The organism is Lysinibacillus sp. GW821-FHT14F06 (genome assembly GCF_058803665.1).
The window spans coordinates 19,953-77,623 of record NZ_JBXAPF010000007.1 but is presented as its reverse complement, the minus strand read 5'-3'; the positions used below and the strand labels follow the sequence as shown (position 1 = coordinate 77,623).

Sequence of the window (57,671 nt, the reverse complement as noted above, 5' to 3'; positions counted from 1 at the left end):
ATCTCGTATTCCATAATTTTAGCAGTATTCTGAGCAACTTCAGAACCTAGTAATCTTTTCACGATATGAAATGACATATTGATACCTGCTGAAATTCCACCAGATGTAATTATATTGCCTTCATCTACAAATTTAACTTCCCGTTGTACTTCGACTTGTGGAAATTCTTTTTTTAACCTTTCAAGACTTGCCCAATGAGTCGTCGCCATTTTACCATTAAGTAAACCTGCCTTTGCTAATAGTAAAGCACCCGTACATACAGATGTCATGAGTTGCACCGTTTTCATTTGATTTGTAATCCAGTTTATTGCATTATCATTATTCATTTCTCGTTCCCTCGCACCTAGACCACCAGGTATAATTAAAATATCAAATCTAGGTACATTATCAAAACTGTAATCAGGCTGTACCTTTAACCCATTAGTAGCAATTACTAAGTCCCCTTTCTCTGATACTGTTTCTACGACAAATGGCTGCTGACCATTTTCTATTTCAGTGACAGAAAAGACTTCAAATGGCCCAGCAAAATCTAAAACCTCTACATCATCAAATAAAAAAATTCCTACTCTCCACTGTCTTTTATTCATATGAAGGTCCCCTTTTTTAATTTTTATCTTAGTTTACTTTACAGAAAAATCGCGCTAATTCTGTTCGATAATGAAACCTCTGATTGCCGTAGAAGCCTTTGGTAAAGCTCCCAACCTAGCTTGTCAAATGAACAACCCTCCAAACGGTAAACTGGATAATTAATCTTCACTTGGTTTGAGTGTGCTCAAGTATTTTTTGACTCAAATAAGTGTTTTGACTATCAACAATGACTAATGGTTGCTTCATTTGTTCTTCTATTAAGTTTCCGACTTTAATGTACTAATTGTACAGAAATCTTTCATTTATTGAAAGAAAATCAAAAAAAACGAAACAACCTAACATTGTGTTAATGTTAAGTTGCTTTCGCTAAGTATGTAAAACCATCTAATACACCTTCCTTATTAGATGGTAAATGATTCATTTAATATAATTTAAGGTATGTTTGACAGCCTGAACAGACTTGCTGAATGCCTGATGCTCCTCTTCGTTCAAGTGTAATTCAATAACACTTTCTATCCCATTCCCACCAAGAACAACTGGTACACCAATACAAGCATCGGTTACATGATATTCACCTTGTAAATAAGCGATAACGGGCATTACTTTTCTTTTATCTTTGATGATGGCCTCTATCATTTGGACAATTGATGCTGCTGGCGCATAATAAGCACTACCATTGCCAAGAAGTTCTACAATTTCGCCGCCACCTTTACGTGTCCGTTCCACTAATTGTTGGATTTGTGCTTTTGGTAGCATTTTTTCGAGCGGGATTCCACCGACATACGTATAGCGCACAAGTGGCACCATCTCATCTCCATGACCTCCCAAAACAAAGCTCGACACATCCTCTACTGCTAGCTGTAGAGCCTCTGCAATAAATGTATTAAAGCGAGCTGTATCTAAAATGCCTGATTGCCCCATAACACGATTTTTGGAGAAGCCTGTTGTTTGCAGACAAACATAGGTCATGGCATCGACAGGATTACTCAACACAATTACATAGCTGTTTGGGGCATAGTGCTTTACATTTTCGCTAACAGACCGAATAATCGAGGCATTTGTTGTAATCAGATCCTCCCGAGTCATTCCTGGCTTTCTAGCGATACCAGCTGTAATTACAACAATATCTGCCTGTGCAATTTCCTCATATCGCGCTGTACCTGCAATATGCACATTAAACTTTTCAATTGGGCCTGTCTGTAAAATATCTAGTGCCTTTCCCTTAGCTGGTTTTTCAAAATCTGGAATATCGACTAGAACGATATCTCCGATTTCTTTTTGAGCGACCATTAAAGCTACAGTGGCACCTGTATGACCAGCACCAATAATGGCGATCTTTGGTCGTTTAAATCCCATCTTCATCACTCCTCACAGTGATGCATTATCATATAGATACAGAGACCCTTAGATTATTCACTTTGAACATCTGTAGAAGAATTTTGGGCAGTTTCTTTTACTTGAGCTTTACTGCGGGAGGATGTTTTTGGTACTCTTTCCACCGTTTTTTCTACTTTTGGTTTTGCTTGGGAATGATCGATGATTGTTGTAAAAACATCGTCTGCTGCTCTTGGGATTACATGTGCACTTAATAATTTGCCAACGCGTGTAACCGCTGCTTTTCCTGCCTCTACTGCTGCCTGCACAGCTCCAACATCTCCCTCAACAATTACAGTCACAATACCGCCATCTATTAATTCATGCTTGACTAATTGGACATTCGAGGCCTTTAGCATAGCGTCCGCTGCCTCAATAGAGCCGACCATACCATATGTTTCAATCATACCAATCGCTTCTTTCATTGCTCTCACCTCACGATCCCTCTGTTGCATCAATTATGCCTACAATGATGGCATCAATTGGACAAATTGTTTCCTTTGAAAAGCTTCGAACAGCAGCACTGCCCATCGTTAAAATCACATCATCTCCAACGCCTGCACCAATTCGATCTGCCGCAACAATTTGCTCATCACCAAGTTGTCCATCTGTTTTTTTAGGTTGAATAATGAGTAATTTCAATCCCTGAAGCCCTTCTTCTTTACGTGTTGCCCATATATTCCCTACGACTGTACCTATACGCATGCATCATCATCCTTCATCTTTATACTGTATAGTAATCCCTAAAGTCACCACCGCATCCATTGCGAGTGCAGTAAATCTCGTGAATCGAGGAACAATAATTGTTTGTCCCTGATACGCTAATAAATCCTTTTCAGTAATTATTCTTTCATTAATTTCATTCGCCTGAACGGCAGTTGCTTTTTGGGAGGAATTATTCGTAAGCTCTTCGGCATTTTCTTTTAGTAAAGTACCTGTTGCACTAGATTTTAGAAAGCCAGCATTTGCTTCATCCGTATCAATATGCATCTCTAAACGATAGCGCTCTGAAACTCGTACTTTCACATGATGAAATGTCACAGGTCGGATACCCGAAGTTTTTATTGAAACATACTCTCCATCAAAAACGTTTAACCCGCTTGCTTCTTCTGGTGACATATGGATATGCGCCTGGGCAATAATGACACCCTCATGCAAATATAAACTGCCTTTTGGGCCAACTAACGTGCAGCTTGCTGATCCTGCAATATTGCCTGATTCTCTTATTGGTGGCTGAATGCCTAATGCAATAGCATCTGTATGGCTAACTTCAACCTGCGTTAAGGAACGAGCAGGGCCTAAAACACGGACATTTGAAATACTGCCCTTTGGACCAACAACCATTAACGTTTCATTAGCTGCGAACTGCCCTGGTTGGGACAGCATCTTTTTTGCTGTTAATTGCTCTCCCTTACCAAAGAGATGCTCCACATGCTCCTGTTTCAAATGGATATGTCTCGCTGAAATACCGATGGGAATGTCGTATTGTGTAATAGGCGCTTCCTGCTTTGTATGCAGTAATTCAGCAATGACCTCATTCACAATTTGCTCTATTGCTTGTTGATTCATCATTCCACCTCACTTCTAAGTCAACGGTAAAATCGCTTCTAACTCTGCATGTGGGCGTGGAATCACATGAACAGACAACAGTTCTCCTACCCGCTGTGCAGCTGCGGCTCCTGCATCAGTTGCTGCTTTTACTGCTCCTACATCTCCACGTACAAGGATTGTGACAATCCCCCCACCCACATGTACCTTACCAATGATATTAACATTTGCAGCCTTTACCATAGCATCTGCCGCCTCAATGGAGCCGACTAGCCCTTTTGTTTCAATCATTCCTAATGCACCAAAATTATTCATACTTCAATTCCCCCTACGTTATCAAAATGCTTCAGCATCTTCTGGTAATGTTTGTCCACCATCAATAATAATGGATTGTCCTGTAATAAAACCTGCTTCCTTGCTGCTGAGGAATAGTGCTGCATAGGCAATATCCTCAACACTGCCCAATCCACCGAATGGAATAGCCTTTGCCATCTTCTGCAAATATTCCTCTCCAAGACCATCTAATCCTTCTGTTGCAATATTGCCTGGAAGAACTGCATTAACGGTAATATTATAGTGTGCTAATTCAAGTGCTGCAGTTCGCATAAAACCAAGCTGTGCTGCTTTACTTGCTGCATAATGTGTCCACCCTGCATATCCTGTCACTGGACCTGTAATGGAGGAGGTAATAATGACTCTTCCATAATCCGCTTTCTTTAAATAAGGAGCACATGCTTTCACAGCGAACATCGTTCCTCGTGCATTAACATTTAACACATGATCCCATTGGTCTGTGCTCATATCCTCTAGCTTGACAGATGGAAAAATGCCAGCATTTGAGCATAAAATATCGATGGCACCATATTTACTAGCAACCTCTTGTGCCATATTTTCCACAGATTCATAGCTTTCTACATCGACAGCTGCCCCTGAAGCAGAGTAGCCTTGCATCTGTAGTTCAGATGCTAATTTTGTCGCATGCTCTAAGCCTCTTGCAGCAATAACAACATGAGCACCTTGCTTTGCAAACACTGTCGCAATGCCTTTACCAATTCCTTTACTTCCACCAGTAACAATAACAACCTTCCCAGATAAATCTACTTTCAAATCCATCTCCCACCTTTTCAAATGATTGTGTGATTACGTCGGTTTTTTAGCAATTTCCATCACTAAACCATTAACAGCATCTTCTGGGCGTAAAATAGTAGTAGAGGCAATCCATTGGTTAGCAGCTTTGGCCATTTTTGTACCAATTTCAATTGCTTCCCGAATTGCCTCCGTATCACCTTCAATAGCAATTGTTACAAGTGCTAAATCAATTGTTTCTTGTCGAAGCAATCTAATATTTGCTCCTTTTAACATGGCGTCTGCTATTTGAATAGAAATGGCAAGACCTCTCGTTTCCACAATACCAATCGATTTTGTCATGTAACAACACTCCTGCTAGTTTCTTAGAATACGAATGCCTTTCTCTTGAATCAGATCAAGGGCAAGTGGTGTGATCTTTGTATGCAACGGCAGTTTTAGCTGCTGCCCTTTGTATGATTTAATCATTTCCTCTGTAATAAAATCTGCTTGGATATCGTAATGAATGAGATCTTCCTTATCCTTGATATAAGGTATAAGCTGTGAGAATAACTGAAACTCACAGCCGAATACCTGTAAACTTTTCATGTGCTGCAGAAGCATTTTCATGTAAGTATTTGGTTCCTTCGTTGTAAAAACGACAGACATTTTTTCATCGGGGACTAATATAGCTGGCTCATCTTTCAGTAATAATTCAGTCAGGAACAAGGATGCCGGGGAATGAGGCAATCCTTGCGCACTGCTGACAATGAAAGACTGATCAACTTCAAGAAATACTGTTGCATCGTGAAACATTTGGGATGGGGTATCCACTTGCCACTCCTCCACTTGGAAATAGCTTTTTAATGTTTCAACCTGCCTATTTGAGATTGTTGTTTGGGGATGAACAATCAGTACTCTTTTATTTGTGTTCACAATAGTAGATACCACTTCTTGAATAAGTCGTTGTAACGCTTGCATATCCATTTATGTCACCCCATTTTTATGAGCTTTCCAGTTTGATCAGCAACGATAGATGCCGCATTGGCCTCATCTGTATCAATATGCATCTCTAGTCTGAAATTTGGTGACACACGAACAACTACATTCATAATTTGAATTTGGCGAACCTCATTCGTGATTTCTACCTTCACAATTTCTTGATCCGTTACATTGAATGAAGCTGCCTCTGTTTCGGACATATGAATATGAGCTTGTGCAATAATAAGCCCGTTATCTTTATGCAATATTCCATGTGTTCCTATTAATATAATTGGTGAAGATCTTTCTAAATCACCTGACATACGAATAGGCGGGGAAACACCTAGCTTTATTGCATCCGTTTGGCTTATTTCAATTTGTGTATCCTGACGGAACGGTCCTAATACCCGAACCTTGTCAATTTGACCTCTAGGACCTTTAATAGTAATAACTTGCTCTGCAGCGTATTGGCCGGGCTGGGAAAGCTCCTTCCATACTTTTAATTGAGCATTTGCGCCAAATAAATGAAAGAAATCCTCTTCACTGACATGACAATGGCGAGCTGATACAGCAATGGGGATCGCACCAGCTGCAGAATTAGACACAAGCGTTTGATGGTTTGTCATCCAAACACCTCCAATTCTTATTTCGGTAAAATGGCTAATAGTTCTGAATGCGGACGTGGAATCACATGCACAGATAACAATTCGCCAACACGACGTGCAGCCTCAGAGCCTGCATCTGTTGCAGCTTTAACGGCTCCAACATCTCCCGTTACTAAAACTGTGACAATTCCTCCACCAACATGTACTTTACCAACAATATTAACGTTTGCAGCTTTCACCATAGCATCTGCTGCTTCAATAGACCCAATTAACCCTCTAGTTTCAATCATTCCTAATGCTCCATTAATTTCAACACTCATTTAAAATTCCTCCTCTAGACACTTAATTTGGTAACGATTTCTTCTACTATTTTTTGAATCATAGCTGTATTCAATTGTGCTTCTTCATTTACCTGAAATGAAGGGGATGTTTCTTGTATATTTTTTGGATGCTGTGGCTTCGGAATCGAAAGTTCCTTGATGCCATAAGCAACACGTTTTTTATTGATTAAATGACGAGCTGAAATATTATCACTTGTAATATTTCCACCATATGCCCCACAGCCTAATGTAAAGGAAGGCATTAAGCTTGTAGTACCACCAGCAGCACCAACAGACGCTAATGTATTAACTAAAATTCTAGACACTGGCATTTGTGTAGCAAACTCTTTGACAAAGCGCTCGTCTTGAGCATGAATTGCTAAACTATGCCCCCTACCGCCAACATCTAGTAATTGTTGACAAATTGTTACTGCCTCCTCATGAGAATTAGCAGTATACAGTCCTAAAATCGGTGATAGCTTCTCCATGGAAAATGGATATTCTTTTCCTATTAGATGCTCCTCAGCCACTAATACTCTTGTAGATGAAGGAACATCAATATTCGCCATTTTGGCGATGACTGTAGCTGGTTTGCCCACAATTTTGCTATTGAGTGTACGTGGGACAGGAGAAATAACTTTTGCTAATTTTTCCTTGTCTTCTCCTTTTAGAAGCACAGCTCCATTGTTAGCTAAAGCTGTCAGTACTTGATCCTTTACATCTTGATGGACTACAATCGCCTGCTCCGTTGCACAGATAGTAGAATTATCAAAAGACTTACTATCCATAATTTGCTGTACAGCACGAGCTATATTTGCCGTGCGATCAATGTACGCAGGGACATTTCCTGGTCCAACACCATAAGCAGGTTTACCTGAGCTATAGGCAGCCTTCACCAGCCCTGATCCTCCAGTCGCTAAAATTAACTGTACGTCTTTATGTTGCATTAATGCCTCTGTTCCTTTTAATGTTGGATGGGCAATCCATTGAATCAATCCCTCCGGAGCACCTGCACGAATAGCTGCCTGATGACATATTTTTAATGCCTCAATCGTACAGTTGACAGCTGTTGGATGGGGACTGAAGACAATTGCATTTTGAGCTTTCAGGGCAATTAGTGTTTTATAAATTGCGGTAGCAGTTGGATTTGTAACAGGCGATACTGCTGCAATAACCCCATATGGATAAGCAATTTCTACCTGCTGTGTCACATAGTCCTCCTGTACAATACCGATTGTTTTTTCATCGCGTATTGATTCATAGACACCTTTTGAAGCGAGCTCATTTTTTATTTTCTTATGCTCAATGACACCCATCTGCGTTTCTGTAACAGCTAATATTGCCAGATTCTCTGCTTGCTCAAAGGCTGCCTGAGCGATTGCTTCGATAATTCCATCGACCTGTTCTTGCGAAAAGCTAGAATACTTTTTTTGTGCACTAGATGCTGCTATAACAGCATCCCTTGCCTCTTGAATAGATAGTAAATCTTGATCCTTAATCATTCGACCACCCTCCCATCATGAAAACTTTTTAATGGCGATTAAGTCGTTTGTCGGAGACGGTGCTGATTTAGAGACAACGAATGCTTGTTGCTGATGTAAGCTATCCCAATTTTGCAGCTCTTGTGAAGATAAAGCCTCATATACACTAGTAGCAACGACAGGCTGTTGAGACGTATTCACGCTTGAATTCATCGGGTGAAATGACTGCCATTCTTGCAGCTCGCCTTGTGTTAGGCCTTGATAGCTACCATCCGATTGAGAAGTTTGTGAAATTTTCTCCATTACTAACTCAGTAATTTTTGCAATCAATTGATGGTCCATATAATCACTCCTTTTTTACAAACATAGCTACTAATGATTCATCATAGGATTCAATGATTTTCGTAGCATCTGGTAGATAATCTTTCGGATAAACTTCCTTTGGGATAATGCCGACAGAAAATAGCATGCCTGCGTTTTTTGCAAAAAGCATATCAGCATTGGAATCACCAATCATCACTGTCCGTTCAAGTGGCACATGATAGCGTTCCCTTGCTATATAAGCCAAATCTGGAAATGGCTTGCTATAGACTGCTTGATCGCTCCCTAAAACAAATTCAAATTGCTCTAGAATACCTAGCTGTTTAAGATGAATCTCCGCTCGAGCAGTTAAATCGGCTGTGATAACGCCTAATTTTATCCCACTATTTTTTAATGCCATTAATAGCTGTCGAATACCTGGTAGTTCTTTTACCGTTACATGCTCTTGTTGAGTAGTAGCTGAACTTGATGCAGCTCTTGCTAGTGTCACGCCCTTACTCCATGCTATTCCTTCCTGATAGAGTAAATAGGCGACAATCGTTTCTGCTTCTTGTATACTTCCAATGGCTAATGGACTTGTTGGATCAATGGAGCGACCATTGTCTTTTACACCTATATTTTTTAAAAACGCCTGTAATGTAAACCTAACTTCAAAATCCGAATTTTCAGTTAAATGAAGGTAAAAATTTGTGGCCCATGCTATCCATAAAGAATCCATTTCAATAATGGTTCCATCCTTATCAAAAATAATCCAATCTACTTGATTCATTGGGGGACACATCCTTTTACTCTATTCTCGAATCGCTTCAATGGGTGTTGCAGTAGTAACCTGACTTTCATGTGAAGTAGTTGCTTCTTTAGCAAAGCGTTCTTCTGGAGCATCCTCGTTAATTTGATGACGAGCCCAAATCCAATAGTAGATACTTGCAGCAGCAAAAACTGCTAACGATACGATGAAAAATGTAAAGTTGGCAAAGAAACTTGCAAAGATAGCAATAACCGCCAGTACAAGAGAAACAATTGGTGTAAATGGATATAATGGCGTTTTAAATGTTCTTACAAGATTTGGCTCCTTTTTACGTAAAATCAACACTGATAAATTCATCGTAATATATGACACTAATGCCCCGAATGTAGAAATTAAAATGAGGTCATCAGGATTGAATAAGATAACAAGTGCTAGTCCAATAAAGCCTGGTAAAATAATTGCCATATAAGGTGTCTGACGCTTTTTATGCATCTTTGCTAAAAGGCTTGGCAAATAGCCTGCTCGAGATAACGCGTAAACTTGACGTGAATAAGCTAAGATAACACCTGAAAAACTAGCAATTAATCCAACTAATCCTACAGAAGCTAAGATTTGAGCTAGCCAGTACGTATTACCAAACGCTGCTGCAATTGCTGCTGGAAGTGGATCTTCCGCTACAGTCATAACATCGATACCAGCAAGACCTATTGCCACAGTTGTCGTTAGAACGGACAATACTAATAATGTGATCATTCCAGAGATTAAGCCCTTTGGCATGTCCTTTTGTACATCTCTCGTCTCCTCAGATAGCATTGGCAGCATTTCAATGGCTAAAAATAACCACATAGCGTATGGTAAGGCAGACCAAACCCCTTTAAATCCACCAGGTATTAAATCACCATTTTCAGGGAATAAATGAGCCACATTAATTTGTGGTAATCCAACGAAATACATTAATACTAATAGTCCAAGCGCAATAAAGACGAGCACCATTTCAATTGTTGCATATTCTTTAATACCGATAATATGGACACCCATGAAGAGAGCATACATGAATGCTGCTGCTACTACTGTCGGAACAGATGGGAATAAAAAGCTTATATAGCCGCCGATACCTATGGCAATAATCGGTGCTGCAATCACATACTGGAGCACAACTCCAATTCCTGTAATAAAGCCAATATATCTCCCCATTGCACGTCTAGCAAAAGAGTATGGTCCACCTGCATACGGTAACATCGTCGATAATTCTGAGATTCCTAAGGTCATTGTTAAATACATAATAGCCATAAATATTGTAGCGATTAGCATCCCTAAGTAGCCAGATTGACTTAATCCAAAATTCCATCCAAAATAATTTCCAGAAATAACAATCCCAACACCAATTGTCCATAAGTGAATCGGTGTAAGGGCTTTCTTTAATACAATTATTTCACCCTTTTTAGAAGACATAGCATTCGCCACCTTTTCTCATTATTTAGATGTTACAGTACTCTACTTTTTTCCAAATATGCATTCACTAAAGCATCACTCTGCACTGTATAGTTTTCACCTAGTAATCTTGTTGTTTCATTATCGCGGCTACCTATCCAAGAAATAAGCTGTAGTCTTCTCATTAAAATAAATGTTGGAATCATTTCAATTTCGTCATCCGTTAAGGTTCTTATTTTGCTATAACCTTTTAACCAAGAAGCAATTAAATCATCCAAGTAAGGCATATGCTCTATAAAGCTTACTGACGTGGCTAAATCATATAAAAACCAACCAAAGCCACAGTCGTCGAAATCAATAACTTTTATTTCATCTCCGCAAATTAATAAATTGGCTAGGCGTAGATCTGAATGTATAAGTCCAAATCTTGTCCTGCTTTTGCCGAATACTTCTAACTTCTTTTTAATAATGAGAGATGCTTCTTCATATAAAGCTAAACGTGACGGTGTCATACCAAGTCCATCCTGCCACCTAGCCCATTTTGGTGAGTCCCCTAAAATCGTGTCATAATCCCATGTCATGCGTTTGAAGTCTTTATAATACTCATGCTGTTCAATTGTATGTTTATGGAACATTGCTGTTATCGTTCCTAATGTTTCAAATTGTTGAATCAAATCTTCTTCTTTATTTTCATCGGGCGCATTTCCCTCCAAAAATGTAAATAATGTGCTATAATAGATGGTGTCATTTAATTTATGAGCATGCACGTAGTCACCGTCATCTGCTCGAATTGGTAATGATACATCGATTGGAGATTGCTCGTGTAATGAGTTTAACCAAGCAATCTCCGCTTCTATCTCTTCTTTCTTATGGTAATTCGGTCTACTGATTCTCAAAATATACTTTTTACCTTGAACATCCTCTACTAAATACGTAGAATTTTCGGAATAGTCAATCATTTTACAAGATGCATCTGCTAAACAGCTGAATTCCTTCAAGGCATCATGTGCTGCTTGATGAAAATTAGATAGTACAGCATCTAAATCTAAGAAATCCATTTGTCCCATTTGAAAACCCCCTTGTTTACAAATTGCTAATCTTTCTATACTCAATAACGAGCAAACTTTACAAGCTGTGCAGCCTCTTTAATACCTGCTTCACATTTTTCAAGTAACTCATCACAGTATGCTTTATCGCATAATAAGCCTGGTTTAAATTGAAGAACTCGTGTATCAAGCATTGAATAAATTGCCCACACCCCATGCTTGTACAAGGAGCTCATTACATGCTTTGCCCCTTCAGGATGATTAAACTCTAATCCCATGACAACCCCTAATTGACGAATGCCAACAAAGAAATCTGGGTATTGCTGTTGGATACGCTCTAAGCCTGAACGCAGATAACGTGCCACATATTCCACATTTTTGACCACTTCTGGTCGTTGAGAAATTTCTAATACTTTCATGGCAACAACACATCCTAGCTCAGCACCGCCGAAAGTAGAAATATGGGCTAGTCCATCTTCTACCATCCAACCGCCAGCTCGCTCATTCACAACAGTAGCCGCAATTGGATAAATACCTCCACTTAAACCTTTCGCAGTCACAAGAATATCTGGCTTCACACCATAATGTTCAATACCCCATAGCTTCCCAGTTCTCATTAACCCAGTTTGCACTTCGTCTGCAATATATAGTGCACCGTAGCGCTCACATAATGCCTTCACCCCTGATAAATAATTAGCATTCGGTAATGGGAAACCATATGTTGCTGGGATTGTTTCGATAATAACGCTTGCGACATCCCCTTTGGACAGCTCTCGCTCCATCGCTGCTAAATCATTAAATGGAACATGTGCAAATTCACCTGGATCTCCTTCACTTAAAAACGGCTTAGAATAGCGTTCATTTCCTAACGACACAGCTAAACCACTATGTCCATGATAGCCATTTTTAATCGAAATGGTTTTTTTACGTTTTGTGGCATAGCGGGCACATTTTAGGGCAACATCAATTGCTTCACTCCCACCACTTGAGAAAATCGTATATTTTAACCCATCTGGTGTACAGGCAGCTAATTTTTCAGCTAGTTGTGCACGAGCTGTAGAAGGAAAATGATGATTACCAATATCAAAATAATTTGTTCCTTCAATTAATGCTGCGATGACTTCTGGATTACGATGACCTAAATTATAAGTTCCACCATTTAAATGGGCATTCATTAATTTTTTGCCATCTACATCATAAAAGTAATAACCTTCTCTTTTTCCGATGACGAGATCAACGCCATCTACTTGCCATTGCTTTGTTTTCCCTGGATTCCACCAGTCAATTGATTTTTGTAAGGTTGCTTGTTTATTCGCAAAATAATCCATGTTTTCCACCTTCCTATACGTTGACATCCTCCAAAATTTCACCTGCTATTAATAGTTCAACCTTTTTTTGGGCCAAGCGTTCTTGCCATTGTGTAGAACTTTTTTGATCTGTAATCACCATGGCAATATCCTCCAAATGACAAATGTGTGCAAATGTGGAGACTCCAAATTTTGTGTGATCTGCTAAAATAATCGTATTTTCTGCTCGTTCTATTAATTTCTTTGAAATCGCAGCGCCAGTAATATCATAGTCTGTAATGCCCTCATTCAAAGAAATTCCGCCTGCAGCTACGAAGGCTTTATTTGCCTTTAGTTGATTAAAAAATAAATCAGCTAACGGACCACCCATAAATTTTTGTCGATGCTCATATTCACCTCCTGCAAAAAGCACCTTGCCTTGAAAGCATTCTGCTGCTAATGATAGAACCGGGAGAGAATTTGTTACCACTATTACATTTGGTTTATCACTTAAATAACGAACGATTTCATAGGCTGTTGTACCATGACCAATAAAAATAACGTCTCCATCCTCCACAATACTCGCTGCAGCCTTGCATATCATTCTTTTCTCTAAGTTGTTGAGTGAAGTTTTCTGTTCAAATGTCCGTTCATACTTTTCTTTAGCTTTCACGGCACCTCCATAAACTTTGTGCAGGAGCCCTTCCTTCTCCAATCGGTCCATATCTCTACGTATAGTCTCACCTGATACGTTCAATAATTGTTCGGCATCACTTACCTTCACTTTGCCTTCTAAATCTAAAATATCTAAAATTACTTTTTTGCGTTCCTCAAACGAAAGGGACATACACAATCACTCCAAACACATAGTAGAATCCAACAAAATCCACAAATTCAACATTCATATTCTGTATTTATGTGGATTTGTTTTGAATTTTATAGAATAGTTAGATAATTGTCAATACTATAAATATTAATTTTATCTAAATTACGAGGTTTTTTTCTTCTTAATACTATATTTTTCTACAAAAATATAGTCCCCTAGTTGTTTTATGATAACTAGGGGACTTGTTTAGTTTCATTAAAATACAACATCAATCCAAATTAATCCAAACACTCTTCACTTCAGTGTAATTTTGTAGAGCATACGCACCCATTTCTCTACCAATGCCCGACTGTTTAAATCCTCCAAAAGGAGAAGCAGGGTCTGTCATATTATAGCAATTTACCCATACTGAACCCGCCTTTAATTTTGCGGCTAATGAATGTGCATTTTTTAAGTTCTGTGTCCAAATGCCTGCTGCTAGCCCAAAGTTCGACTTATTTGCTCTTTCTACTAATTCATCCACGCTATCATATTCCAGCACAACAACAACTGGTCCAAAGATTTCCTCTTGTGCAATTGTCATCGTATCAGAAACATTTGTAAAAATAGTAGGCTCCATAAAATAGCCATGGTCAGCCGATTTGCCACCACATGCTAATGTAGCTCCTTCCTCAACACCTATTTCAACATAATTTTCAACACGATTTAGCTGTTTTTCTGAGACGAGTGCCCCCATTTGTGTAGAAAAATTTAAAGCGTGACCTTGTTGAATTTTTGTAGCATAGCTCACCATTTGTTTGATAATCTCCTCAGACTGGCTACGATGAACAAACACTCTTGAGCCTGCACTACAAACTTCACCTTGATTGGCCATTATCCCCGAAAGAACACCCGGAATTGCTGTGCTCAAATCTGCATCCTGTAAAATAATATTAGGAGACTTCCCTCCAAGCTCTAATGTTACTCGTTTCATTGTGTCAGCAGCTTTTTTCATAATGCTTTTTCCTACGTCTGTAGAACCAGTAAAGGCAATTTTATCGATTTTCTCATGTATCACTAGCGCCTCTCCTGCAATTGGACCAAAGCCAGGTACGATATTAATAACACCTGGCGGAAAACCTACCTCCGTCACCAACTGAGCAAAATAAAGTGCAGACAGGGGCGTTTGTTCCGCTGGCTTAAGGACAACAGTACATCCAGTTGCTAGTGCAGGCGCTACCTTCCAAGAAACCATCATAAACGGAAAATTCCATGGAATGATCTGCCCCACTACACCTACTGGCTCATGCCTTGTATAATTTAGAAAATTACCCGCTACAGGCAGGACTTGTCCCATATTCTTCGTTGCCCATCCAGCAAAATATCTAAATTGCTCAACAGCATTCGGAATATCATTTCCCAACACCTCATTAATCGGCTTACCATTATCCAAGGCATCAATCTGAGCGATTTCCATTTTATGCTCTTCCATTAAATCTGCTAGTTTTAGCATCAATAAGGCTCTTTGAGCAGCATCCATTTTTGACCATGGTCCATGATCAAAAGCGTCTCTAGCCGCTTCCACTGCTGCATCTATATCCTCTGCTTGCGCTTCATATACTGTTGTTATTTTTTCTCCAGTGGAAGGATTTATTGTGTCGAAGGTTTTACCAGCTTTTGATTGAGTAAATTCTCCGTTAATATATAACCCCTTTGTTTCCTCTAAAAAAGCTTGCACCTTAGGTAATAATTCAATTGCCTGTGGTAATTTCATCTCTAGCATAGATAGACCTCCTTGTTAGATTGATTGATCTAAAATATTATAGATATCCTGTCTAGACATTTTACGTGGATTCGGCACCATGTACTGCGCATCATGGAAGGCAATATCAACTAAAACATCGATTTGATCTTTGCTTACACCTATGGCACCCAACTTCTCAGGAATTCCTGCTTCTTTCGTTAAGTTCTTCACATATGCAACAGCTGCTTTGGCTGCCTCCTCTACCGAAAGTCCTTCAATATTGACACGTAAGGCTTCAGCAATATCTTTAAATTTCTCAGGATTCGCAATCCAATTGTATTCTAGTAAATAAGGCAATAGAATAGCATTGACTATACCATGTGGAGCATCATACTGTGCACCAATAGCATGTGATATCCCATGGACCATTCCTAACCCCGAATTAGCCATTCCTAAGCCTGTAATAGAACTAGCTAATAACATGCCATGCATTGCCTCGGTATTTTCACTATGTGCAATCGCTGGTAATATTGATTTTCCAATCACTCGTACTGCATGTAAATTAAGTGAATCCGTAAAATGCGAGCTCCAAATAGATACATATCCTTCGATAGCATGTGTTAACGCATCCATCCCTGTTGAGGCGATTAGACCACTTGGCATAGCACGTAATAAGCTAGCATCTAAAATCGCCACCCTAGGGAATAAATCTTCTCCAAAAACTAATTTTTTTGTTTTCAATCCATCTGTCTCATCCGTAATGACTGCCGCATTTCCACTTTCACTCCCTGTTCCTACCGTTGTTGGAACAGCAATTAACGGAAGTGCTTTTTCAGTATATTGATCGAAGCCATAATAGGTTGATATAGAGCTCTCATTTGTTAGCACAATCGCTAAAGCCTTGGCACTATCAATTACACTACCTCCACCTACAGCGACTAGAGCTGAAATCTCTTTATTCCTATAGATATTGGCAGTTTCATCAATACTTGCTACATCTGGATTAGGTTTTACCTCGTCATATATCAAAACCTCAATATTTTCAGAGATTTCACCAAGCACATTTTTTAAAATCCCCGAGTGCTTAATCCCTTGATCTGTCACCATCAAAATGCGATGAGCACCCATTTCTTGTAGAACAGGGCCTAATTTTTTTATAGAAGATACGCCTGTATAAATCTTCGTTTTGGCATTAAAAACTGTTTCTGAGTATGCATTCATCGTTAATCCTCCCTATCAAGTTAAATATCTTTCTGCAAAAACACTATAAAATTCAATAGCATCAAAAAATGCGTTCATTTCAATATGTTCATTTGGCTGGTGTGCTAAATTTTCATTGCCAGGGCCGTAGATGATAATAGGGGCATTGGTAGCAGTTGAAAAAACAGAGCCATCTGTATAATAATTAACACCCTTTTCCAGTAACGTTACATTAGATAACTCATTTTTCACCGCTTTCAATTGAGTTAATAATGCTTGACTGCCTGAGTAATCAATTGAATTTAAATCGTGAATCACATGAATCTTTGCATGGAAGTCATGGTCTGTCTTTCGAATTTCTCCAATAATTTCTTTAATATCCTCTACTATTTCTTGATGAGATAGCAATGGTGTGGATCTAATATCTATACGTATAGCACAATAATCTGGTATTACATTAGTTGTAACCCCCCCTTTTATCGTGCTAATGACAAGTGTTGGTCGGCCAAGTAAAGGATGCTCTTCTACTGCCCTAAATGAATAATTCTGTAAAACGCTTATCACTTTGTGCATATGCGTAATTGCATTTATGCCATTTTGAGGCATTGAACCATGCGCTGTTTTACCAAAAGTTTCAATCTCTAACCATAAGACACCCTTATGTGCACAAAAAATCTCACCGCTGCTCGGTTCAGCAATAATAATGGCACCCGCATTTTTTACAATATCTGTTTCAATGGCTTGTTTCGCACCTATGCAATCCACCTCTTCACCTGCTGTTCCTAAAAACAATAAATCTCCTTTTAAAGGAATCTTTTTTTCCTTTAATATAATCATTGCCTCGAGTAAAGCAGCTACCCCTCCTTTCATATCTGTCGTTCCTCTGCCATACATTTTGCCATCAATGATTTCAGCCGAAAAAGGCTCGAAATCCCAAGGTACATCTCCAACAGGAACGGTATCCAGGTGACCACTAAATAGCAAAGAGGCTTTTTTTTCTTTTGCATGGCTCAATAGCTTTACAATGATGTTTGCTCTAGCATCATCTATCATTTGAATATCTACTTCTAAGCCGTAGCGTGTACAATGCTCAGCTATTTTATGAGCTACTACCAGCTCATTAGCGGGAGGATTGACACTATTGATTTGAACTAAAGTTTGTAAAAATTGCGTCGCTCTTTCACCATTGATCAAAATAACACCTCCCTTCCTTAACTAGCATCCAATAGAAATGTAGCAGCTGTTTTTACTCAAGATTGTCAATGACACTCAAGCTACAAATCAAAAAATAAGTGAAAATTACAAAAATTTAGTGTATTATACTAGTAATCTCACCTTTCACTTACTATAGCATTGTATTTTTTGGCTAAGAGCCAAAAGATTGCTTCCATTTTTTTATAAAATAAAATTACGACTGCGTTGCTCTAAACATACATAATCACCATCTTATCAATACATTTATGAGGTGATTAACTTGCGGATAAAGGATGTTATGCTGTTACAAGAATTTACACATGCCAAGATTATCGCTGGAAAAGATTTATTGGAAAAGGAAGTAACAGGAGCTACTATTGTAGACGCACCAGATGGATTTTCTTGGATTGAACGGGGAAATTTCATTCTTACAACAGGTTTTCCATTCTTAACAAACGAAAACAGTTTAGATGAAACATTAAAAAAATTAATTTTGACACTCTTTGAAAAAGGAGTCAGTGGCTTAGGCATTAAAATTGGTCGGCATATTCCATCTGTTTCCATAGACGTGCAGAATTTTGCAGAACAATATGAGATTGTTATTATAGAACTGGACAACCAAATTGCTTGGGCAGATATGATTATTCCGATTGTTAATCATATTAATAATGAACAAAGACTTGAGTTAGAAAAAGTAAAGAATATCTATGAAGAGTTCCAATATTTTTTATTATCAAAAACTGATTTTCAACAATTACCGCTATTAATTGAAAAATTAACTTCCCAAAAGGCTACTATTTATTTACATTCCATTGATAAGTTGTATAGCTCATTTGAATTGACGCCTGTTTATGAAGAAATCACTTCAGACATTATCCACATTATCAAAACGAAAAACCTAACGAAGGAAAGTTTTCAGGAGATTCCCATCCAAGTATATGTGAAGCCGATTTATGAAAACAGATATCTAGAGGGGTGTATTATTCTTTGGGAATGTCAAGATATTCACGCTCCATGGGAAAAGGTGGCTATCTCACAAGCAACTGCTATTTTATTAACTGAGCTACAAAAAATAAAAAGTATTATTTCATTATCTCAGCAAAATAGAAGCGGCTTTCTAGTAGATTTATTACATGGAAAATTTAATAGTACTGAGGAAATAATCCGTGTTTCGAGAGAGGTCAATTGGGATTTGACGGATCAACCGCATCAATTACTTTTAATTGAATTAAAATTCCCGGATTATAACAAACAAGATACACTCATATTAACATCAAAATTTATCTTTCTATTGGAAAAATATACTTTAACCAAGATAGGGTTTGATTCCAATAATTATTTAGTTGTGCTGTTAGATGCAGTAGCAGAAATTGATGTTACCTTTATTTGTGAGAAAATCGATTACTTATTAGCTAAATATAATGTCAAAAACGCCTATTTCGGGGGAATTGGGCGGTTATATCCTCTACAATCTATTGTAAAAAGCTACAACGAGGCATTAGTGTCATTACATTTTGCACAAGCGAAAAAAAATCAATTATCTAAGGTTGTCAATTTTGAACAATTAAATTTCGAACGAATCCTTTTCTCCAGTCAGCCTATAAAAGAGGCTTCATTTCTCCAGCAGGAATACTTAATGCCATTAAAGGAATTTGATGAGAAAAAGACAGCAGAGCTCTATAATACGCTAAAAGTATTTTTATTTAATAATGCCGATTTTAATAAAACAGCCGAGCAGCTATTCGTTCATAAAAATACAGTCCGTTATCGGCTTAGTTTAATTAAAGAAATCTCAAAGCTCAATCCTGAAAAATTACAGGATCAAATTTTGTTTTATATTGGCTTTTTGCTAGAAGAGCTTCAGCTACCAACCTATCAATAATTGCCTAACAAAAACAGTCTATTTTTATCAATTCCATAAAAATAGACTGTTTTTTAAATGTGTTTAAGTTGCCGTATAGCCGCCATCCACTGGTATTAAGGCTCCTGTGATAAAGGATGCTTCATTTGAGGCTAAGAAAGAAATAGTATTGGCTATTTCTTCTGGTCTACCTAACCGTCCTAATAGATAGGCATTTTCATAGGCCTGTCGAATGGATTGACCACCGCCATCTCCTTCGATGAGCTGCTCTGCCATATTCGTGTCGGTTAAACCTGGACACACTGCGTTAACTCGTATCCCATACTGCCCAAGCTCTACAGCAGTACTTCGTGTAATCCCTACCACTGCATGCTTTGTCATAATATACAAATTATGATTTTTAGTACCGATCATACCTGAAATTGATGCTAGATTGATGATAGAACTACCCTCTTGCCCTTTCAAATATGGAATAGCATGTTTAGTGCTGAGCATCACACCTTTAATATTGATATTGGAAATTTTTTCAAAGGTGATAACATCAAATGTTTCGACTGTATTATTGACAAAAATACCTGCATTATTAACCACTGTTGTAATATAGCCATATTTTTTTATTGCTTCCTCATAAAGCTTAGCAATATGCTCTTCATCGGTGATGTTACATACTACCGCATGAACATCAAAGCCATCTAGTTGTAATTGTATCGAAGCCTCCTGTAACTTATCCACATTAAAATCTGAAATGACAACTTTCGCTCCCTCTTGGCCACATTTTCTTGCTGTAGCAAAGCCTATTCCCTGTGCAGCACCTGTAATCACTACAACTTTATCCTGTAATCTTCCTATCATGTGGTTCCCTCCTACATTGTCAAATAGCCAGCATCCACTGCAATATGTGATCCTGAAATATTGTTGGAATCATCTGACACTAAGAATAGTGCTGCATTAATAACATCCTTCGGTGCGATAAAATCTTGATGTGGGAAAACATGATGATTGCCAAATGCAGGTGTCGCTTCCTCTCTTGTAGCTCCTTTTTTGTTTGCCAAGCGATCATAGGTAGCTTGATTATTTGCCATTGTTGTATCAACAGCGGTAGGACAAATAGCGTTGACATGAATATTATAGGGTCCTACCTCCATTGCTAAAGTTTTGACTAATCCTAACACCCCGTGTTTTGCAGCCACATAATGTCCTACATTTTGACCACCTCGAAGTCCATTCACTGATGATACACATAAAATTTTCCCTGCTTGGCGTTCAATCATATGCGGAAGCACATATTTACAGGTTAACCAGGTACCCTTTAAGCAAATATCGAGCATTTCATCCCATTGCTGTTCTGGCATCTCCCATAGCTTGTTATACGATAGAATGCCAGCATTTGTTACTAGAATATCGATTTTTCCAAAATGCTCAATTGTCTTTTGAACAGCTAATTCAAGCTCCTGTGCATTACGAACATCTGCTACTAAACCTAAGGCATCTACACCGCGCTTTTTTATTTCATCCACGGTTTGTGCTAATTCTGATTGCTTTGCCATTTCATAGGCAACCGTCGGAACATCCTTTGCGATATCAGTAATCACAATGGCTGCGCCTTCCTCTGCAAACCGTAGCGCATACTCCTTACCCATCCCTCGGGCACCACCTGTAATAAAGGCAGTTTTCCCATCTAATTTTCCCATCAACTACACCTCCCTTTATATTCCCTCAATACCGCACCAATCTATGGCTGTTAAGGCATATGTTTTAGCAGCCTTTATGAGATCCTCAACTAGTACGTACTCATTGGCAGCATGGGCTACTAATATACTTCCTGGACCATATATAATAGAAGGAATTCCCTTGGCATTTAAAAATGCTGCATCTGCAACGGCTACAAAGCCATGAATAGTCGCTTCTTCACCTGTTGCTTCTTGGTGTGCCCGACTTGTTGCTTGCACAATTGGATGATCGACCGCTACATCAAATGCAGGCCAATGTAATAAAAACTCAACTTCGGGAGGGTTATTTCGTAACCATAAATCATTCTGCACAGCTCTATCTACATGTCCTAAAATTTCCGCCTTCACTTCCTCAAAGGTCTCTTTAGGATGGTGCCATACTGCATATTGAATCGTACAATAATCCGAAACAACAAAAGGTAAATCTACATCATAGGATTTTCCATGAATGATGCCGGGATGAATTGAAAAATGTCCTGGTTCAAATAGCTCATGTTTTTTGGTAAATCCCCATTCCTCTTCTAACTGCTGTAGGGCTTGTACAATATACATCCCTTTTTCAACAGCATTGATGCCAACCTCACCATGCTTACCACCTGCCCGAATAAACTCTCTACGGACAGACGCATGTGTTGTTTTCCCTTTAACTGTTATATGCATTCTAATAACACCTGGACTAACTGGCACAACCGCTAAACTTTGTGGTGGTCCAGAGGGTTCTGATACAATTGCCGCATCAGCCGTATAGCCTCTTTCCACAGTAGCTGTAACCCCTAGTTCATGATCCATCGTTTCTTCACCAACAACCGTTTCTAGCAATAGATCCCCTTTCAACTGCACACCTAATTTCCTCAAGGCTTTTGCTGCCATAATTTGAGCAGCAATCCCACCTTTCATATCACATGCGCCACGTCCATACAGTCTGCCATCTTCCACTCTACCCGAAAATGGATCATTAAATTTCCAGTCTGAGTTTGGACCAGGAGGCACTACATCAATATGTCCATTAAAAATAAGAGATTTACCACCATTACCTGAACCTTTAATTCTTCCGACTAAATTAGGTCGTTGCTCCTCGACCTCCCACATATCTACTTCATCACAAATTCCTTCAAAGACTGGTTTTAAAAATAGCTGCACATTCTTTTCCCCACCAATCACTTCTGCCTTATTGACTCCATCATAATTTGGGTTTACACTTGGAATTTTCACCATATTACTTGCTAATTGAATGATTTCTTCACGCATCTCATCTATGGTAGCCAATACTTCTTGCTGGATATTTTCAGCTGATAATGTATTTTTCATATTATTCCTCCTGTTTTACTTATTTTCCAGGCTAATATTCGCCGTTATTGGTTCTGTTTCTGTCGCACTTAGCGAAATTGCTTTTTTATTTTGCCTTGCCATTTCTACATCTTTCCACAGTTCCTCAACATGTGGCTCTATCGGTCTCATATATCCAGCAATAATCATAATAATTGTTGCTATAATAAGACCATAGACACCAGCAGACCATCCTAAATCTGCAATAAATGCTGGCTCAGTTACCGTTAATGTCATGGATACAATTGTGCCAACAAGCATTCCTGCAATAGCACCTTCCTTATTCGCACGCTTCCAATATAGGCCAAGAATCACCACAGGGAAAATCATAATAATCCCTTGGTAGGATAGTAATGCTACATTAATTAATGCCCCTACATCAACCGTTGCTAATACTGCACAAATTGCTCCTATAATAAAAACAGAAAATCTTGCTATTTTCATTGCTGTTTTTTCAGAAATATCCTTTTTAATAACGGTCGCAACATCACGAGAAATTGATGTTGACATAGCTTGAATAATTCCACTTACTGTTGCAATACTTGTAGCCATAATAACTGTAGACATGAGAGCAAGTACGAATGGACCAATTTGTCCAGCAGCCCACATATACGCTTCTTCAGGATTATTTCTTGCTGTATCATTCATATACAGTACATTTCCTAGCAGTTGGAACGCTACGTAGAATATCCCCCCGATAATAGGCGCAATTAAGGCCGATTGTTTAATGGAGCGAATACTATCTGAGGCAAATAATTTATTATATACCCACGGCCACATGAAACCGCCTAATCCACTAGTTATAATAATGGATGTCCAAAACGGAGTAGGTAATTCCCAACCTGGTCCAGGGAATGTTAATGTTTCTGGATAATTAGCCACTAAAGAATCCATACCTGAAGATAGTCCTCCAGCAAATTTAAAAATCATATAGATCATGACACCTGTTCCAATGAAAAACATAAATGCACCTTGGAAAATATTCGCTGTAATTACTGATTTCATTCCACCTAGTGAAACATAAGCAAGCACAACAATAATGCCAATAATCATCCCAACAACAGGGCTAATTAAACCGTTCGTGGCATAGTTGAAAATAACGCCCTGGGTAATCCATTCCATTAATAGCCATGGGGCAGTAAACACAATTCCTGCAATACCAACTACTAACCGCACCATGCTGCTTTTGTAGCGTAAATCCATTAACTCAGCCTGCGTACTAATATGATATTTTTTACCCCAAATATATGTTTTTTCTGCAACTAAATACATAGAAAGCATTGTTAAAGTTGCATATGTCAGTACGTAAAGACCAATAAATCCATAGCCCACTGAATAGCCTGCAAAAGCCGTAAATGTCGCACCAACATACCAGGTTGAAAATACGGCTAATGAAATTGCCATAACCCCAAAGCTTCCTCGTGCCGTTGCATATTCCTCGAAGGACTTAACACCAAAATTTTTAGCATTGATCGCAAAAACGATGACAAAGAAGATGACAATAAAGGTAATAGATAGCATTAACGAGTCGCCTCTCTTTCTAGCAATTCGGCTTTCGTTAAAGGCTCAATATCAATATCCAAATCCCCATATTTAGAATCTACAAAATACCAAGTTATTAATAGCGCAAAAATCAAGATATTCATAGAAATTTGCCAAAAATAGGCGAAGGATAAACTGAAAATTCTCGGCTCAATTTTATTACTAAAATCAAATAAGCCTGGAAAACTTGCTAGTAAAATTAACCCAATAAAGCAGGCAGAGAAGATGATATTTCTTGTTACAACTGACTTCAAATCAATCACCCCTTGTGTCTTTATATTAGTTCTAAAACATTTAATTGCTGCTTTAAAGCATTTATTTGTTAAACCGGTTATTGTACATCTTATTTTTAGGTGAGTAAAAAGTCAATAAATTATCAGATTATTATTATAATTTAGAATATAGACAAAAACATCCCTTTTCTTTTGTTTATTGTCCAAAATGATTTTCAAGCTATTGGAAATAAAAAGATAAAAAACCCTCCATAGCTAGTTGCTATGGAGGGAACATAGTAGTTATTTCATTAATTCTTCCACAAATTCAAGTGGAACGTAAGTTTTTGTTGGCTCTAACAAAGCTGGTGCTGCTTTAAAGTGACGAATTGCCTTATTATAACCATAATCTTTTTGACCACGCGTAATTGTATAAGATCGTGCGCCTTTAGAAACAATTGCGCCTTTTCCTGTTGATTCTACAGTAAAGCCTAATTCTTCAGCAATTAAGCGTAATGGTACCATTTTTGTACCAGCTACTTCATAAAAATCTTTGTTAATGATTTCTTGTACAGCAGATTCAAATGGCTCCCCTTCTTCAGGTTCAACCTCACTTGGCTTTTCAGTGATTGTGTCTATCACAACCACTTTTGAAGGAGGTGTTTGTGCTGGAATGCTCATTGTTGCAATTGCATAAAACACTAGTAAGTGTTGCTCTGCTAAATCAGCTGCCTTTACCTCTTTACCAGATAGGCTAAGTAATTTTGTCTCTTCACCAATATTGAGTTTTAACGTGTTATTTGTATTGACTAAATCTTTATTGAAAAAGTCAAGTTCAACACTTCCCATTTCATTTGTTTCCACAATGATTGCCTCTGGGTTATATTGAGGTGGATAAATCATAATCATCGGCTTGTTGGCATACGTATAAGCCGTTACTTTATCACCCTTTTGAAGCTTTACCTCTTTACCCATATTATCAAAAATTAATGTATCGTTAGTGACAACAAAAACATTTATATTTTCGCCATCTTTCACCGTATAATATGTGGCTTTATCACGTGTTTCAATTGTATCTACAGTGCCAGTTACTTTTATAAAAATAGGCTGAACTTGTGGATTTTGCTCCTTATTTTCAGCAGCATTTGTTACAACTGCCTCTCCTTCGTTTGCTAATGCAGATGGAACACCGATTGCGCTCCCAATTAATAAAGCTGTCATAGCAAATGGTACAACTTTCTTCATTTTCATAAAAAGCATCTCCTTCATCATTTACGAATTCATAAAAGTAGTCGTATTTAAATGAAAAAGGTTACAGCCTCCATATTTTTATACTATTTAAAATATAAATTGAAGTCTATTAAGAACACGCTGTAAAAAGTATTGATGCTCACTTTGCTTTGTTCGAATATCCAAGGCGACATCTGGATGATCAGTAATCACACCGTTGACATTTTTCTCAATAAATTCATGTAATGAACGATCCTTATTTAACGTCCAGACAAATAAATCAATTTTCTGTTTCTTTAAATCGGCAATAAGCTCAGCTGTCACCCAAGATTCCTCAAGAGCAATAAAGTCTACTGATTCAACCATTGGTCCGATATTTAATGCATATACTATACCCACACGTAAATTGGGAGCCAGTTTTTTTAACTGAGTCATCATTTGTGGATCAGAGGATTGCACATAATATGAATCAAGCACCTTATAAGCTCGTAGCTTTTCCACTAACTTTGGCAGGGCATCTTCCGTTTCCTTCCCATGTACCTTTAACTCAATTAACAATGAAACATTTAGAGCCTTTGCAATTTCAATAAAATCATCCAAAGAGGAAATTTTATCGCTAAAACCATTTGCATGAATCGTCAGCGTCTTTAATTCGCCAAGTGTCATATTAGCAATCACACCATTTTTACCTGCTAATCTTCGTAAAGTTCGATCATGAAAGACCACGAACTCTCCATCAACTGTTTGCTGAATATCAATCTCGATTAAGTCGGCTCCAGCACTAGCTGCACTTACAAGACCGCTAATTGTATTTTCCACATTGCCTGCTGTATAGCCTCGATGAGCAATAATTTTTGTATCAGGTGCATAGACGCTTTTCTCTAAGGAGATGGTGTTCATCACACTTAAAGCAATAAAAACAGCTACTACAATAAATGACAGTGGTTTTAAACGTCTTTTCTTAAATTTCGGTACAAGCGTAAATTTGCCTAAAACCGATGTATTAAAGGTAATAGCCACCATAACTTGTGAATATGTTGCTTGCAGTAAAGTGAATAACACGACAAAAACCATTTCTAAAAATGCTAATGTCATCCCTGCTGTGATAAGAGCCATACTCGGCATAAAACGCTCTAAAATATACAATGGCAGAGTACCAATAATAGTTATTCCTACTAGGACAAGTAAATGACCAGTTAAAAGCATGGCCAATAAAACGAGGATTTCAAACAGACCACGTTTTGAAAAACGCCAGCTCTGTATCAATGATCGGAATATAGAAATTTTGGGTTGGACTGTAAAAATCGGTAATGTCAATATACTACGGATACCAACGATTACTAAAAAGCAGGCGACAACTGCATAGATTAATCTGCCCTCACGAGTACTCATAATCTCTTCCATCAAAAAACGAGGAATAGTAATAGCTTGAGTTAACGTTAAAGGTAACATAAACGAAGCTAATGGTAATAACAGAACAAGATAAACAATAAAAAAAAGTATTTGCACACTAAAAAAAGAAAAAACCTTTCGATTCAATCGCTGCCAAATATTTAGAAATCGGTATCGAATCCCTCTTTGCTGGTAAAAGGCCATTAAAAAAAGAAAGCCCATTTCATAATAAATAAAAAGCAACAACACTATTATTACCAAGCATATCATCAAAATGACAAATGGATGTGATATAAAGCTTTGAATATTTTGCTCAGTAATATGCGTATAACCTGTTACTCGTAGCATTAGTTTAAAGACAATCGTTGTCACTGGTAAAAAGAATAAAAACTGACATAACCGAATAAGCGCGAAAACCTGTATATAATCAAAGCGATAATGATATATATTGTAGATAGCATGTCGCATTACTTGTCCAGCTCTATGCATTTAAATCACCCCAGTCCATACTACCGTATTCCCCCATTTTCGCTTATTACACTTGTTTCTATATGATATGCTCTATATGCTAAATTACCTTAACAATAGAAATGAATTTGAATTTGTCCCATATCATATGCCAGAAAAACGCTTAAGATTTGTGTATTTATGGTGATTGGATATATTTTCTTGAAACTTTTAGATTGGTCATCCAGTAAATACTATAATGGCGAAGAATTTAAGGGGGTTATATAATAATGACGCAGAAGGGCTTTAACCTTGGGGATATTATTAGTACAAGTATAGTGCTGGTTATGTTCCTTGTTATATTTTTTGTTATGATTCATATGATAAAGAAAATGAAAGCTACTACTCCTCTGCCTCCACAGCAGACGCTACAGCAACAAGTGGATTCACTAACAAAGCGTGTACAAAACCTTGAACAGCAACTTGACAAACTATCCCGCACAAATAGGCAATAAGACGCCCACTTCTTGAAGCTAGAAAAAGAAGTGGGACATCCATTGCCCGAATAAGTTCCACAAAAACGATTCCTTGCGTAAACAGTAGCTTCCTACCTAGAATTGTTCCAAAAATTTAAAAAACCGCTGTTAGGATTAACCCTCACAGCGATTTGCGTAAACGATACGGCCATCAACAACCGTATAGACCACTTTTACGTATGGTATTTTTTCAATGTCAATTGTCAATAAATCCTCTTCGAAAATAGTGAAATCTGCGGTATAGCCTTCCTCAATCTTACCACGAATATGATTCTGACCTATTATCTGTGCTGCTCCAACAGTGTAGAGGTGCACTGCCTCATAGCGTGAAATCTTCTCAGGAGCATTATAGCCATTATGTGTCTCACCGAAATTTCGTCTTGTCACTGCTGCATAAATACCATGCAATGGATTTGGCACTTCAATCGGAGCATCACTGCCCCCTGCAACGATTACTCCACGATCTAAAAGCGATTTTAACGGATGCAGCCCTTGCGCTCGCCGTTCACCAAGTCTTGCTAGCTCTGCCTGAAACTCTCCCTGTACAAATTGTGGCTGCATATCGACTGCAACAGGTAAGGATGCTAATTTTGCTAAAAGATCGTCATCCACTAAACTACAATGAATAACACGATCTACTTGCCCGTGTGGTGGCGGATAATCCTTGAATACAGCTAAAATAGTTTCAATGGCTAAATCTCCAATTGCATGAACTGCCACAGTTTGTCTATGCTGACGTGCAAGTTGAACATATTCCTTTAACTGCTCAGTGGAATGAACAAGCATACCACTATTATTGAGTTCATCACAGTAAGGCTTACGAAGTGCAGCTGTTCGTCCTCCAAAAGCACCGTCAATAAAGATTTTCATGGCACCAAATTCTATATAGGGAGATGCTGTCTCCTGCATTTTAACAACTTCCTCAAATACTGTGTGATGCTGCAATAAATGCACCTTAAACGATTGTTGTGCGTCTACAACCTTTCGGAACGCATGAATCGGTTGCATTGGTGGACCATAATAGCTTAAATCCTCCGAATGACCACCTACTAAACCGAATGATTGTAGTGATGCAACAGCCTTTTTCAGTGCATCCTCAATATAGGCTGGTGTGATATGAGGCATGTTGTTTACAATCATATATAAAGCTACATCCTTTAAAACACCTGTTAGCTGTCCTTCTACTTTCTCTATAATGCCCCCCTTTGGCGAAGGAGTTTCATTGGTAATACCCGCAAAGGCGAGTGCCTTAGAATTGGCTAAAATTAAATGATGGCAGCAACGCTTTATAATAAGATGTGCTTCACCTAGAGCATCCAGCTCTATCAATGTAGGAAAAATAGGTTCATCAAATTGTGTTTCATTCAATCCGATGGCAATAACCCATTCATCCCTTGAAGCGGTTACCATCCTCTCACCAATAATAGTAAGCAGCTCTTCCTTATTTGTAACGTTCGATACATCGATATGCTTTAATTTTTCCCCATACCCAATTATATGTAAATGACTGTCCACAAAGCCTGGATACATAACACTTCCTTGTAAATCCTGTATAGAAGTAGCATATGGCGACAGACTATCAACTGAGCCTGTCGCTACTATTTTTCCATCCTTGACTAGGACAGCTTCAACTGTTTCGCCAACTTTCCCCATCGTGTAAATTTTCCCGCCTGTCCACAACGTTGCCAAAACAATTCGCCTCCTATGCAGTTGCTTCAATTAAACGAGCAGATTCTAAACGTCGGCGAACAATGACGCCAACCCATGCAGCAAGTACTGCTTTTGCTAAGCCTAGAATAATAAATGGCGCTGCACCTGACATAAATGCTCCCATCCAAGAAAGGTTCATCGCGAATTTCAACCATACTGTACCAAATGCTAAAGTAATAACCATCCCTATTACATTTGAAACAATCGCATGAGGAATTGTAAGACCAAATTTCTTTAAATAAAGCCCCATAATGATAGCTGTTGGTAAAAAGCCGACAATATAACCACCTGTAGGACCAAAGAGAATACTAGGACCGCCAGAAAAATTACTATAAACTGGTAAACCAGTCGCTCCAATTAAAATGTATAATAGCACTGATAATGTGCCAAGTCTTGTCCCTAAGATTGTTACAACTAAGCCAATTGCAAGTGTCTGCCCTGTAATGGGTACAGGTGATAACGGAATTGGAATACTGATTTGTGCCAAAACTGAAACAATAGCAGCTCCAAATGCTGTTAATACGTATTGATATGTACTACTCTTTTTCAAACTAAATTGCCTCCCCTTGTACGTTAACTACAACTTAAAATAAGTTAACACAAAGATTAAAGCAAATGAAAACCGTTGTCAATCAGTTTTGAAAAATTGCTATAAAAAAAATGAGATTACTATGGTGAGCTAGCTATTTCTTTACAATAAATTTATAAATACCCGCCTAAATATAGTAATAGCATCAAGAGAATAACCCCTTGTACACATCCTATAATCATCCATATTTTCTTTTTACTGATTTTTTTAGAATTCATACGCTCACCCCTTTAATTATGATTTTAAGTCCATCTAAAAAAACGTATTGATAGAACAATAAATACGAAGGCCATTCCTATTAGGATTATTATATTTAACCATATAGAATTGACTGATTGACCTGTCCAAGTAAATGTTAAAAGGTCATTTACATAGTGTAATGGTAAAGTTTTTGCCACAATTTTTAGAGGTAGAGGCAAAATTTGATAAGGAATTACTCCTCCTGATAAAAACGTTTGTAAGTTTAATGCTAAAACACTTATGCCAGCCGCTCCTTGCATTGTGGAACTAATGCCTGTTACTAAAATTCCAAACGAGAATAACGTTACCATGCTTAACACAATGGAAAAAATTACTGCTAATAGATAAATTGGTGGTTGTATATTGTAAATGAAATAACCACTAAAATAAGCAATAATAATACTAAAAAGGGAAATAATTACTCCTAATGAACAAAAAGATAGTATGATTCGAATAGAATGTAATGGCGTTATTTGATAAGTCTTCAGTAATTGGGATTCTTTATAGCTAACAATTCGAGTACCTAATGTAAATAAAGCTGTACTTAACAGACAAAGAGCTATCATATTTGGAATTAATAAAGTTTTATAGTCAATTTCGCCCACAGAAGAATTACCAAATAAAAATCCTAAAAAATAAATCATGACAAAGGGAAAAATAAAAGTCCAAATCAATGATTGTAAATCTCTTAAAAATAACTTCAATTCAATTAAAGTTAGCATGTAGATTGTCTTCATAACATCACCTCCCCTTTCAACTGAGGTAATTTGACAAACAAATCATCTAATGAACCCGTACTAAATCGAAAATCATCTACAATCCAGCCTTTAGTACTTATGAATTTGAAAAGCTCAAATGTCGTCCATTCAAGATTATTTGTAAAAATTTGAAGTAGATTATTTTTTGATTCTACTCTCGAGACACCAGCTATCTGTTGAATCAATGCTATATCTAATTGTTTACATGCTATTAATATAGATTTATCTTTGTTCAGGCTTTGAATAAGTTTTTGAGGCGTATCTAAACCAACTATGGAGCCATGATTCATTAATGCTATCCGATCACAAAGCTGTTCCGCCTCTTCCATATAATGTGTCGTCAACACAATTGTTGTTCCAGCATCTCTGAGGGAAAGAATCATTTTCCATAGTTCTCTTCTGGACTTTGGATCTAGCCCCGTACTTGGCTCATCAAGAAATACTATTGATGGCGAATGCAAAGTTGCTAAAGTTAAAAGTAATTTTTGTTTCCATCCTCCAGATAGATTTTTAAAATACGTATGACGAAACGGTTCCAATTTTAAATTTTCCAGTGCTTTTGTCGTATCAATCTGACGAGGATAAAAAGAGGCAAACAGCTCTACAGCCTCACCTACTTTAATTTTTGGCTGCAAATTTGTATGTTGGAACATTACACCAATGTTTTCCTTCAATTTTTTTGCATCTTTCCAAGGATCATAGCCGAGTACTGTTACTTTGCCAGACGAACATTCTTGCAAACCTTCTACAATTTCAATTGTTGTGGTTTTTCCAGCCCCATTCGGTCCAATTATGCCAAAGATTTCTCCTTTTTGAATGCTAAATGTTAAATCTTGAATGGCTTCAAAAGATCCAAAAGATTTTTTTACATTTTCTAACTGTATAACTGCTTCCATAACAATTCCCCTTTCATCTTTAAAAATAAAATATTTTTATTACCAAAGTGGTTTTTGAGGCTCCTGCATCGGATCATTTTCCTGTAAAGCAAATATATATGGGATGAGTATAAAATAAATTATAGGGATACTTAGTACATAAAAAGCTATTCCAATTAAAATATTTTGAAAATTAAAACTCGTAATAAATAAAAGCTGAAATAATGGTAGCTGTATTAACCCATTTAATCGCATCGATTTGTTTGTACGGTATTGTTTTTTTCCACAATGTTTACATTCAATTGGTTTCGCATTATTTTTCCAAAAAAGTGTGTGAACCTGCTTTTTAGTCCATGATTCTCCACATTGAATACAAACTGGTAAACCGTATTTTTTCTTTTTTAAATATTTTTTTATAAAACATGCCAAAACTAGATAAATAGAAAGTATTAAGATACCCTTTACAAAGTCATTTTCTAACAAGCCTAAAATACTCCATGTATCCGATTCCTGCTCCATATTTGCCGCTTGTTGACTTCCTACTTGTTGGTCTTTATTGTTTGATAGTAAAAAAACAAAGGAAATCAAAGTAATCGTAAACGTTGTAAGCACAACACGATATTGCCAAGAACTGCTTCTTCTTATACTTTTATGACGTACTTTTTGAGCGATTGCCTGTTTTTTTTCAGCTGTAAACTTAACCTCTCGAAGTTCTTTTAGTACCTCTTCTTTAAATTGATTCATGGCGTAACACCTCCCAATCATAATCTCCCATGGTTGTTGCCAGCTGTTTTCTAGCACGTTGCAAGCGTGTTCGTATTGTTGCTTCTGGACAACATACGAGCTGTGCAATTTCCACAGTTGTCATATCTTCAAAATAATAAAGAATAAGCACCTCTCTATAGGCAACTGATAAGGTAAATAACGCTTCCACCAGCTCTCGCTTAGTCGACCTGGCAAGAAATTCTTTTTCAGGTGTGACAGCCGTTGTACGTCCCGTTATTTTTTCTAGCAGTGTTAATCGTTTACTTTTCCAACTTCGTAAATAATCGTGGCTCCGATTAACTGTCATTTTCACTAAATATGTACGTAAGGATGATTCCTGGCGAAACTGCTCCTGCTTTTGATAAAAGGCAATCAATACATCCTGCACAATGTCCTCAGCTGTTGCTGTATTTTTGACATATAGATAAGCAACCTTGAGTAAATAGTCACCGTGCACCTCGATAATCTTTTCTATATCCATTATTGCCCTCACCTACTTTCTAAACTACTGACGGATGTCAATTCACTTCCGATTCATAATTTTTAAATTTTCTTTTTTCCCCAATAAAAACAACCCGTAATGATTAATTACGGGTCACTTACATTATTGGGTAAAATAAATAATTAGATTCCTATTTCTCTCATTTTTGCTGTCACTTTATTCACTCTATCATCCATATCTGTGTTAGTGTATTTTTCGAGACGCATCTCACTAACAATCATTCCATCACGCATAAACAGGATTCGCTCCGTTCTAGCAGCAACCTTCGGATCATGCGTCACAAGCATAATAGCAGTACCCTCTGCGTTTATTTCAGAAATAATGTTCATGATTTCCTGTGCAGATTTGGAGTTAAGAGCTCCTGTCGGTTCATCACCGAATATAATGGCAGGATTACTCATTAGCGCACGGCATATGCCAGCGCGTTGAAGCTGGCCTCCCGAAACCTGCGTAATATCCCGTTTTTCCAACTCTGCAATTCCAACTCTTGTCATCACGGCTCTAGCCCGTTTGATAATTCCCTCACCGTTTTTTCGATTATCTCGCATGGCGGGTAGAATAATATTATCTAAAATATTTAAATTTTTCAGCAAAGTTGGCTGCTGAAAAATAAAACCCATCTTGGTTCTACGTATGTCGGCAAGCTCCTTTTCACTGAATGCTGATAAATCACTGCCATTAAAAGTAACCTTTCCGCTATCAATATGATCCATACCGCTTAGTGCAAACAACAATGTTGATTTTCCTGATCCTGATGGTCCCATGATTGAGATGAACTCACCCTCATTTATCTCAACAGACACGTCCTTAAGAACAGGATGATTTTCATTACTTGCTCTAAAAGATTTTACGATCTTTTCACCTATAATAATCTTCTGCATAATCTACTCCTTTATATTATCAGTTATTTTTATCTGACCTGCGCTAACCGTACTGATAACCGTTGCTACTAGTACAGTACACCCCATCACCAATGGACATAATAGATAGGCAGAAAGTGGATTAACAATGAATGTAAACGACGCTGCTCCAAATGAGGCAATAACTGCACTTGCTAGTAGCTCGCCAAGCGTATTAGCTAAAAGCGTTCCTAAAACAATACCTACAATGAGGACAAATAACGAACGGGCTACATATTGGATGGTTATATCCGTATTTGTAAAGCCCAAAGACTTCATTATCGCAATTGAGTGTCTATCCTTTGCAATCAGCATTTTCATAAATAATAATGTCACCAAGATTGATAGAATTAGGGCTATAATGACTGATATAGAGGACGCTTTCCCAATAGAGCCTATCGTTGAGCCAAACGTCTGTGTAATATAATCGTCTATGCCCGAAATCTTTGCAAATTGAAAGCTATCTGTGTACTCAGAAATTTTCGTTTCAGTCAATGCTTTATCATTAAGCTCTACATAAATAACACTCCACATTGTATCCGCCTGTAAGTCAGAGAAAGCCGCCTTCGCTGTTTTACCACCGTTCGTAATATCGGAATAGGTTCCAGATACGATGAGGTTTCTCTCCTCTCCATCGACTAACAGGGTCATGTAATCTCCGACCTTTTTCCCTAATTCCTCAGCGTTCATCACTGACAGCGCAATTTCATCTTGTGAAACAGGTGCTTTCCCTTCTGCATACCTAAGCGGGAAAATCGAGTGGTCACCAAGTTCAATTTTTATACTTTCCTTAGAGCCATTCGTTGTCTTCACATTGAAAGTTTTGGTCGTAAGCACAGCATATTTAGAAATCGTGCTGTCACCATTCAATGTTGCTACAATTTCCTTAGCTTTTTTCGGAATATTGTCTGTCTGCTGAATATCTATACGCAAATCACTGCTCCCTACTCCCATATAGGTGATGAAGCTTTTAGAGGAAATCGTATTGTATAGATTTTGTGGAACGATGATGATAAATGTTGACATTACAAGTACCGCAAGCATGGTCATGTAAAGTCTTTTTCTAGAAAGAACATCCTTTATCCCTAAAAATAGATTCGTATTTAGTAGTCGATTTTTGCTAAGATAAAAGCCTTTAGTGCCAGAGGATTTTCCGTGTGAAAAACCAAACCGCAGAGCCTCCGCTGCAGAGATTTTTCGAAAACCTCTTAGTACATTACCCACATAAGCGATCATTACAAAAAACACTATAAGTACACCAATTATTCCAAAAAATAAAGCCAAAAATGCATTTTCACTCACTCCCATATAAAGCCTTATGTTTTCAAGAAGCATACCCTTGAATACAAAGGATAGGGCAAAGCCAAGTGAACAGCCAACTGCTGCAATCATTGCGTATTTTGCGAAATAAATTTTTTTAATATCTGAAACACGTAGCCCTATGGCTTTCATAACACCTATTTCTCGGTAATCATCCTCAATTTTTGCAAGCAGCGTAAATCGTATACACATAAATGTGATTGTGACGACAAGAACACTTATTAGAAGTATGACTGCTATCATTAGACCATCAGAAATGGCATTCAACATTTTGAAAAGTGGATATGTAATTGTCGGACCATTTGCTTCAAGTCCTGCGGAAGTGTAAGCAGTTTCGAATGTGCCTATATCAGATATATCCTTTAATCTAAACTCAATTAAATATTCTGTAGTTCCGTAACTCTTTATTGTTGCATAATCATGCTCACTCACCAAAAACCTTTTTGATGAGGCAAGTAATGAATTCATCTGCGAATCACGAAGAAATCCTGCAACGATGAATTTCTTCTTATTATCTAGAACAATCGTATCTCCAATGTTTGCAGTGCCATCCTTCATATAGCCTACTGGCACATATACCTCTCCATCTGCAACCTCTATCACCTGTCCGTCAAGATCCAGGAGATAATCAAATGTTTCACTTTGCGTCGTGAAGCCATTGTCCTGAACATTGCCTGCAAGTGATATTCCATCAATAACGATATGTGCTCCATCAACATTGAGAAATTCAAGCACCTGAAATTCTTTGACATTGCTATTATTGTTAGCGAAGTTTTCTAATCTATCCCAATCAATTTCACCTGAATGCATCTGCAGAAAATGCGGTGTTTTCGATTGCTTCATAAGCGTATCTATCGCACCTGAAAGATTCACCATTAATATGGCTGAAAGGGAAACAAGCAATGCTGCAGCAGCCACAAATATAATCGTGGTCAATGATATTAATTTGCTTTTTGCCATATCATTACGAATTATTCTGTAATACATATGTCACCTCTTTTACTTATTTATGGAAGAATGCCTTACACAAAATTTATTATTCACTGTTTTCATTTCCAAACATCTTCATCATATACATGAGACTTCCACTTTCAACACCAAGTAACCTTTCTACGTTGAATACTAACGCAACTATTCGTGAAGTGCGCTCTTCGTCTGTTAAATGAACCATATCATCATCAAAAATGGTATTCGAATACGCCACTATCATTTCCATGCATTCATACGGATACGGTGTGCTAAATAATCCTTGCTCAATGCCTTCACGAATGATATTCGCCAGAATAGATGGCACATTGTTAAAAATAATTTTTTGAATCTTCTGGTGCATCAAAGCATTCTGAGGTTTGTGAATATGCTCCATGATTTCCTTGCTATCCCCCCCGCTAATGTTCAAAGCCATTACAACTCGAATCATTCGCTCATTTACTGGAATACTTTTATCTGTACCAATTTCCTTTGCCGCTTCTAAAATCGTGTCTGTCATCCGATCAATTAATGCGTCCATAATATCCTCTTTTGACTTAAAGTGATAATACAGCGTTCCTCGTGCGATTCCGACCTTCTCAAGAATATCGTTTGTGCTAGTACCATCAAAGCCCTTCTGGTTAAATAGCTCCTCTGCCACATCAAGAATTTCATTTCGACGCTCTTGTGCTTTTTTTATCGTTCTCATGGCTATAACTCCCTTCAATAGACCGACTGTCTGTCTATTTGATTTCATAGTATCATACAACTGGGTTCGTTTACAATATCTTCTATAGAGAAATTAGAAAACATTTTTTAAAGAGATACTCAACTGCATCAAGACAATAAAAAAATCTGCAAGTGCTCGGCGTGTATCCCGCGAAAACAAGCAGATTTTTAAAATTTAAAGACAACGCTTACATCAAAAAGGAGACAAACTTTCAGAAAAGCGCTTATCATTATCAATCATTTCCAATATCACTATGTTGTTTAAAGACAGTAATTTGATTACGCCCATTGCGTTTTGAGGCATAGAGTGCAGTATCAGCCTGATGAATGAGCTCTTCGACTTTTGTTACCTGCCCTTTGTTATTGATGCTCACGCCAATACTAAACTCTAAATGAATTGCTTCATCTTTTATGATTAAAGATAAAGATGCTAATTTATTATAGAGGTTTTCTGCCAATGTTTGGGCAGATTCCCCCACCTTTAATTGACTAAGAACAATAAATTCATCTCCTCCAAAACGTGCAACAATCGATTCAAAAGGTTGGAAAAATTCCTTTAATGTTGTAGCTGTAAAGGTCAATGCATCATCACCAAACAAATGACCATTCCTATCATTAATGGCTTTAAAATGATCTAGATCAACCATTAGTAACGCTAACTGCTGTTTTTCAGATGCAGCTTTCTGCACCATTTTTACTGCGTGCTCATCAAAATAGCGTCGGTTATAGATATTCGTTAACGGATCAATATAAGAGGATTTTTCTAGTTGCTTTTTCTCGTCATTATACTCCATTTCAAATAACACATGTGTATAATTCTCCCGTTGAATTTCTAGCAAAATATTAATATACTCCTTCTGAATTGCACACAATACTAATTTATTTCCCTGTTCCTCAATTAGCTTCACTAAAGAATTGTAAATGATTTGTAGCAAAGCAAGATCATTATTTTGGAGGGCATAGTGCTTTGATTTTTGATATAAATCGATGGCCTCTCCAATGCGTCCCTGTCTTTCATAAAGCAAAGCATTGGCATTCATAATCTCCAACTGTACCTTGGAATACGGAGGTTTCTGAATAGTTGCCAGTAGCTCTTGTAAGACTTCATGTGCTTTTTCAAATTCCTCAAGCCAAATTTGCGCAACGGCTAAGTTAATTTTAGGATGGATAATTCCTGTATACGGATTGTCATGCTTCGTCTCAAAAGCATTTGCATAATATAAGCTCTTTAACGCGAATTCCTTTGCTGTTTGATAGCTTCCTAATGCAATTTCTAAATCACTTAAATTATTATATATTTTCCCCATGCTTTCTACATGTTGAATGCGCTCAGCAATCTTAAGTCCCTTTAGCATAAGCTCCTCAGATTTTTTTAAATGACCAAATGTTCCCCAGTAGATGGCCGCTAAAATATAATAGTGTATTAAATCAATATCATTGCCATATTGAAAGGTTAATTCACGATATTGCTCAAGTACACTGATGGAAATCTGCAAATCACCTGTTTGAAAATAACTGGCACAGCGATACCGTAATAAAAGGATTGCTTTATCGTACATCTCAAGTACAATTGCACTTTCGATTGCGGCACTACTTAATTCGATATATTCTAAAAAGCGATTCGCATTATATAATTCATTTAGCGTAATCCATAATTCTTCAAACTCCTGTGTATTCATACCGCCCCTCCTCATTTAACCCCTTACATCTTTAATACTACCTTTACTAATAAAATATTACAATTCTTTGGACTCATTTATTTTCAAATTAATGAGTAATTTAACCCAAATAAAAATCCAACTGAATATATCCTCCTAAGAATTTTTAAATCTAAATAAAATCCTCTGAGACTAATAATGATAACAGTACACAAAACTATAATTTTCTGACAAAGAAAAAACAAGCCTCTTTTTTAGAGACTTGCTACGATTCTTGCAAACCTAATATCACCTTTAATTGTTCCGATCTTTTTTGATTAAGATGTATAACCCCATATTCCATTTTTTGCAGATAAAGTGTCTGACCATAGCTGAGCCAAACATCAACTCTAACTCCCTCTAGCATAAAAGAATACTCTGGTGGTTGTTTCAATTTATTATTATTATCTGGAGTTTGCCAATCTGTTTGGTTGAAAAATTGAATGATTTCCTGTTCATTTTGAATAGTAAGCTTCTTCGTTACAGTAGGCTCAATCCATTCAATACTGTTTAAAAAACCATTTGTAACCTCTGCACCATTTTCTTCATATGACATACTTCCTGATGATTCTAATGAAATGTAATCTCCTACCTTGACAGGAGAATTATCCAAGATTGGATACCATGTTGCATTATTATATTTCTTAATAATTTGATCCTCAGATAGCTTTGTCAGATCCTCAGGGATGGCACCCTCCACAAATAAAAAAGCATTTGTCTCTATTTTAATGACCGTTCCAACGTAAATCGAGCCTTGTGAGTGTGTACGATTATCGATACCCATTTTTTTCTGAAATGCTGTTGACTGTTCAGCAAAATGAGTTTGAAAATAACGAAGGGCGTCTCTTGCAGCGATTTGATCTGCTGTTCCAGCTAAGCTTGGATATTTTTTTTCATAAAATGCATTCAGCTCTTTTCTAGCTGCATAAAACGGTATCAGGGGCTCAATATACGTCTTAAAATATTGTTTTAGTCCTAGCCCTTGAAAAAGCTCCACATATTGCGGGGATTCTTGTAGCATGACAAGCTCGTCATAGCGTGCCTTTTTTTCTGCCTCTAGCTCTTCCTTGGTAGATGTCTTACCTAATGATTTTGCAAAATAATAATAGGCAACTAGCTGCTCATATTTTTGATAGGCCTCCCTCTTAGAAAATTCCTCACCTTGTTCCGGCCACATCAAATATACAACATGTTCAAAGTGCTCAAACTGCTTTTCGTTAAACATCTGGGCTGCTTGCTTTGTATCCTTATTTAACAGTTGCGCCATCACAAATCCTGCTAAGCATAAAGTCACAACGGCAGTTAATAGTGCGAAACGAATGGGCTTTTTTGGTTTGACAGACTGCTGCCGCAGAACGTGTTTTTTGATACGTTCCTTACTCGTTGACATATCACCAGCTACCTTCACTAATTCCTTTTGCCATTCATTCATGCCCAAGCACCTCCCATTCCTCCTGCTTTAAATGAGGCTTCAGGGCTTCCCTTGCCCTTTTCAGCCTTGTTTTCACAGTATTTTCTACAATTCCTAGAACCTGTGCTATTTCAGCTATCTTCATTTCTTCATAATAGTAAAGGATTATGGGCTCTCTATAGGATAACGGTAGTTTTAAGATAGCTGCCCCTATATGCGATCTTTCCTCCGCTTCAATCAGTTCATCTCGCTGTTTTTTTGCCTGCACTGGAAGAATTTTTTCTTGTAAAATTAATTTTTTATAATGCCAGCTTTTTAAATAATCCTTACTTTTATTAATGGTTAATGTGGATAAATAAGCACGTAGCTGCCCACGCTCCTCATAGTCGTGCTGTGAAAATTTGATAAAGACCTCCTGTACGATGTCCTCTGCGACGTGCCTACTTTTCACGTAGAAATAGGCGAGACGAAGTAAATGCTCTGCATGTTCATCCATTATTTTTTCAAGTATGCCGTCCACCTCCCCCTCTTACACTATAAACGACTGCCAATTAATGACCGTTTCACTTTCTTATCAATATTTTCTTGACCTTGGAGCACACTCCAATGTTAGGATAAATTCAGGAGGTAGTTAGATGAAAATTAAACAGTTTGCTGAGAAATATCAATTAACAACCGATACAGTGCGCTACTACGAGAAGGAAGGGCTACTGTATCCACATAAACTCGACAATGGCTATCGCGTGTATGATGACACTTGTGAAAATACGATTAAATTAATACTAGTATTAAGACAGCTTGGCTTTACACTACAGGAAATCAAGCAATTACTGATGCTGGATCAAAAGCCTGTTTCAGAATCCTGCAATCAAGAAACCGTTCAGCTATTCTCTGCAAAAATCGCCCATATTGAACAACAATTATTGTTTTATCAGCAGGCACTCCAATCCTTACAGCTAACGAAGACTTTGATGGCTGATGGGAAGTATGCAGAAAATCAAGTGGTAATCGCCTCGCTCATCGAAGATATGTATCAAAAATTACAGGAAGGTCGTGGTCATTATGAAACTACGTAAAATTATTTCTCTTGAATATTTACTAGCATTTTTAATCAGTCTATTTTTCTATTGGCAGTTTGACTTTTCATTATTCTATTTTTTCTTATTTTTATTGCTTCCTGATATCAGTATGCTTGGCTATATTGTCAACACTAAAGTTGGGGCTTTATTTTACAATATAGGTCATAGCTTAATACTGCCAGCAATTCTAATGATGATTGGCTTTGCCATGATATCTACTCCGCTTCTAATGACATCAATTATTTGGCTAGCCCATATCTTTTTAGATCGTGCGCTTGGCTACGGCTTAAAATATGATGAAGCCTTTAAGAAAACACATTTACAGCAAATAGCTTAAAATAAACCCGTGGAGGTCCGCACATGCTGCTGTTAAATTTAGCTCTTCGCTTTTTATTAGAAATTTGTCTGTTAATCGCGCTTGGGTATTGGGGTATGCAAACAGGTAAAGGATGGTTTTTAAAAATATGCCTTGGCATCGGTGTACCTATGATAATCGCTTTTATCTGGGCACTTTTCGGCTCATCAAAAGCAACGATGCCTTTAAATGGGGCCTTCCATTTCATGCTGGAATTTGTAATGTTCTCTTTAGCTGTAATTGCTTTGTATACAGCGGGACAAAAGCAATTAGCTTCGATTTTTGCTATACTAATTATCATTAATCAGATCTTATTAACTTTTTTTAATCAACGAGCATAATAAAAAATCCACTTTTAAAAACGTGGATTTTTTAGTCTTTTTGATAGTACATGTAAACCTTTTTAAGATTAGCATGATAAAATTCCTTTAGTGATACTATTGTATGGATAACCATATGTTGCACTTGCATTAAAATTGATAAAAAGTTGACAGGATTGTAGATCGATACATGTAAATCCTCCATCGCTATACCTAGGAAAGCTATTTTTTCTTTTGTCGCTTGGTGAATTTTACTTTTCTTTTGGAACCTTGGCTTTGCAATCGCTGTAAAAAACACTCTCTTTAGGATGTAAAGTAAAATAGTCGATTTCCAGCGTCATTCACAATCCTCCCAAGCGGTTTTTACCTATTACATTAAAATAAAAATCCACTCTATAACAGAATGGATTTTCAAAATCTATTAAATAAATCGCTTAAACAGCGTTTCATATAAAGCCACAATTAATACGCCACCAAATACAGGAAGGAGAGAACTAAAGCTGAAATAAAACCCCTCCTCACTATAGTCACCAAAGAATTGAAATTGTAGCCATGACACACCATATGTTTCACCTACACCATATAAAAAACTGGTGCTAAATAAAAACAACGCGAAACATTTTATACACTCATTGCGCTTCATACCATTCACCTCACTTATTGATGGTCATTTGGTTGGCATACGCGACTAAATCTTCTTTTGATAGCTCTGGATTTTCTCTAATAATATTGTATTGGTACCCCTTTTCCTGCCAGCTAATCGTTAAAAACTCACCTAGCTCCATGTAGGTACCTTGCTTCCCACGCACCTCAATCGGTTTTTCATCTTGAACGCCACCAAACTCCGTATAACTTCCAGTCATTTTAAACACTGAAACTGAGAAAGCAGGCTGTTCATCCTTTTGATATTCTAATGAAAACTCTGGACGTTCCTCCACCTTCATATCTTGAATTGTCGTTAATGTTACCCCATTTTCTTCTGGCACCATTAAAAATTCACCAAGCTGCTCCTTCACTACATCTAGTGTTACTGCCTCAGGTTCCTGTGCAGTTATTTCTTCTATTTTAACATCATCTGGAATATCCAAGGTAAATTGCGCTTCATCAATTTTTTTATCAATATCTATTTTGGTATATTCCGTAACCATTTTACTCCCAGCGCTATTGGTTACTGTTTTTAATGTTAGCCATGTTTTTTTATCAATCCATACTTCCATATCGCCCATTAATGTATCAGCATTTTTAGCTTTCGCTACCACTTTGTACGTATTTCTGCCTGCAATTTTCTCTTCGCCGTCAATCTTCACATCATGTGTATTTTTCACCATATTAAATAGAATTTCCGCCTGATCCTTCGGTGATTGTAAGCCATCCAAATCACCTTCCTTGAAATTCATCGTCTGAGCCGTTTTTTCAACCACATCATACAAAATAATTTGAGAACCATTATTGACAGAGATGAAATGCTCCCCATTTTCAGTTGTCATGTCAATACGTCTTTTACCATCCTTAGACCACTCCTTGACATGAACCATTCCACCAACTTCGCCCATGTCCATTGTATATTCGCCGTAATAAGTAAGTGGTTCTTTTGTTTCCTGTAACGCTTGATCAATAATCTCCTGTGGTGAATATGGTGTCTCCGAATTACAACCAACTAAGCTAAATGTAAGTGCGGCAACTAAACCTGCCGCACGTAGTGTTTTTTTCCAATTCATAATCAAATCTCTCCTTTATATCGTGGTATCCAACATAGTACAGCTGTTCCAAAGCCTTCTTTCGATACAAGCTCAATTGTTCCACTGTGCTTTTCTATGATTTGCTTTGCAATATTTAAGCCTAGCCCTGTACCACGTTCTCCAGCCTTCGTTCGTGCTGTATCTGCCTGGTACATTGGCTCAAATAATTTCTCTTTATCCTCTTTATCAATCCCTTGTCCGCTATTTTGTACAATCACATAGCACCCTTCCTGTTTCGTTAGGGCAGATTTTACAAAATCAAAGCACCATGTAGGATAGTTCCCAGCGTTTACGGCTGCTAAACCGATTGTTGTTCCTACTTCCCCATAGCGCCAGACATTACTCATTAAATTATCAATCACCCGTTGAAGTTGCTTTGGATGCACAGTATATTGACCGTCTACTTCACAACGAACGACAAGCGTAAAGCCTTGATCTTCACATAATGGTTCATAATCTGACACTAACATTTCAAAAAACTCTGCCCCATCTACCGCCACTAGTTCTAAATCATAGCTTGAAGATTGGAGTAACGTGTACATCGTTAAATCTTCTAACATATGCTTCATCATGTCAGCCTTAGTTAAAATAATCTCTCGATATTCATACTGCTGCTTTTCCGATAGGGCTTTATTTTGCAAAGACTCCGCATAAGCCTGAATGGAGGTAAGTGGCGTTTTTAAGTCATGTGAAATACTAGCTATCATAAGCTCCTTGTGCTGTTGTTCAGCTTTTAAGTGAGTGCGCGCCCTTTCAATTTCGTCCTGCATCGCAAGGAAGGCTTGCGCAAGTTCACCAATTTCATCTTTTCTGATTCCTAAGTCTGATGTCACCTGCTCGCCCTTAGCAAAGGTATGCATTTGTCTCATCAGTTCTTTTAGTGGACGATTTAATTTTCGATGCAGCAGCAACACAGCTGCTGCATATATAAGTAGAAAGAATAGTATTGAGCTAGCTAGTACAAGCCAAGAGCGATTCTGTACGCCTTGTACCCAGTCCTTTCTTACCAAATGAATTTCATATATTCCGAGCAGTTCACCTTTTTGATAAACAGGTTCTTTATAAATAAAGGCATTATATTTTTGCTTTAATTCATATAAATCTTTAAATACTTGATCTTTTGCAACGAATCCCGAAGTTAATGGATTGGAGGAATACAAAACAATGCCTGTTTTTGAGTAAAGTGTTATCGCGAGCTGATCATTTGTTAATGCTTCTATATCTTTTATATCAGCATTTTTTTTATAATACTCAGTGTTATTGAGCACAGATTTAATGTGATTTAACTCTGTCCGCTTTTCGATGTATTCAGCAAAGCTTTTATCATGATAATAGCCGTTAATCCACACATAAAGGCTATATGCACCTGCTATCGGCAAAATCATGACGAGGAAGAAGGATATGAGCAGCCAAGTTTTAATTTTCATAATGGTTCACCAATAAAGCGATAACCCTTTCCCCATACAGTTTGAATATAATGAGGCGTTTTTACTGGATCTTTTAGCTTTTCACGCAATGCCTTTATATGTACCGTTACCGTATGAGTTTCATCCACACTCGCCTGCTGCCAAATATGCTGATAAAGCTCTTCTTTTGAAAAGGTTTGGCTTGGATTTTTGGCAAGTAGCTTAAGCAGGGCAAACTCCTTTTGTGTCAATGTCAGTTCCTCATTAAGGAGACTCGCTGTTTCCATTTGCCAATCAATTTTCAAACCATGCGAAAAGGTGATTATATCTCCCATTATTTCTTGTTTGTTATAACGTTTCCAGCGACGTAGATGTGAGGCAATCCGTGCTTTCAATTCCTCTAAGCTAAAAGGCTTTGCGATATAATCATCAGCACCCTGCAAGCCCTCCACCTTATCTGCCTCTTCCTTACGCGCACTCATCATTAAAATAGGCACTTCACTTTCCCAGCGAATATTTTGGCAAACTGTAAGCCCATCCATCTCCGGTAGCATCCAATCAACTAACACTAAATCGAACGTACCCGTTTGAAAATCAGCCAATCCTTCCAGTCCCGTTGTCGCCCATGTAACTTGGTATCCCTCTTGTGCAAGCGTATCCTTCACAATACGCCCTATCGCCGTATCATCCTCAATCAATAATAGCTTTTCTCTCATCTGTTTTCCTCCTGTAATAACCTTACTATGTAAATGGCTTAATTTTTTAAACTTTATACTTTCTTTATAATTACCATAAGATGCATTCGATACGGTCGTTCTATCCGTCAGTTTAAAATTAAAGCATATAAAAAGCTATTGTTTTGAATAAAATCAATCAAAACAATAGCTCCTCAATTATGAATGTAGTTCCATTCATTATATATGTTACTTTTACTCCATTAAATCAACCTTTACTGTTACAGCTAAATCAATTGGAGGCTCTTCTTCTTCAACTACACAAAAAATGCTGTAATCTCCTTCTGGTAAATCATTAAATACCTGTTCAAAGCTTTCGTTCATCTTCAAGATGCCCACTGCAACTTGTTTTTTATCATCCACACTTCGGATTTTATATAAAAGGCTTTCAGTACCAGTATTCAATAAATACACCTTAACTTTCAATTCACTATAACTTGTAAAATTCGTTTGAAATTCACCAATAGGAGACACAATCTGCGCATCTATCATGTGGCCACGATTAACTCCAATTGGTTTCCCAAGATCATCCTCTTTCTTCTCTTGAGTGTTCTCCGACTTCATCGGTTCATCTTTGAAACCTTTTGACACTTCGTTGGAAGACGGTTCTATTGTTTGAGCTGAATATGTACTACATGCTGATAAAACCACACAAATAAAACTGATCTGTACTAATTTAAAAATCTTCATCATTCCCTCCTGTGTCATTTTTTCATTTTAAGAAAATTATACCAAAATATAAAGTGATTTTCTCTATTTATTGGGAAAAACAATATCAAGAACTTGAACTCAATGTAATAGTGTTCCTGCTTCACATCTTCTCCACTATCAAGCTATGTCCCATCCTATACTTTGACTCTCATTTCCCCAAGAATCCTTAAAATTACCCGAGGCTAATCCATCAATAGGTCATTGCTATCCATTGCTTCCCCCTTCCCATCAAAAAAGGAATACACTCAAATAATGGTGTATTCCTTCATTCATATTAGAAAAATAAACTTAAGATAAAGTAAATTGCTCCAGCCATCACCGCAGAAATTGGCATTGTGATAACCCATGTTGTCACGATTTTACGTGCCATGCCCCATTTTACACCCTTTACACGATGTGCTGTTCCAACACCCATGATAGATGAAGAAATAACATGTGTCGTTGATACTGGTAAATGAATTAATGTCGCCCCAAAAATAATCGATGCAGAGGCTAAGTCTGCTGCCACACCATTCACTGGACGAATTTTCATAATCTTACCACCAACCGTTTTGATGATTTTATAACCACCTACAGAAGTACCAAGACCCATTGCACATGCTGCTGCAAAACGTACCCAGAAAGGAATATCATCTCCTTGATGCAAGCCACCCGCAATTAACGCGAGCGTGATAATCCCCATCGCCTTTTGTGCATCGTTTGTACCATGTGTAAATGATTGTAGCGCTGCGGTACCAATCTGCATTGTTCGGAAACCTTTATTCGTACGATATAAATTCATATCCTTAAAGAGTACTTTAAATAATGACATCATCAAGAAACCTGCCGCGAACGCTAGCAATGGTGAAAAAATAAGGGCTTGAATAATTTTCATAAAGCCTGCATAGTTCAAAATATCAAATCCTGCTGCGGCAATCGCTGCTCCTGCAACAGATCCAATTAATGTATGAGAAGAGCTTGATGGGATGCCAAAATACCATGTTAGCAAATTCCACGTAATGGCAGATAATAAGGCTGCTAAAATCACAACTGAACCAGTAATATCACCATCATAGGCATTTAAGGTAAACGGGTCCACAATATCTTTTGTTAGTGCTTTGGCAACTCCAACGAAAGTAATCGCTCCAACGAAGTTCATCACTGCAGCCATATATACTGCTGTTCGTGGCTTTAAGGCCCTTGTTGATACAGAAGTTGCAATCGCGTTGGCTGTATCATGGAAGCCGTTTATAAAATCGAACACAAGTGCGAATAAAACGACTAATATTGTTATTAATAATATTGTATCCATTTCCTACACTCCATCTTACGCGTTACGCATAATTATTGTTTCAATTGTGTTTGCTACTGTTTGACAGCTATCTGCTATATCTTCAAATTGCTCATAAATATCTTTAAACACTATAATACGCATTGGATCTTTCTCTTGAATAAATAATTGCTTCATGGAAGAACGGAAGATTTCATCACATTCACGCTCATAGTCTTTAATTTGAATGGAGTGTTTACGCATTTCAACAAGCTTCTTACTATTTAATAGCTCCATCGCTTGTACCATCTCATCTGTACTTTTTGCAATATATGTGAGGAATTGACGCATCGGCTCTGTTACTTCTGTTAAATTATACATATTGAAATGAGCAATACAGCCTTCCATACCATCTATTACATCATCTAATTTATTAGCAAGGGCTAAAATATCTTCACGTTCAATGGGTGTCATAAATGATTTATTTAACATCACAATAAGCTCATGAATTAATTTATCACCGCTAGTTTCATATTGCTTCATTGTATCTGCAATTTCTTTTAGCGCATCTATATCTTGAATACGTGCATTATGTGCAAAGTAAATACCTTCATTGACATTTTTCGAGATATTCAATAATGCCTTAAAAAATGGATCTTGCTTGTTTGAGTTGAACATTATGTTCCTCCTGTTGAGTAAATTGTCGATTTCTGCAATCATCATAACAAAACTTTTACACATTTCTACATATTTTTAAACATAAACGAGTTGAATTTACAAAAATGTAATATTAAAATCGCCACAATTCATTTCAAGCTCTTTTCCAAGTTGAAAACGTTGGAAACTGAATAATAAAAATACACGTTTTTTCTTTAAATATTACCGTTTTTTCTTTTATTTTTAGAAAAATACTTGAAAAAACTTTTTTTCTTTCTATTTTTTTCAGGCAGTGAATTGTTAAGGAATTGTAAATGTTATTTACATTAGTTTTGGAGATTTCATTGTTATTTCATGTAAATCACAGTACGCTTATAAGTACAATATAAGAAGGATGTGAATCATACATATGGACATCGATTTACTATCACTTGCCATACTATTAGTGCTTGGCTTTATCGCATCCTTTTTAAATGCGATTGTTGGTGGGGGAGGATTAATTTCCTTGCCTGCGTTTATGGCAGTTGGACTACCACCTAGTACAGCTATCGCCACAAACAAACTCGCCAATACAATCAGCAATGGCACAAGTATGTTAACTTTTTTACGAGCTGGCAAGGTAGACTTAAAAAAAATCGGCAAGATCATCCCTTTCATCTTCATCGGCTCTTTAATTGGAGCCTATACGGTACATCTTGTATCGCCTACTATTTTAAAGCCCCTAATGCTTGTTATGCTCGTCCTTGTGACCACTTATACAGTTTTCAAAAAAGATTGGGGACAACAGCCTGAGGAGCGAATATTAACAGCTACTAAAAAAATCGCTTTTATTGGCGCTTTTGCGGTTATTGGCTTTTATGATGGGTTCTTTGGACCTGGAACTGGTTCTTTTTTTATTTTCATTTTATTAATGATGGGAAATGATTTCTTGCAGGCTGCCGGCAATGCTAAAGCATTTAATTTCACTTCAAATTTAGCAGCACTTATTATGTTTTTACTGTTAGGAGAAGTTAATTTTTTATATGGACTGCCTGTAGGGTTTGTCATGATTTTTGGAGCTATCTTAGGTTCAAAATTCGCGCTGAAACGCGGGACAAAAATAATGCGTATTATTTTCATTATCATGACATGTACATTGATTCTTAAAAATGCGTGGGATTATTTTATACAATAGAGCGACACTTCCAAGTCAACGCCTAAAGATGCATTAGAAAATGTTCTAAACAATTGAAGAAAAAAATATCATACTATAGCAATTGTCAGTCAATTGACAAAATTTATTTGCGTGCTATAATTCTTTTGGGCTTCACCGCATTGAAGCGAAGAAGTAATTACTAGGAGGATTAGCATGTTTCGAATTGAAGCAAAGAGTAACCCTCGATTTATTGAGGCAGGCATCATCATACTTTTAATTATCGCCATGATGGCATTTAGTATTGGGTATTTAAAAGCGACTCCCCATATCCCTATTTTTTTGGTTATTTCACTTTTAATTGCCTACGGATTACTTAAAAAAATTCCTTTTCGTGAGCTTGAAGGAGGAATGATTGCTGGTGCAAGTGCAGGACTAGGCGCTGTATTCATCTTCTTCTTTATCGGTATTTTAATTTCAAGCTGGATGATGGGAGGTACTATTCCTACACTTATCTATTATGGCTTTTTAACTGTTTCACCTAGCTTTTTCTTTGCCATTGTGTTTTTAATTTGTAGCGTTGTTGGCATATCTGTAGGAAGCTCATTAACAACTGTTGCCACAGTGGGGGTGGCTTTTATGGGAATTGCTGGTGCAATGGATATCTCCTTAGCCATAACAGCTGGTGCGATTGTTTCAGGAGCTTTCTTTGGTGATAAAATGTCTCCCCTATCAGATACAACTAATCTAGCCTCTGGTACTGTTGGAGTAGATCTTTTTGAGCATATTAAAAATATGGGCTGGACAACGATTCCTGCTTTCATTATTTCCATCGTTTTATATGCTATTTTATCCCCATCAGGTACAGATACAACATTTGAAACAGTGGAGCAATTTAAGGAAGGATTACTTGCAACAGGACTTATTCATTGGTATACATTATTGCCAATTGCTGTACTTATAGTAATGACTTTTTATAAGGCGCCTGCACTAATTACGCTTGCAGTCGTTTCGTTTCTTGGTGTGGGGCTTTCCTACATGCTTGAACCAATAACTCTTTCTAATATTTTTAAAATGCTTTTTGAAGGTTATGTCTCTCAAACTGGTAATAAGGAAGTAGATGCATTGCTGACACGAGGTGGTATGAGCAGTATGTTATCAACAATTGCCTTAGTTTTACTGGCATTAACAATGGGTGGGCTATTATTCACTCTAGGCATTATTCAAAGTATTTTAATAAAGGTTGAGAACATCTTTAAAAGCGCTGGTTCTGTCATCACAGGTGCTGCCATTACAGGAGTAGGTATCAATACACTAATCGGTGAACAGTATCTTTCCATTTTATTGACAGGTGAGGCATTCAAAGCACAGTTCGCAAAGGTTGGACTAGCACCCAAAAACCTTTCCCGTGTAATGGAGGATGCAGGTACAGTTGTTAATCCACTCGTCCCTTGGAGTGTTTGTGGCTTATTTATTGCTAGTGTACTTGATATATCTACAGTAACTTATCTCCCCTTCACTTTCTTCTGTTTACTTGGTCCGATTTTAACAATCATCTTTGGTTGGAGTGGGAAAACATTAACAAAGCTTGAAAAATAAGATAGGTAGCTGATGCAAATCATCAGCTACCTTTTTTGTCACATTTCTTTCATGTTATATTATCAATTAATGCATCATGTAGCATCTGTTCATAGGTATTATCCTATATACTGATCCATTCGTTTAATAAGTTGAAATTCTATGCTCAAGCTATCCTCTTAAGATGAAACTACGTAAGTCTTATCATTGTCCGTTGATGATAAAAACTCTTTTAATGCACCTTTGTTCTTATCTAAATCAATATCTAAAACTTCACCTACATTTACACGTTTGTCTTCAAAAGAGCCTGCAATAGGAATGCGTAAAGTGTTCATCCCTTTAGATTCTGCATTTACTATCCCTTTTCCAATTGTAAGGATTGTTTTTTTATCAACATTTGTATCGATGTAGGAGTCTGCAACACCAAGTATTTTAGGCAAATTCATTAAGCTTGAAATACCGATTTGTTCTTTCACCTTAGCCAATACTTCTTGTTGACGTTCCACTCGTCCAAAATCACTTAGACGATCATGGCGGAATCGTACATAGCCTAATAACTCGTTACCATGTAAAATTTGTTCTCCAGGCTTTAATGTCATGCCAATTCCATGAGACATTTCATAAGGAATATCAACCTCAATCCCATCAGGTGCTAAAAGATCAATAATCTTAGGAAATCCTTTAAAATCGACTAAAGCGTAGTAATTAACATCAAGATCAAAATTTTGCTTAATGGTTTTCCTTACAAGTTCAGGACCTCCAAAAGCAAAGGCAGCATTCATTTTATTCATACCGTAATCTGGAATTTCGACATATGTATCCCTCATAATCGAAATAAGTTTTACATTATTTGTCGTTTGATCATAGTGTGCAATCATTAATGTATCCGATCTACCATCCTCATCTCTAGCATCACTTCCAATCAATAGCACATTAATCTGACCAACCTGCACATCTGCACCATCAAATGGGTCAAATTTCTTTCCGTCATCTTTAAAAGGACCATCATCTGCTATTGCTAATCCGTTATTGTATTGATAAATCGAATATAGAATCCCTGCTACAATTACTAATGCGAATGCTAAGAACAAATTTCTTAGCCATTTAAGGCTCTTTTTACTTCTTCTCATGACTAAATCCACCTATCATTTAACTCAATTTTTTAGTAATGTCTTTGTAGTTAGTTGTACAGCTATTGCATCATCTAAATAACCAATAGGAAATAGATAATCAGGTAAAACATCTACAGGAATAATAAAATATAATAAAGTACTTCCAATTATGGTTAGTTCAAAAAGTGTACCTTTCCCCACTAAGAATCTTTCATATAATTCTTTTAATTTGCTTATAAAAGGACCTACGCTCCCTACATTCTTAATTTTCTCATCAAAATCCTTAACAATCGTATTTTTACCTTCTTCTGTTTGCGCAAATAGTCCATAGTTTTCTAGTTTCTGTTCAACGTGTGCCACCGAAAATTCATCATCATAAACATTAGAAGACCTAAGAAGAGCCTGTATTGCGTCAACAGATGTATGAATATCCGATTCAGATTTCTCTTGTCTTTGTTCAATGGGATATCCAGCAGCTTCAAAAAGATGAATTAAAGGAACTCCAAGGCAGTCAGCAAATTTTTCTAAATGCTGTGGGGTTGCTTTTCGCTTATTATTTATTATCCGTGAAATTGTAGCTGTATCGATTTCAGTGAGCTCACTAAACTTTCGCATAGATAATGATCGCTCTTTCAAGAATTCTTTAAGCAATAAGCCAAGATTATTATTGTTTCTCTTCTCAGTCATTTTCAATTCTACCTCCTTGCTTTTCTACCATTACTGAATTCAGTTATAACTATCATTCTAAAGAAGTGTATTATCATGTTGACATTTTGTCAACAAAATTGGTTAAAAGAGAGCTGCAAATAAAATGACACAGTTATTTATTGTTCCAAACTGCCCTCTCAGCAAATAAATCAACTCGAACATTAGCTACTACTTCCTAATTTGGCCTGGATGCATCTTATTACGTTGACAAAAAATCAACAGTCATAAATACAGTATACTAAATAATAACCGTTATAACGTGGGAATGATATCTGTTCCAACAGGAGGTTTATGGGGCATTTGGATACTGGTTACGAGGTTAGGTACAATTGTAGGGTATTCCTCTTTATTCCAAAGTGGAATCAAAATTGTTATTTTCTAGAATTTCTATTCAATTAAACTCTTTGTTATGCTCAAATAAAGGAGCTGAAGTAAAATGACAACAAAATGGAATGCCAATTTATACGATCAAAAGCATGACTTTGTTTCAAAATTTGGAGAAAGCTTAGTGGACCTGCTTAGACCACAAAAAAATGAAGTAATATTAGATGTTGGTTGTGGGACAGGAGATTTAGCACATGAAATTGCAACACATGGTGCCATTGTTCAAGGAATTGATGCCTCTCAGGACATGATTATCGCGGCACAGCAAAAATATCCTGACATAGAGTTTCAAGCGGTGAATGCTACAACATTCTCCACTGACAATCAATTCGATGCTGCCTTCTCGAACGCAGCCCTTCATTGGATGAAGCAAGCAGATCAAGTTATTGAAAATATCTATAAATCGCTTAAACAAGGAGGGCGTTTTGTTGCTGAAATGGGTGGAGATGGTAATATTGCCTCTATAGTATGGGCACTTCAAAAAAGCATGGAGGATTTGCAACTACCTTATAGAGAAGAATATTTCCCTTGGTATTTCCCCACTTTAGAAGAATATCAATCAAAATTAGAAAAAGTTGGCTTTACGGTTGATACGATTACACTATATGAGCGACCAACACCTCTTCAGGGTGCGGAAGGGCTTCGTAATTGGTTAGTGATGTTTAGTCATAACATCCTACAGCATTTAACGGAAAAAGAGAAAGAGCAAATTTATACAAAATGTGAGGAACTATTAAAACCTAACTATTATCAGAATCAACAATGGGTTGCTGATTATTGTCGACTACGATTTGTTGCTATCAAAAAATAATATAAAGTTATAAAAGAACGTATGTATTCCAATACGTTCTTTTAGCTTCTTAAAATACATTAATAGAGAATCGACCTTTGTTAGCTCTAATTTCGAAAGAGTAACTTTTATTGTTTTTTAATGTATCTAATTTCATACTTTTCCCTGGAGATATATGGGATTCATCTACTACAATATTATCATTCTCATCTTTTATTCTTAGCCAAACATCTCCCTCATTATTTGCATCATTAACAATTTCCTTGTTCCAAAAAATATTAGTAAATGTTAAATAATCTTGATCATCAAAATATAGTTTATCCCATTCTTCCTGGTTATCGGTGATTTCAATAATAGCACTACTTCTTGGAAAAAAGATTTCATTGACTACGCCCACCTCCTGAACCACAAAAGAGCCTATTACTGTTAGCATAAAGGTCAGCAAAATAGACACTACAATTTGAATACGGCGCTTTTTATTTATTTTTTTAAACGGTGCTTTGGCCACGGTTACCTCATTAAGTAAGATTTGAATAGCATTTGTTGATTGCCCTATTATCTCTTTATATTTACGGCATTCCTCACACTGCTGTAAATGTTCCTCCACCACTTTACAAGAATCTTGACTGCAAATGCCATCGATAAAGGAAGGCAGTAAATCCTTAATAATATTACAGTTCAATATTTTCACCTCGAAATCTTTCTATTAATTTTAATTTGGCTCGATAAAACGTCACTCTTGCCCAATTCTCACTTTTCTCGAATATCTCCCCAATCTCCTTGAAACTAAAATTGACGGAAGTTCTAAGTATAAAGATTTCGCGATATGGTTCATTTAGTAAATGAATTTCTTTATGTATAGAAATTAATGTGTTACGCTTGATCACTTCCACATCTGGTAAGTCTGCATTAGATGGCACATCATATCCCATTTGTATCATTTGTTCAACACTCCTGTGATGATGACGTTTTTCCTTTTTTAGATGGTTATAGTATGTATGCTTTGCAATTTGACATAACCAGACAGTCATTTTACATTCACCATTGTATCGCTCAATTGATTTGACAGCTTGATAGAAGGTTTCTTGGGTCAGTTCTTCTGCTAAATCAACATCAGCTGTTAAACAAATAAGAAATCGTTTTATGTCAGCTGCGTAAGTATAGATGTCACTTAACTCTTCCATCCTCCTCCCTCCCCTCTAAGATTTTTCATTGAGATACTTATATATAGACTTTCTCTACGATTCGTTACAAAAAATTTTAATTTTTTTCATAAAAAAACCTTCACAAGTTGTTTTACCCACATTGTGAAGGTCAAAGAATTTCTTACTATGCACGAGATAATACACCAATCAAAACATTAAAAACCAGTAAACCCATCAAAATATGGGCTTAACCAAATTGTGATGTACGTTAATCCATCAAAAAATAAAATAATACCAAGTACAACCATCATATAGCCACCTATTTTTGTAATGACTGTGCTATATTTTCGTATCCATCCTAATTTCGTAATAAATTGTGATAGTAGTAAAAATGGGATCGCAAACCCTAGCACATACACAACCATGTAAAACACGCCAACATTAGGATTTTGGGAAGCCATCATAAAAACCGCGCCAGTAATAGGGCCAGAACACGGTGTCCATCCAGCAGCAAATGCAAGTCCAATTAGTAATGAGCCAAAATAGCCTGTTGGTCGATTTTTAATAGCTAGTCTCTTCTCTTGCATCAGAAACTTCGGTGACAAAAAACCGATGATGATTAATCCGAAAATAACAATTAAAATAGCGCCAATTTGACGAAGTAAATCCTTATATTGAAAAAAGAACCAGCCTACTAATGATGAACCGTATCCTAAGAAGATAAAAATAATTGAAAAACCTAATAGAAAAAAGATTGTATGAAGCAAGCCAATTCTTTTTGATTTTTTATTTTCTCCCTGTAATTCATCCAATGACATACCCGTAATATAGGAAATAAATGCAGGGTATAGCGGTAAGGTACAAGGTGAAATAAAATTCAAAAATCCTGCACCAAATGCTAATAATATATTCAAGTCTGACAGCATAGTCAATAGCTTCCTTTCTTCAGTATAGTGCCCAGTATGTAATGGTATCTGTTACACCTATAATGATTAAAATTACACCCGCTACATTTTGAATTACTCTCCCCATTCTCATGCTAAATCGTATAATGACACGTTTCTCATAAAAGAAATGAATCAGTGCTAACATAATCAAAAGTGGTACGGAGGTTGCTACACCAAAAATAGCTGGTAGCAATAGGCCATACGAAGTTGATGCAACCGTCGGCATTAGCCATACAAAGAAAAGTACGAACATTGTTGGGCAAAAGGCTAGAGAAAAACTAGCACCCATCAGCAGGGAACCAATTTCCCCTTCTTTCAACACTGTTGGAAGAAGCGAAGAAATTCGATTCAGAAATTTTATTTTAAAAATGCCAATGAGTACGAGACCCGTTATTATCATAATCGGACCTATTGCCTGGCGAAAAATAGGAAAATACACAGTCATTTTCGTTTCAAAAGATTGGCCAAATATCCATGCAAAAAAGCCTAATAAACTAAAGACAATAACCTTCCCAACTATAAAAAACACAATTTCCTGCCAATTACTTTTCATTTGCATAGTACGATTCCCATAAAAAGTAATAGCGCTCATATTACCTGTTATTTGACAAGGAGCTAAAGCGCCTATTAAGCCAAGCAGAATCGCCATAATAAGCGGGGCATGCTCATAGGCATTCAAAAATTCTGATATAGGATTGCTTATGATTTGGCTTATTTTTGACATCAACGTATACATTTAAAACACCTACTATATTATTGCTGAAGTATGTTTGTTTATCTAAATATTCTTTGTACTCGGGTGTTTTTTGACTTTACCTGAGCGGATCTCTCTTGCACTCGAGCATTTTTCCTCTTTGCCTGAGCGATTCTCTCTTGCACCCGAGCATTTTTACACTTTGCCTGAGCGATTCTCTCTTGCACCCGAGCGTTTTTCCGCTTTACCTGAGCAATTCTCTCTTGCACCCGAGCATTTTTACACTTTGCCTGAGCGATTCTCTCTTGCACCCGAGCGTCTTTACACTTTACCTGAGCGATTCTCTCTGCACCCGAGCGTTTTTCCGCTTTGCCTGAGCAATTCTCTCTTGCACCCGAGCATTTTTACACTTTGCCTGAGCGATTCTCTCTTGCACCCGAGCGTTTTTCCGCTTTAC

At 37.2% G+C, this 57,671-nt stretch carries 62 protein-coding genes (1 of these 62 only partly in view); 9 read left to right on the top strand and 53 right to left on the bottom strand.

Annotated elements, in window-relative coordinates; translation table 11 throughout:
* The 21 genes from AC1RNS_RS08675 to AC1RNS_RS08575 form a co-directional block, all read right to left on the bottom strand.
* Window positions 1-587, bottom strand: partial view of a DJ-1/PfpI family protein gene (locus tag AC1RNS_RS08675; protein WP_492991950.1) — the 5' portion only. It extends 10 nt beyond the left edge of the window; 587 of the gene's 597 nt are visible here — the first part of the coding sequence; its start codon is at window positions 585-587; the stop codon falls past the left edge of the window.
* 418 nt (window positions 588-1,005) lie between these two features.
* A complete protein-coding gene (gene mdh, locus AC1RNS_RS08670) occupies window positions 1,006-1,944 on the bottom strand; it encodes a malate dehydrogenase (RefSeq protein WP_492991948.1) in 939 nt (312 codons plus the stop codon).
* 53 nt (window positions 1,945-1,997) lie between these two features.
* Complete coding sequence (locus tag AC1RNS_RS08665; RefSeq protein WP_492991945.1) at window positions 1,998-2,387, bottom strand: BMC domain-containing protein; 390 nt, start codon at window positions 2,385-2,387, stop codon at window positions 1,998-2,000.
* 10 nt (window positions 2,388-2,397) lie between these two features.
* On the bottom strand, window positions 2,398-2,667 hold the full coding sequence (locus AC1RNS_RS08660; RefSeq protein ID WP_054771700.1) for a EutN/CcmL family microcompartment protein: 270 nt from the start codon (window positions 2,665-2,667) through the stop codon (window positions 2,398-2,400).
* A gap of 6 nt (window positions 2,668-2,673) precedes the next feature.
* Window positions 2,674-3,534 carry a phosphate propanoyltransferase gene (locus tag AC1RNS_RS08655; protein WP_492991943.1) on the bottom strand — a complete coding sequence of 287 codons (861 nt, stop codon included), beginning with the start codon at window positions 3,532-3,534 and terminating at the stop codon, window positions 2,674-2,676.
* Between the two features lie 12 nt (window positions 3,535-3,546).
* Entirely contained in the window at window positions 3,547-3,825 is a 279-nt protein-coding gene (locus AC1RNS_RS08650; RefSeq protein ID WP_492991941.1) for a BMC domain-containing protein, read from the bottom strand.
* Between the two features lie 21 nt (window positions 3,826-3,846).
* Window positions 3,847-4,617, bottom strand: coding sequence for a 3-oxoacyl-ACP reductase FabG (gene fabG / locus AC1RNS_RS08645; protein ID WP_427537913.1), 771 nt, complete (start codon window positions 4,615-4,617; stop codon window positions 3,847-3,849).
* Between the two features lie 33 nt (window positions 4,618-4,650).
* On the bottom strand, window positions 4,651-4,938 hold the full coding sequence (locus AC1RNS_RS08640; RefSeq protein WP_427537910.1) for a BMC domain-containing protein: 288 nt from the start codon (window positions 4,936-4,938) through the stop codon (window positions 4,651-4,653).
* Window positions 4,939-4,953: 15 nt separating this feature from the next.
* Complete coding sequence (locus tag AC1RNS_RS08635) at window positions 4,954-5,562, bottom strand: hypothetical protein (protein WP_492991939.1); 609 nt, start codon at window positions 5,560-5,562, stop codon at window positions 4,954-4,956.
* A gap of 5 nt (window positions 5,563-5,567) precedes the next feature.
* The gene (gene pduL / locus AC1RNS_RS08630) at window positions 5,568-6,182 is read right to left on the bottom strand and encodes a phosphate propanoyltransferase (protein WP_492991937.1); all 615 of its coding nucleotides are present in this window, start codon (window positions 6,180-6,182) and stop codon (window positions 5,568-5,570) included.
* Window positions 6,183-6,199: 17 nt separating this feature from the next.
* Complete coding sequence (locus tag AC1RNS_RS08625) at window positions 6,200-6,481, bottom strand: BMC domain-containing protein (RefSeq protein WP_053995836.1); 282 nt, start codon at window positions 6,479-6,481, stop codon at window positions 6,200-6,202.
* Window positions 6,482-6,495: 14 nt separating this feature from the next.
* Window positions 6,496-7,983, bottom strand: coding sequence for an aldehyde dehydrogenase family protein (locus AC1RNS_RS08620; protein WP_492991935.1), 1,488 nt, complete (start codon window positions 7,981-7,983; stop codon window positions 6,496-6,498).
* A 15-nt stretch (window positions 7,984-7,998) separates the two neighbouring features.
* Entirely contained in the window at window positions 7,999-8,304 is a 306-nt protein-coding gene (locus AC1RNS_RS08615; protein WP_492991933.1) for a hypothetical protein, read from the bottom strand.
* Window positions 8,305-8,308: 4 nt separating this feature from the next.
* Window positions 8,309-9,052: an HAD family hydrolase gene (locus AC1RNS_RS08610; RefSeq protein ID WP_492991931.1), complete on the bottom strand. Its 744-nt coding sequence runs from the start codon at window positions 9,050-9,052 to the stop codon at window positions 8,309-8,311.
* 21 nt (window positions 9,053-9,073) lie between these two features.
* Window positions 9,074-10,483 (bottom strand): ethanolamine permease, encoded by a 1,410-nt coding sequence (eat, locus tag AC1RNS_RS08605; RefSeq protein WP_492991929.1) that lies wholly within the window; start codon window positions 10,481-10,483, stop codon window positions 9,074-9,076.
* 32 nt (window positions 10,484-10,515) lie between these two features.
* Window positions 10,516-11,529: a phosphotransferase enzyme family protein gene (locus tag AC1RNS_RS08600; RefSeq protein WP_492991928.1), complete on the bottom strand. Its 1,014-nt coding sequence runs from the start codon at window positions 11,527-11,529 to the stop codon at window positions 10,516-10,518.
* Window positions 11,530-11,570: 41 nt separating this feature from the next.
* The gene (locus tag AC1RNS_RS08595; protein ID WP_492991927.1) at window positions 11,571-12,836 is read right to left on the bottom strand and encodes a class-III pyridoxal-phosphate-dependent aminotransferase; all 1,266 of its coding nucleotides are present in this window, start codon (window positions 12,834-12,836) and stop codon (window positions 11,571-11,573) included.
* A 13-nt stretch (window positions 12,837-12,849) separates the two neighbouring features.
* The gene (locus AC1RNS_RS08590; RefSeq protein ID WP_492991926.1) at window positions 12,850-13,641 is read right to left on the bottom strand and encodes a DeoR/GlpR family DNA-binding transcription regulator; all 792 of its coding nucleotides are present in this window, start codon (window positions 13,639-13,641) and stop codon (window positions 12,850-12,852) included.
* Window positions 13,642-13,888: 247 nt separating this feature from the next.
* A complete protein-coding gene (locus AC1RNS_RS08585; RefSeq protein WP_492992129.1) occupies window positions 13,889-15,373 on the bottom strand; it encodes an aldehyde dehydrogenase family protein in 1,485 nt (494 codons plus the stop codon).
* Window positions 15,374-15,397: 24 nt separating this feature from the next.
* Window positions 15,398-16,564: an iron-containing alcohol dehydrogenase gene (locus AC1RNS_RS08580; protein ID WP_492991925.1), complete on the bottom strand. Its 1,167-nt coding sequence runs from the start codon at window positions 16,562-16,564 to the stop codon at window positions 15,398-15,400.
* Window positions 16,565-16,579: 15 nt separating this feature from the next.
* Window positions 16,580-17,737: a M20 family metallopeptidase gene (locus AC1RNS_RS08575; protein WP_492991924.1), complete on the bottom strand. Its 1,158-nt coding sequence runs from the start codon at window positions 17,735-17,737 to the stop codon at window positions 16,580-16,582.
* Window positions 17,738-18,017: 280 nt separating this feature from the next.
* Between AC1RNS_RS08575 and AC1RNS_RS08570 the strand changes: the two genes are divergently transcribed.
* A complete protein-coding gene (locus AC1RNS_RS08570; RefSeq protein ID WP_492991922.1) occupies window positions 18,018-19,619 on the top strand; it encodes a PucR family transcriptional regulator in 1,602 nt (533 codons plus the stop codon).
* A gap of 63 nt (window positions 19,620-19,682) precedes the next feature.
* Here AC1RNS_RS08570 and AC1RNS_RS08565 read toward each other — a convergent pair whose 3' ends face one another.
* The 7 genes from AC1RNS_RS08565 to AC1RNS_RS08535 all read right to left on the bottom strand — a co-directional run bounded on the left by AC1RNS_RS08565 (window position 19,683) and on the right by AC1RNS_RS08535 (window position 27,519).
* Window positions 19,683-20,450: an SDR family NAD(P)-dependent oxidoreductase gene (locus AC1RNS_RS08565; protein WP_492991921.1), complete on the bottom strand. Its 768-nt coding sequence runs from the start codon at window positions 20,448-20,450 to the stop codon at window positions 19,683-19,685.
* An 11-nt stretch (window positions 20,451-20,461) separates the two neighbouring features.
* Window positions 20,462-21,289: a mycofactocin-coupled SDR family oxidoreductase gene (locus tag AC1RNS_RS08560; RefSeq protein ID WP_492991920.1), complete on the bottom strand. Its 828-nt coding sequence runs from the start codon at window positions 21,287-21,289 to the stop codon at window positions 20,462-20,464.
* A gap of 15 nt (window positions 21,290-21,304) precedes the next feature.
* Window positions 21,305-22,636 carry an ArgE/DapE family deacylase gene (locus AC1RNS_RS08555; RefSeq protein ID WP_492991918.1) on the bottom strand — a complete coding sequence of 444 codons (1,332 nt, stop codon included), beginning with the start codon at window positions 22,634-22,636 and terminating at the stop codon, window positions 21,305-21,307.
* 15 nt (window positions 22,637-22,651) lie between these two features.
* Window positions 22,652-24,175: a sodium:solute symporter family protein gene (locus tag AC1RNS_RS08550; RefSeq protein WP_492991917.1), complete on the bottom strand. Its 1,524-nt coding sequence runs from the start codon at window positions 24,173-24,175 to the stop codon at window positions 22,652-22,654.
* Complete coding sequence (locus AC1RNS_RS08545; RefSeq protein ID WP_492991916.1) at window positions 24,175-24,450, bottom strand: hypothetical protein; 276 nt, start codon at window positions 24,448-24,450, stop codon at window positions 24,175-24,177. Before AC1RNS_RS08545 ends, AC1RNS_RS08550 begins: the two co-directional genes overlap by 1 nt.
* Before the next feature lie 261 nt (window positions 24,451-24,711).
* A complete protein-coding gene (locus tag AC1RNS_RS08540) occupies window positions 24,712-25,659 on the bottom strand; it encodes a stalk domain-containing protein (protein ID WP_492991914.1) in 948 nt (315 codons plus the stop codon).
* 87 nt (window positions 25,660-25,746) lie between these two features.
* On the bottom strand, window positions 25,747-27,519 hold the full coding sequence (locus AC1RNS_RS08535; RefSeq protein ID WP_492991912.1) for a glycerophosphoryl diester phosphodiesterase membrane domain-containing protein: 1,773 nt from the start codon (window positions 27,517-27,519) through the stop codon (window positions 25,747-25,749).
* 248 nt (window positions 27,520-27,767) lie between these two features.
* Here AC1RNS_RS08535 and AC1RNS_RS08530 point away from each other — a divergent pair, with 248 nt between their 5' ends.
* Window positions 27,768-27,992: a hypothetical protein gene (locus tag AC1RNS_RS08530; protein ID WP_492991910.1), complete on the top strand. Its 225-nt coding sequence runs from the start codon at window positions 27,768-27,770 to the stop codon at window positions 27,990-27,992.
* Window positions 27,993-28,127: 135 nt separating this feature from the next.
* On the opposite strand, the gene AC1RNS_RS08525 is transcribed toward AC1RNS_RS08530, so the two are convergent.
* The 12 genes from AC1RNS_RS08525 to AC1RNS_RS08470 all read right to left on the bottom strand — a co-directional run bounded on the left by AC1RNS_RS08525 (window position 28,128) and on the right by AC1RNS_RS08470 (window position 40,994).
* Window positions 28,128-29,702: an amidohydrolase gene (locus tag AC1RNS_RS08525; protein ID WP_492991908.1), complete on the bottom strand. Its 1,575-nt coding sequence runs from the start codon at window positions 29,700-29,702 to the stop codon at window positions 28,128-28,130.
* Between the two features lie 13 nt (window positions 29,703-29,715).
* A complete protein-coding gene (locus AC1RNS_RS08520) occupies window positions 29,716-30,273 on the bottom strand; it encodes a biotin transporter BioY (protein ID WP_286924925.1) in 558 nt (185 codons plus the stop codon).
* Window positions 30,274-30,554: 281 nt separating this feature from the next.
* The gene (locus AC1RNS_RS08515) at window positions 30,555-31,289 is read right to left on the bottom strand and encodes an ABC transporter permease (protein ID WP_492991906.1); all 735 of its coding nucleotides are present in this window, start codon (window positions 31,287-31,289) and stop codon (window positions 30,555-30,557) included.
* Complete coding sequence (locus AC1RNS_RS08510; protein ID WP_492991904.1) at window positions 31,286-32,206, bottom strand: ABC transporter ATP-binding protein; 921 nt, start codon at window positions 32,204-32,206, stop codon at window positions 31,286-31,288. The genes AC1RNS_RS08515 and AC1RNS_RS08510 overlap by 4 nt, the downstream gene beginning before the upstream one ends.
* A gap of 39 nt (window positions 32,207-32,245) precedes the next feature.
* Window positions 32,246-32,929 carry a TIGR04104 family putative zinc finger protein gene (locus AC1RNS_RS08505; RefSeq protein WP_492991903.1) on the bottom strand — a complete coding sequence of 228 codons (684 nt, stop codon included), beginning with the start codon at window positions 32,927-32,929 and terminating at the stop codon, window positions 32,246-32,248.
* Window positions 32,916-33,431, bottom strand: coding sequence for a sigma-70 family RNA polymerase sigma factor (locus tag AC1RNS_RS08500; RefSeq protein ID WP_492991901.1), 516 nt, complete (start codon window positions 33,429-33,431; stop codon window positions 32,916-32,918). Before AC1RNS_RS08500 ends, AC1RNS_RS08505 begins: the two co-directional genes overlap by 14 nt.
* 143 nt (window positions 33,432-33,574) lie before the next feature.
* Complete coding sequence (locus AC1RNS_RS08495) at window positions 33,575-34,333, bottom strand: ABC transporter ATP-binding protein (protein ID WP_492991899.1); 759 nt, start codon at window positions 34,331-34,333, stop codon at window positions 33,575-33,577.
* Window positions 34,334-34,336: 3 nt separating this feature from the next.
* Window positions 34,337-36,658: an ABC transporter permease gene (locus AC1RNS_RS08490; protein ID WP_492991898.1), complete on the bottom strand. Its 2,322-nt coding sequence runs from the start codon at window positions 36,656-36,658 to the stop codon at window positions 34,337-34,339.
* 49 nt (window positions 36,659-36,707) lie between these two features.
* A complete protein-coding gene (locus AC1RNS_RS08485; RefSeq protein WP_492991896.1) occupies window positions 36,708-37,346 on the bottom strand; it encodes a TetR/AcrR family transcriptional regulator in 639 nt (212 codons plus the stop codon).
* Between the two features lie 253 nt (window positions 37,347-37,599).
* Entirely contained in the window at window positions 37,600-39,045 is a 1,446-nt protein-coding gene (locus AC1RNS_RS08480; protein WP_492991895.1) for a tetratricopeptide repeat-containing diguanylate cyclase, read from the bottom strand.
* Window positions 39,046-39,289: 244 nt separating this feature from the next.
* Complete coding sequence (locus AC1RNS_RS08475) at window positions 39,290-40,495, bottom strand: hypothetical protein (RefSeq protein ID WP_492991894.1); 1,206 nt, start codon at window positions 40,493-40,495, stop codon at window positions 39,290-39,292.
* Complete coding sequence (locus AC1RNS_RS08470; protein ID WP_492991892.1) at window positions 40,488-40,994, bottom strand: sigma-70 family RNA polymerase sigma factor; 507 nt, start codon at window positions 40,992-40,994, stop codon at window positions 40,488-40,490. The genes AC1RNS_RS08475 and AC1RNS_RS08470 overlap by 8 nt, the downstream gene beginning before the upstream one ends.
* 115 nt (window positions 40,995-41,109) lie before the next feature.
* Here AC1RNS_RS08470 and AC1RNS_RS08465 point away from each other — a divergent pair, with 115 nt between their 5' ends.
* From AC1RNS_RS08465 to AC1RNS_RS08455, 3 genes are read left to right on the top strand one after another with little or no spacing between them, the layout of a single operon-like run.
* Entirely contained in the window at window positions 41,110-41,550 is a 441-nt protein-coding gene (locus AC1RNS_RS08465) for a MerR family transcriptional regulator (protein ID WP_492991890.1), read from the top strand.
* Window positions 41,537-41,890, top strand: coding sequence for a DUF4260 domain-containing protein (locus AC1RNS_RS08460; protein ID WP_492991889.1), 354 nt, complete (start codon window positions 41,537-41,539; stop codon window positions 41,888-41,890). Before AC1RNS_RS08465 ends, AC1RNS_RS08460 begins: the two co-directional genes overlap by 14 nt.
* Before the next feature lie 23 nt (window positions 41,891-41,913).
* Window positions 41,914-42,249, top strand: coding sequence for a YrdB family protein (locus AC1RNS_RS08455; RefSeq protein ID WP_492991887.1), 336 nt, complete (start codon window positions 41,914-41,916; stop codon window positions 42,247-42,249).
* Window positions 42,250-42,649: 400 nt separating this feature from the next.
* Here AC1RNS_RS08455 and AC1RNS_RS08450 read toward each other — a convergent pair whose 3' ends face one another.
* The 7 genes from AC1RNS_RS08450 to AC1RNS_RS08420 all read right to left on the bottom strand — a co-directional run bounded on the left by AC1RNS_RS08450 (window position 42,650) and on the right by AC1RNS_RS08420 (window position 48,745).
* Window positions 42,650-42,871 carry a hypothetical protein gene (locus AC1RNS_RS08450; protein WP_492991886.1) on the bottom strand — a complete coding sequence of 74 codons (222 nt, stop codon included), beginning with the start codon at window positions 42,869-42,871 and terminating at the stop codon, window positions 42,650-42,652.
* A 10-nt stretch (window positions 42,872-42,881) separates the two neighbouring features.
* Window positions 42,882-43,946, bottom strand: a complete 1,065-nt coding sequence (locus AC1RNS_RS08445) for a LolA family protein (protein ID WP_492991884.1) — start codon at window positions 43,944-43,946, stop codon at window positions 42,882-42,884.
* 2 nt (window positions 43,947-43,948) lie between these two features.
* Entirely contained in the window at window positions 43,949-45,394 is a 1,446-nt protein-coding gene (locus AC1RNS_RS08440) for a HAMP domain-containing sensor histidine kinase (protein ID WP_492991883.1), read from the bottom strand.
* On the bottom strand, window positions 45,391-46,089 hold the full coding sequence (locus AC1RNS_RS08435; protein ID WP_492991881.1) for a response regulator transcription factor: 699 nt from the start codon (window positions 46,087-46,089) through the stop codon (window positions 45,391-45,393). The genes AC1RNS_RS08440 and AC1RNS_RS08435 overlap by 4 nt, the downstream gene beginning before the upstream one ends.
* A 213-nt stretch (window positions 46,090-46,302) precedes the next feature.
* Window positions 46,303-46,797 (bottom strand): hypothetical protein, encoded by a 495-nt coding sequence (locus tag AC1RNS_RS08430; RefSeq protein ID WP_492991880.1) that lies wholly within the window; start codon window positions 46,795-46,797, stop codon window positions 46,303-46,305.
* Window positions 46,798-47,092: 295 nt separating this feature from the next.
* The gene (locus AC1RNS_RS08425; protein WP_492991879.1) at window positions 47,093-48,109 is read right to left on the bottom strand and encodes an inorganic phosphate transporter; all 1,017 of its coding nucleotides are present in this window, start codon (window positions 48,107-48,109) and stop codon (window positions 47,093-47,095) included.
* Window positions 48,110-48,124: 15 nt separating this feature from the next.
* Window positions 48,125-48,745, bottom strand: coding sequence for a DUF47 domain-containing protein (locus AC1RNS_RS08420; protein WP_427545951.1), 621 nt, complete (start codon window positions 48,743-48,745; stop codon window positions 48,125-48,127).
* A gap of 388 nt (window positions 48,746-49,133) precedes the next feature.
* On the opposite strand from AC1RNS_RS08420, the gene AC1RNS_RS08415 reads away from it, so the two are divergent.
* The gene (locus AC1RNS_RS08415; RefSeq protein ID WP_492991878.1) at window positions 49,134-49,898 is read left to right on the top strand and encodes a sulfite exporter TauE/SafE family protein; all 765 of its coding nucleotides are present in this window, start codon (window positions 49,134-49,136) and stop codon (window positions 49,896-49,898) included.
* A 174-nt stretch (window positions 49,899-50,072) separates the two neighbouring features.
* Entirely contained in the window at window positions 50,073-51,455 is a 1,383-nt protein-coding gene (nhaC, locus tag AC1RNS_RS08410; protein ID WP_492991877.1) for a Na+/H+ antiporter NhaC, read from the top strand.
* Window positions 51,456-51,613: 158 nt separating this feature from the next.
* Here nhaC and AC1RNS_RS08405 read toward each other — a convergent pair whose 3' ends face one another.
* Window positions 51,614-52,564, bottom strand: coding sequence for an LCP family protein (locus AC1RNS_RS08405; RefSeq protein WP_492991876.1), 951 nt, complete (start codon window positions 52,562-52,564; stop codon window positions 51,614-51,616).
* A 24-nt stretch (window positions 52,565-52,588) separates the two neighbouring features.
* Window positions 52,589-53,233 (bottom strand): DUF1232 domain-containing protein, encoded by a 645-nt coding sequence (locus AC1RNS_RS08400; RefSeq protein WP_492992127.1) that lies wholly within the window; start codon window positions 53,231-53,233, stop codon window positions 52,589-52,591.
* Between the two features lie 457 nt (window positions 53,234-53,690).
* Between AC1RNS_RS08400 and AC1RNS_RS08395 the strand changes: the two genes are divergently transcribed.
* The gene (locus tag AC1RNS_RS08395; RefSeq protein ID WP_492991875.1) at window positions 53,691-54,449 is read left to right on the top strand and encodes a class I SAM-dependent methyltransferase; all 759 of its coding nucleotides are present in this window, start codon (window positions 53,691-53,693) and stop codon (window positions 54,447-54,449) included.
* A 49-nt stretch (window positions 54,450-54,498) separates the two neighbouring features.
* On the opposite strand, the gene AC1RNS_RS08390 is transcribed toward AC1RNS_RS08395, so the two are convergent.
* From AC1RNS_RS08390 to AC1RNS_RS08375, 4 genes are all read right to left on the bottom strand, one after another.
* Window positions 54,499-55,110 carry a zf-HC2 domain-containing protein gene (locus AC1RNS_RS08390; protein WP_492991874.1) on the bottom strand — a complete coding sequence of 204 codons (612 nt, stop codon included), beginning with the start codon at window positions 55,108-55,110 and terminating at the stop codon, window positions 54,499-54,501.
* On the bottom strand, window positions 55,100-55,612 hold the full coding sequence (locus AC1RNS_RS08385) for an RNA polymerase sigma factor (protein ID WP_492991872.1): 513 nt from the start codon (window positions 55,610-55,612) through the stop codon (window positions 55,100-55,102). Before AC1RNS_RS08385 ends, AC1RNS_RS08390 begins: the two co-directional genes overlap by 11 nt.
* 176 nt (window positions 55,613-55,788) lie before the next feature.
* Entirely contained in the window at window positions 55,789-56,499 is a 711-nt protein-coding gene (locus tag AC1RNS_RS08380) for a cytochrome c biogenesis CcdA family protein (protein WP_492991871.1), read from the bottom strand.
* A gap of 19 nt (window positions 56,500-56,518) precedes the next feature.
* Window positions 56,519-57,256 carry an urease accessory protein UreH domain-containing protein gene (locus AC1RNS_RS08375; RefSeq protein WP_492991870.1) on the bottom strand — a complete coding sequence of 246 codons (738 nt, stop codon included), beginning with the start codon at window positions 57,254-57,256 and terminating at the stop codon, window positions 56,519-56,521.
* A gap of 70 nt (window positions 57,257-57,326) precedes the next feature.
* On the opposite strand from AC1RNS_RS08375, the gene AC1RNS_RS08370 reads away from it, so the two are divergent.
* Window positions 57,327-57,671: hypothetical protein (locus AC1RNS_RS08370; RefSeq protein WP_492991869.1), on the top strand; the 345-nt coding region annotated here is incomplete at its 3' end.

Excerpts from the sequence above, each read along its gene's own strand:
- mdh (WP_492991948.1), bottom strand. The coding sequence starts at position 1,944 with ATGGGATTTAAACGACCAAAGATCGCCATTATTGGTGCTGGTCATACA.
- AC1RNS_RS08665 (WP_492991945.1), bottom strand. The coding sequence starts at position 2,387 with ATGAAAGAAGCGATTGGTATGATTGAAACATATGGTATGGTCGGCTCT.
- AC1RNS_RS08660 (WP_054771700.1), bottom strand. The coding sequence starts at position 2,667 with ATGCGTATAGGTACAGTCGTAGGGAATATATGGGCAACACGTAAAGAA.
- AC1RNS_RS08655 (WP_492991943.1), bottom strand. The coding sequence starts at position 3,534 with ATGATGAATCAACAAGCAATAGAGCAAATTGTGAATGAGGTCATTGCT.
- AC1RNS_RS08650 (WP_492991941.1), bottom strand. The coding sequence starts at position 3,825 with ATGAATAATTTTGGTGCATTAGGAATGATTGAAACAAAAGGGCTAGTC.
- AC1RNS_RS08640 (WP_427537910.1), bottom strand. The coding sequence starts at position 4,938 with ATGACAAAATCGATTGGTATTGTGGAAACGAGAGGTCTTGCCATTTCT.
- AC1RNS_RS08635 (WP_492991939.1), bottom strand. The coding sequence starts at position 5,562 with ATGGATATGCAAGCGTTACAACGACTTATTCAAGAAGTGGTATCTACT.
- pduL (WP_492991937.1), bottom strand. The coding sequence starts at position 6,182 with ATGACAAACCATCAAACGCTTGTGTCTAATTCTGCAGCTGGTGCGATC.
- AC1RNS_RS08625 (WP_053995836.1), bottom strand. The coding sequence starts at position 6,481 with ATGAGTGTTGAAATTAATGGAGCATTAGGAATGATTGAAACTAGAGGG.
- AC1RNS_RS08620 (WP_492991935.1), bottom strand. The coding sequence starts at position 7,983 with ATGATTAAGGATCAAGATTTACTATCTATTCAAGAGGCAAGGGATGCT.
- AC1RNS_RS08615 (WP_492991933.1), bottom strand. The coding sequence starts at position 8,304 with ATGGACCATCAATTGATTGCAAAAATTACTGAGTTAGTAATGGAGAAA.
- AC1RNS_RS08610 (WP_492991931.1), bottom strand. The coding sequence starts at position 9,052 with ATGAATCAAGTAGATTGGATTATTTTTGATAAGGATGGAACCATTATT.
- eat (WP_492991929.1), bottom strand. The coding sequence starts at position 10,483 with ATGTCTTCTAAAAAGGGTGAAATAATTGTATTAAAGAAAGCCCTTACA.
- AC1RNS_RS08600 (WP_492991928.1), bottom strand. The coding sequence starts at position 11,529 with ATGGGACAAATGGATTTCTTAGATTTAGATGCTGTACTATCTAATTTT.
- AC1RNS_RS08595 (WP_492991927.1), bottom strand. The coding sequence starts at position 12,836 with ATGGATTATTTTGCGAATAAACAAGCAACCTTACAAAAATCAATTGAC.
- AC1RNS_RS08590 (WP_492991926.1), bottom strand. The coding sequence starts at position 13,641 with ATGTCCCTTTCGTTTGAGGAACGCAAAAAAGTAATTTTAGATATTTTA.
- AC1RNS_RS08585 (WP_492992129.1), bottom strand. The coding sequence starts at position 15,373 with ATGAAATTACCACAGGCAATTGAATTATTACCTAAGGTGCAAGCTTTT.
- AC1RNS_RS08580 (WP_492991925.1), bottom strand. The coding sequence starts at position 16,564 with ATGAATGCATACTCAGAAACAGTTTTTAATGCCAAAACGAAGATTTAT.
- AC1RNS_RS08565 (WP_492991921.1), bottom strand. The coding sequence starts at position 20,450 with ATGATAGGAAGATTACAGGATAAAGTTGTAGTGATTACAGGTGCTGCA.
- AC1RNS_RS08560 (WP_492991920.1), bottom strand. The coding sequence starts at position 21,289 with ATGGGAAAATTAGATGGGAAAACTGCCTTTATTACAGGTGGTGCCCGA.
- AC1RNS_RS08555 (WP_492991918.1), bottom strand. The coding sequence starts at position 22,636 with ATGAAAAATACATTATCAGCTGAAAATATCCAGCAAGAAGTATTGGCT.
- AC1RNS_RS08550 (WP_492991917.1), bottom strand. The coding sequence starts at position 24,175 with ATGCTATCTATTACCTTTATTGTCATCTTCTTTGTCATCGTTTTTGCG.
- AC1RNS_RS08540 (WP_492991914.1), bottom strand. The coding sequence starts at position 25,659 with ATGAAAATGAAGAAAGTTGTACCATTTGCTATGACAGCTTTATTAATT.
- AC1RNS_RS08535 (WP_492991912.1), bottom strand. The coding sequence starts at position 27,519 with ATGCATAGAGCTGGACAAGTAATGCGACATGCTATCTACAATATATAT.
- AC1RNS_RS08530 (WP_492991910.1), top strand. The coding sequence starts at position 27,768 with ATGACGCAGAAGGGCTTTAACCTTGGGGATATTATTAGTACAAGTATA.
- AC1RNS_RS08515 (WP_492991906.1), bottom strand. The coding sequence starts at position 31,289 with ATGAAGACAATCTACATGCTAACTTTAATTGAATTGAAGTTATTTTTA.
- AC1RNS_RS08510 (WP_492991904.1), bottom strand. The coding sequence starts at position 32,206 with ATGGAAGCAGTTATACAGTTAGAAAATGTAAAAAAATCTTTTGGATCT.
- AC1RNS_RS08505 (WP_492991903.1), bottom strand. The coding sequence starts at position 32,929 with ATGAATCAATTTAAAGAAGAGGTACTAAAAGAACTTCGAGAGGTTAAG.
- AC1RNS_RS08500 (WP_492991901.1), bottom strand. The coding sequence starts at position 33,431 with ATGGATATAGAAAAGATTATCGAGGTGCACGGTGACTATTTACTCAAG.
- AC1RNS_RS08495 (WP_492991899.1), bottom strand. The coding sequence starts at position 34,333 with ATGCAGAAGATTATTATAGGTGAAAAGATCGTAAAATCTTTTAGAGCA.
- AC1RNS_RS08490 (WP_492991898.1), bottom strand. The coding sequence starts at position 36,658 with ATGTATTACAGAATAATTCGTAATGATATGGCAAAAAGCAAATTAATA.
- AC1RNS_RS08485 (WP_492991896.1), bottom strand. The coding sequence starts at position 37,346 with ATGAGAACGATAAAAAAAGCACAAGAGCGTCGAAATGAAATTCTTGAT.
- AC1RNS_RS08480 (WP_492991895.1), bottom strand. The coding sequence starts at position 39,045 with ATGAATACACAGGAGTTTGAAGAATTATGGATTACGCTAAATGAATTA.
- AC1RNS_RS08475 (WP_492991894.1), bottom strand. The coding sequence starts at position 40,495 with ATGAATGAATGGCAAAAGGAATTAGTGAAGGTAGCTGGTGATATGTCA.
- AC1RNS_RS08465 (WP_492991890.1), top strand. The coding sequence starts at position 41,110 with ATGAAAATTAAACAGTTTGCTGAGAAATATCAATTAACAACCGATACA.
- AC1RNS_RS08460 (WP_492991889.1), top strand. The coding sequence starts at position 41,537 with ATGAAACTACGTAAAATTATTTCTCTTGAATATTTACTAGCATTTTTA.
- AC1RNS_RS08455 (WP_492991887.1), top strand. The coding sequence starts at position 41,914 with ATGCTGCTGTTAAATTTAGCTCTTCGCTTTTTATTAGAAATTTGTCTG.
- AC1RNS_RS08450 (WP_492991886.1), bottom strand. The coding sequence starts at position 42,871 with ATGAAGCGCAATGAGTGTATAAAATGTTTCGCGTTGTTTTTATTTAGC.
- AC1RNS_RS08445 (WP_492991884.1), bottom strand. The coding sequence starts at position 43,946 with ATGAATTGGAAAAAAACACTACGTGCGGCAGGTTTAGTTGCCGCACTT.
- AC1RNS_RS08440 (WP_492991883.1), bottom strand. The coding sequence starts at position 45,394 with ATGAAAATTAAAACTTGGCTGCTCATATCCTTCTTCCTCGTCATGATT.
- AC1RNS_RS08435 (WP_492991881.1), bottom strand. The coding sequence starts at position 46,089 with ATGAGAGAAAAGCTATTATTGATTGAGGATGATACGGCGATAGGGCGT.
- AC1RNS_RS08430 (WP_492991880.1), bottom strand. The coding sequence starts at position 46,797 with ATGAAGATTTTTAAATTAGTACAGATCAGTTTTATTTGTGTGGTTTTA.
- AC1RNS_RS08425 (WP_492991879.1), bottom strand. The coding sequence starts at position 48,109 with ATGGATACAATATTATTAATAACAATATTAGTCGTTTTATTCGCACTT.
- AC1RNS_RS08420 (WP_427545951.1), bottom strand. The coding sequence starts at position 48,745 with ATGTTCAACTCAAACAAGCAAGATCCATTTTTTAAGGCATTATTGAAT.
- AC1RNS_RS08415 (WP_492991878.1), top strand. The coding sequence starts at position 49,134 with ATGGACATCGATTTACTATCACTTGCCATACTATTAGTGCTTGGCTTT.
- nhaC (WP_492991877.1), top strand. The coding sequence starts at position 50,073 with ATGTTTCGAATTGAAGCAAAGAGTAACCCTCGATTTATTGAGGCAGGC.
- AC1RNS_RS08405 (WP_492991876.1), bottom strand. The coding sequence starts at position 52,564 with ATGAGAAGAAGTAAAAAGAGCCTTAAATGGCTAAGAAATTTGTTCTTA.
- AC1RNS_RS08400 (WP_492992127.1), bottom strand. The coding sequence starts at position 53,233 with ATGACTGAGAAGAGAAACAATAATAATCTTGGCTTATTGCTTAAAGAA.
- AC1RNS_RS08395 (WP_492991875.1), top strand. The coding sequence starts at position 53,691 with ATGACAACAAAATGGAATGCCAATTTATACGATCAAAAGCATGACTTT.
- AC1RNS_RS08385 (WP_492991872.1), bottom strand. The coding sequence starts at position 55,612 with ATGGAAGAGTTAAGTGACATCTATACTTACGCAGCTGACATAAAACGA.
- AC1RNS_RS08380 (WP_492991871.1), bottom strand. The coding sequence starts at position 56,499 with ATGCTGTCAGACTTGAATATATTATTAGCATTTGGTGCAGGATTTTTG.
- AC1RNS_RS08375 (WP_492991870.1), bottom strand. The coding sequence starts at position 57,256 with ATGTATACGTTGATGTCAAAAATAAGCCAAATCATAAGCAATCCTATA.